A 41,760-nucleotide genomic window follows, 5' to 3' on the forward strand; every position below is an offset into this window, starting at 1 on the left:
ACTTCAGAATTTTGGCAGCAATTGGTTTAGATAAGCTTTACTACGCCACGTTCACCGATGAAGCGTCCCGCAGCACTAGCTAGACCCTTGCCCCCACCCCACGCCCTTGTGCACTGCCTATTTACCGATATGTCAATCAGGCGTACAATGGATATACAATGTACCACTTATGGACAAGGAGTGATGGGTATGGCAACTCCCGCAGCAGCCCGGATTAACTTCCGCACCGATGCGCAGACCAAGCAATCTGCCGAGGAACTCTTTGACGCCCTGGGGCTTGATATGTCCACGGCGCTCAATATGTTCTTAAAGCAAGCGGTGCGTGAACAAGCACTTCCCATCCGCCCCGCCCTCGCCTACATTCCTAATGCGCAAACCGCTCGTGCCATCGAGGATGCCCAGAAGGTGATTGACGGCGAGAAACCCGAAACCGGGGCAGTCTTTGACGATGCCCACCAGGCGGCGCAATTCCTGGACAACCTCTCATGAAAATTATCTTTGACAGCCAGTTTCAAACGGATTTTAAGCAGGTTGTACGGCATTATCCACACATTAAAGATGAGATGCGCGAGCTAATTTACGCTATCGAGGAACTCGGAGAAGTGCCGCCGACTTACGACCCGCATCTACTGACGCACACACGCGGAACCTACACCGGCTACTGGGGTTTACATCTACAAGAAGGCGCATTTGATGTAATTGTGGTCTATCACCAGCGACAAAAGACCCAGATAATCAGGTTCATTCGCATCGGCTCTCACAAGGAACTTTTCCAAGGGAAAGAACTATAAGCATTTTCTCGCAATAACGTAATCTCTTTGACGATAAAGTGGAAAAATTCTAATGGTTTGCCCCCGGCGCTAGCCACCCTCGCCGTCGCGCTGCTTTTTGGCGTGTTTGCGAGCAGTTTTCCAAATATTGAGGCTCACGCCAAGGCTGCCTCGCGAATCAGAGACGAACGAGTCACCTGCCTGGCTTCGGCGCGGGCATCAAGCCTCGCCAGTTCTTCGGGTGTGAATCGAACCGCCACCACCAGACTCGGGGCTTCACCGCGCCCGGGACGTCCCCGCCCCGGCTACTTCACCGTTCGCTTCATCGTGAGAGAAGCGAGAAAAAGAACGGCAAGCGAGACCACAAAGAGCCCTCCCAGGCGAATCCATTCCCCCCAGGCGAGAGTGTCGTCTTCAATGACGGTATATTTACCACGTCAGCAGCCCAGGTCATCGGCAAGCACCGGGCAATCACCTCCAACACATCGGGCATGGAGTCCACGGGGGCAAACAGTCCGCAGAGCAACAGTTGCGGACCGATGAAAACCGGCATGAACTGCACTGCCTGGAACTCGGTGGTGGCAAAAGAGCTCGCCAACAGCCCGAACGACACGCCAAGCAGAGCATCACCCACCGCTACCAGGAGCAACGTCCACCAGCTGCCTTCAATCTCCACCCCGAACACCCCGAGAATCAACACCTCGAGAATAACCGCTTGCGCCAACGCCAGCAGCGAAAATACCAGCGCATACGAGCCTATTAGATTCCACCTGCTCACCGGCGTGGTCAGCAATCGTTCCAAAGTACCCATGGTGCGTTCCCGCAGCATCACCACCGAAGTGATGATGAACATCATCAACATGGGAAGCACTGCGAGCATAATCGACCCAATCCGATCAAACGGTGCTGGCGCTCCCGGGGGCACTTGAACATCGACAAACACGAAATATAGCAACGTCAAGAGGAGTGCGGGTACGACCAGCACAAGCGCGACAGTGCGCGGGTCATGACGCAACTGGGCGTTAATCCTCGAAACGGTAGCGAGTTTCATCGGTTTGCCTCCTCGTGGTCTTGCTGTTTCACCAGCGCCAAGAAGGCGTCCTCCGCGTTGGTTGTTCGGGTTCGTTCTTGCAGGTGAGCAATAGGTTCGTGGGCGAGGAACTCCCCATCGCGCATCAGCAACACGCTGTCGCAATGCCGCGCTTCGTCCATCACGTGGCTCGAAACCAGCAAGGTCACCCCGCGATTGGCAAGATTGCGAAACGTGGTCCACAGGGATTCACGAGTGAGCGGATCGAGACCAACAGTCGGCTCGTCCAAAACTAACAGCTGCGGCTTGCCCACCAGTGCGCATGCCAGGGAAGTGCGCGAGGCCTGACCGCCCGAAAGCGTGGACACCAGCTGGTTGCGTTGCTCGTCAAGCCCCACCGTTTCGATAGCCTCTGCCACGCTGGAGCTACCCGCCCCCGCCAGCCGGGCGAAATACGTGACGTTATCGGCTACCGAGATATCCGGATAAATCGAGAGATTTTGACTCGTATAGGAAACCAGACGGCGCAGCCTAGGGGTGCCGGCAGGCCCGCCCAGCACCCTTACGCTGCCCGAAGTGATGCGCTGAGCGCCTACAACCGTGCGAATCAACGTCGTTTTGCCGCACCCTGACGAGCCGAGCAGCCCCGTAATCGACCCGGTGGGCAGCTCACAAGAGATGCCGTGCAAGATTTCTTTGCGCGCCTTACCTTTGCCGCGGGTAACCACTAGGTCATCCACGACCACGGCTGGCTCGACAGGTGTTTCGCTGATTTTCATCGCTGTCCTCCCCGGATTTGGCGCGTAGCTAGTGCGCGCACTACGCCATGCACACGGAAGTTTTCAAGTTCAGCGAGTGTGGCTCTGAGCGACACCAAAACCTCCATTGCAGATACGGAACGTTTCTTACTAATCATAACAGATTTAGAAACGATGCGTATCTATGTAGAAAAATCATCTACAATCGAGGTACGCAATCCAAACGCCGCACCGGAGAGGAACTGCTTGACGCGCTAGCCGCAGCAATCATGACAGAACTTACCGAACACGGTTACCAAAACCTCACCTTCGAGGGAGTGGCACGCCGCGCGAAAACCAGCAAACCCGTCCTCTATCGGCGATTCACTACACGGTCGGAAATGGTGACATTTGCAGCAGTTCGCACCGCACCCGCCTTTCTGACCGAATTACAGGATTCTACATCGCTGCGCAAAGACTTCCAAAATCTAGTCAACGTTTTACAGCGCTGGATGGAACATATTGAAATCGTCACCGTGCTGGGCGTTCTTTCGGAGGCAAGCCCGCAACAACGTGAGCATTTCTCTGCCGTAACAGTTCACCCCGGATTTGTAGCCGTCACTCGTCTCTATCGGGCAGCAATAGCGCGCGGCGAACTGAGCGAAGCGGTGTTGGATCCGTTTTACATTCGATTCCCGATGCTGTTGCTGCTGGCGGACATCCTGACGCGCGGCAAAGTCGACAAAACCGAGTTGATGAAACTGGTAGACCGCGTCATCATCCCCCGGCTCACAACTCTTTGACTGTACCCAGCGGCACCTCACCAGGATAACCGGGGGCAAACCGAGCGGCGCTCTCCTCCCCTTATGCACTGCAACAAGCAAGAATGTCCCGAGCTACATGAACATCGCCATGTAGAGGGGGAGGTGGAGGATACCGTCCTTTTCCATCAGGTCTTTAGTGTAGAGGATATAGCTCTGACCCAGTTTGGTGCGGAATTTGCTTCGGAATTTATCGAAAGAAGTGTGCCGTTGATAGCGTCCCGACTTGACCTCGATCGGGCAGATTTTTGCCGCAGATCCACCGTCATTTTCCGCGCCTCACCTTCCTAAGCCACCCGTAGTAAACACGAAATGACACTTAGACTCAGCTCAAATATACACGAAATGACACTTAGCGCCTGAGCTCCACAGTTTTTGTTCGCCAGTCAGCCTAGGATTCTTCACTGCCAAAGAGTAATCGTCGAACCCCAGGACAGAACCACTCCCAACTTCACCCAGGCGGAACAGGTTCTCGATGCCTTTTTCCTCTTGTAACCCAGTAATCTCGGACACCACCTTGCGCAGTAACTCCGTGTAGGCTCCCATCTTGGTGCCGTCAGCAGTTTGCTGATTGAATTTACGACACAAGCCGAATGGCACCTCATGAAGCCAACGGAATACGCCACACCGCACTTAGCGGCACACGGGCGATTCCTTACAGCAAGTCCGAATGTGTCCCGGTTCGAGCCAGGGTTAGTACCAGCGTTCGGTTATTCACCGCGTAAATCAGCAGCCAATTCGGTCGGATATGACATTCCCGGTGTCCCAACCAGTTTCCAACCAATGCGTGATCCCGATATTTTTCGGGCAATTCCTCGCCCTCGGCAAGCAAGCGGATAACCTCATCGAGCTCTTCCATCGGTTGCCCGCGTCGCATCGCATTTTGTAGTCCTTTTTGAACCGCGCGGTCCACCGGATTTCAAGGCTCATTTTTTGAGCTCGGCCAAGGCTTGTTCCACATCCGTGTACCCCTTAGCGGTCGGGTCGTTCAACAAACGTTGCGATTCCACCAGCGCCTGCCACGTTTCCCGGTTAGGGCCAGCCTTCTTGACTTCGAATGGTAACCCGCCCGCCTGGATGGCCTGGCGCAAAAACACGTTAATTGCCGTAGTCAAGGTCATCCCCAAATCCTGAAACAACTGCTCGCTTTGAGCCTTTACCTGGGAATCCAAACGCACCGAAAAACTAGTAGTCGCCATCATACACCTCCGCACCAAATGTAGCGCATAAACCACCTTTAATCAATGCGCTGCACCGCAAATGCCACGCAAATAGCCGACAATATCGCCATTACCGCCATATATCGATTCGATATTTAAAAGTCCGGATTCAAGTTCGAAGCCCAACCCCGCTACCAAATAGAGCCGTAAATCCCGGATGGCACCTCATGCAGCCGAGGCGAACAAGGGAGGACGCGGCTAGCGGATTTGCTCGATTCCTGTGGCATTACCCCAGGCTTTATCGGCGGTCAAAACCGTCGCATCCAGGCGCTGGCCCAAGGCCAGACAGAGTCGATCCCCCAAGGAAAGACCACTACCCGGATGCCACAAGCGCGCGGCCTGTTCGGCATCAGCCTTGGTTACCTCACGGATTTGCACCCCATAGGAAAACAACAAACTGGTAGCCAAAGACACATCCACACCCCGAGACAAGAGCTTCTGAATCACCTCAGACCAATTCGCCGCACCCACCACACCCTGGGGCAACGCCTCTTCGACCCGCTCGCAACCAGGCTCCCCTTGCAGGAACGCCAACAAAGCCGAAGCATCCAAAACAAACACTAGGAAGCCTCTTTCCCGGCAATCTCCCGACGCTCCGCGAGAAGCTCCGCAACCAGGCTCCCCGCACCAATTTGCCGCTTCACCAGCTCCTTGGCCTGGCTCCGAGTCATCGCCAACACCCCGTAAGGAGTTTCCAGCAGCAACAACTGGGTGCCCTGGCGCCAATCCTGACTACGACGCAAAACAGAGGGAACTACCAAACGCCCCCTATCTCCCACAACAGTCGCATACGTGGTATCCATCCCGCCAGCGTACCACATTTAGCGTATCGACGAAGCCCGACCCAGATTCAAGCTCGATGCCCATAAAGCCCTGTGGGGACTAGCACAAAACCTAGTGAAAATCACGACCCTCGACCAGGCCGATGAATGTATAGGCCAACTCCAGGAATTCCACAACATTTATGGGAAATGGCTCGGAGAGAAAACCTACCGCAGCGAGGTTCTCCCCGATAACGTACCCACTTGGGTTAGACCTTCCCAGGAGTGGTGGTACACCCACCAAAACGCCCGTAAAGCCTATAGCCTCCTGGCAACCCAAACCAGGAAAGGCACCCTGTTCGCCTTCCTAAACCCTAGCCTGCAAGCCCAAGCCACCTCGCCGCTGCCATCGACTACGAACGCGCTGGAAGGCGGCATAAACACGCAAATCAAAGCGCTAATCCGTAACCATCGGGGTCTGTCCGAAGACCACATGAGACGCGCCGTCGAGTGGTGGTGCTACCTACACAGTGAAAATCCCGTTATCCCGCACCTGCTCATCAAGCCTGAACACCTAAAACCCCAGGCCAAACCACAAACCAGAGAACCTAAACCAGGACCCGCACTATGGGATGTCGGCATCAACCTCACCCAAACCGACTACCACCCCGACATCTCCATCCGCAAAGGAACCATACGATAACAACACGCCCGATAAAAACACATAATTCGGGCATTAACCCCCATATTCACTCCATCCACCATAACGATCGACCGGATCTGCACCATGTCTCATTAAATAAATCATTTTAAAAAATCTGACTCCATCTTTTACATTCTTGTCTTCTTTTAAGTTGTCAACATATTTACCTGCATGTTTAATGTCCTTGCTTGTCCAGCTAGCCAGAAAACATGATTAATTAGTTTCCTTCTTACAACCTACAGCAATAAAAAATTCCATTTACTTATCTATATACCATTCAGTTCATTTCGCAAAATAAAGACAAAGGCAATTTCGGCAGCTGCAGCTGTTCCTGCAACAACAAATCCGCCAAAAAGATTTCCTAAAACAAGCGATAAAACAGGAATGATAATTGCGAAAACCTGGTAGACTTTTGATTTGTACAGCCATGAATACGGCAGTAAATGTGCGCCAAAGACCATTGCATACACCATAATCATTTTATCAGGTACGGCGTTAAACACCCATATTACAATGAGAAGATATAAAATCTGATTCATTGTAAATAAAAACCCTAAATTTCCCAACTCGTTGTCCTTTGAAAATATATCCACGCCAATTTTCTTCCCTATCAGCCATGACAGCGGAAGCATAGGCGTTGAACAACAAAACACCAAGATATTTTTCATCGCAATATTTATATCCAATGCTGCGACAACCGTAATCAATAACCATATTACGACGGACGTAAGAATAAACGGCAGACCTTTTTTCTGCTTTATGATGATATCATTCCTCAATTCATCTAAACTCATTGATTTCTCCTTCAAATGCTAATTTACACAATCTGATATTTCCCGTCGTGGCAGTGTAAAGGGACTACGGTAATCAATCCAAAACATAAGTGTTTCAAGTATCAAGGTTTGAGACTCCGCTTTAGCCTTCTGATTTTCTTCTTCCTCTCCACCGAATTCAATGATCGTTGCTTCGGCATCAACGTATTTCAAGCCTTGTAAAGTATGTCCCGCACCGGGATAACTTTGAATCACAATATTTTCAGGTCGTTGGTCTTTAATTGATAGTGCCATATTATGGCTATCCCATAATTGATCGGCTTCACCTGCCAGCAATAGAATATTCGCTTTCGTATTTGCTACTGGAATTGTTTTTGATGGAAGATCTTTCGCTTTCCGAACTGCTTCGCTATACATAGCCTTATAGGAAATCGGGGATTTAATAAGCAAGGGTATCGTCATGTCTTTCATGAAGCTGATAAAAGATGCCTTTTTGACACTGTTAAATAGAATCGGGGGAATCTTCTTTTATTTTAACATATTAAAGACAATTGTTTTGCCGATACCGGTAATCCTGCAAATCAATGCCGCCGCAAGCCCGCTGCTGTTAAGAAGTTCGATGACCTCATTTCTCTCTTAGCTACCAAAACATCTTATTGTCCACACCCCACTCCTCTCCTAACCCTGTCTACATAGAGTTTATCATCGTAAATTGGGGTTGACCGCAAGTTGTTGACAGGTTGGTTGTTTAGGCTGCCTGTTTCCAGGCGGTCTGACTCATCTTGAGTTCGTATTCCACGGGTGGCATCATGCCGATACTGGAATACAGCCGTTTACGGTTGTAAAACCCTTCAATCCAGCTTGAAACCCCTTCGTAGACCTCCTCTCTTGTCCTGAAAGCATGCCGGTAGTAGTACTCGATTTTCAATGTTGACCAAAACGACTGAGCTTGTCAAGTTTTATGTGTAAGTGGGGTTTGGTTTGTTAGTTTGTTTCGAATCTTTCAGGGTAGTGTAGGGATAGTTCTTGTAGTCTGGCCCAGGCTCCATCGATCATCGGCAAAAACTGTTCGTTGAACTTGCCCCGCGCGAACCTATCGGTAATCCCTGGATATGCTAACAATGCGGGGCGTAGATTGTGAGCCATAGCTCGAAACCAGGCTTTCCATTCAAGGTCCGGGTCGGGAACTTCAATCCCGACACATACCCGGTCTACAACAGCATCACAAATGGCTTCCTTGTTTGGAAAATAATGATAAATCACTGAGGGAACCACGCCCAGTTCACGGGCAATGTCCCGTACTGACCATCCCTCAACGCCACTGATCGCGCTTAACTGTACAGCTTGTTTGACAATCAGCTCGCGTGATAGCCCAGCCCTTCGCCCCGTTAGCACAGTGTTCATAAGGTGACCCTAACTTATCCCTTGACCCTTACTAGAACACTATTCTACAATATCCCTAAGTGAAACAGTGTTCTAGTAATGGAGTGTAGTGATGCCTGACCCTCGTAGTAATAAGCCGGCACAGAGTTCTATTGATCCAGGAGCGCAAGCGAACCTGGTAGTGGGAATCGTTTTTCTCGCCTTTATGGGGCAAATGATTCTCAATCCGATCATCGCGCCACTGTCACGACAGATGGGATTGCGGGAATGGCATATTGGCGCCACTATCTCTTTGGCAGCGATTGTACTAGCGGGCTTGAGTGCTTATTGGGGGCGAGCTTCCCAACGTATCGGCGCTAAACGTGTACTCGCTGCCGGGCTTGTGATCGCAATCATCGCTTTGAGCGCCTTCGGTATTGTCTCCTACCTGGGGATGAACCAGGTAGTTGGCGGTGTCGGACTAGTTTTTGGTGTTGTGATCACTCGTGGTTTGCTCTATGGTGGTGGGATTTCAGCGATCGCCCCGACCGCGCAAGCCCACCTGGTCACGCATACTGCCAGCGAGAACGGGCGGGTAAAAGCACTAGGCATGATTGGAGCGGCTCAAGGGATGGCCTCCATTGTTGGAGGTGTTACTGGAGGTGTGTTAGCCGCTGCTGGTGGCCTGCTCTTGCCCTTGGTGGTCATGCCCGTTGTGATGGTGATTGGTCTGGTTGTTCTCTTGGTGAGTTTCGCACCTCAAAGACAAGGGCAACTTTTTGCAAAGCCTCAACGGATTCGCTTCACTGATCCGCGTGTAGCTCCCTGGCTAGCAACTGGTCTGGTGATGTTTCTTGTGTTTTCTTCTGTTGCTACGATTTTTGGATTCACTGTCCAAGACCGCTTCGCCCTGTCGGCAACTGCGACCGCAGGTATTTCCGCGATTTACCTGACCATCATGGGCGTGACCATGATCATTGCCCAAGCGGTGATTGCTCCAAAGACAGGGTGGGGAGCAGCGAAGCTTTTACGTACTGGTCTGACCATTACACTAGTTGCAACTGTGCTCATTTGGCCTACCTCCTCGCACGCTTTACTGGTTGTCGGGTGTATCGTGCTGGGGGTAGGTATGGGACTGGCGATGCCCGGGTACAACACTGGCCCAACCTTGAAGATGAGTGCAGATGAGCAAGGCGCAGTGGCTGGCATCATCAACGCTAATAATGGGTTGGCGTACGCGATTGCCCCGCTGGCTTCGACCGCCCTTTACGGGTGGAACTCGCTGGCACCCTTCACCGTCTGTATCGCCTTGATTGCAGTGGTCGTCATCTACGCCCACACCGCACCCGCACTACGCCAATAACTATGAGCGTGCCTGAAGTAGCCGTTCCATCACGTTATCCGCAGGAGTCGGCCCCGAGTAGTCCACCAGCGAGTTGGCTTTGACCACATCGAAAATCTCGTACCAGAGCGTATTCGCCTGCTTGCTAAACGACTGAGACATGGCCACGAATAGGGATGCGATAGCCGCCCCCGTGGTCGGGTGCTTTCCGAGCAAACCGAACTTGGAGATTGCCTGCTCACACTGCACATAGCGGGCGAACGCCTGGGCGTAGGTCTCAATCAGACGCTTAGAAACAAACCTGGTACAGCCACGCTCATCAAGCCAGCGCCACGTCTCCCGATACACAATGTCGGCACCCAAGGGTTTACCATCACGCTGAATATCGCTTAAGTATTCAGAGGGTTCGGGCATCACTTCACCAGCAAGCACCGCCCCGTCACCAACATCTGCACCCTCAAAATCAAAAGGCGTCGCTAGCGGATCTTCCAGGCGAGTAGCAGGCAGACCCTTTGCGAGTTTCTCGTTGAGCGGGTCTGGTTTCGCGCCAGCCCTCACACGGCGCCCACCACGATTGGTTCCGTCTTTCGCCATGAAATCTCGCCTCCTTCCAGGCGGTTAGCCCGGTAATGGAGGGCTTGCGGGTTAATACCCTGTTTGATTCGGAAACTTCGTGCGCGGTTGGCCCCGCCCGCTGTCCAGTACCTCATCCCGTAGAGATTCGACCGCCCCTACCAAAACTGAGAGAATAGAAACCATCAATAATTAATCGTGGTGAAAGGTGCCTCATGGGTAAATGGTTCAATCAAGCAGCAGAAATCGATAAACTTCGCAGTGAAGTCCAACGTCAAGCAGCCGCTATCGAGCAGCTCCGTTCACAGCTCGCTGCCGCTGGCGTGCCAGCACAGGTTGACGCCTATGGCGTGACGGCTGAGGAACGCGAGCTAGTAGCGAACGGCCAACCCGTGGTAGCGATCAAGAAGTTTCGGGAACGCACCGGCGCTGACCTCGTCACCGCGAAACGAGCCATCGACTCCATCGCCTAAAACTCATAAACATCGCGCTTGGTAGACCTTCCGCTACGCCAGCGGTCACCGTCCAAAGCGGAGATCCGCGAGTGGCAGGGCTTCCATAATGCCATTAAATTATCGAAGTTGTGGTTTCCTCCGCGTGAGATTTGCCGTAAGCGCCGGACAAGAGCCAGGGAGACAACTTTGAGGTCGACGGAAGCTGTGGCGCAGGAGCAGGGTTTTCTGCAATAATTACGTCATGGAAGACAATCAAGACCTCGATAAGCCCCGCTCTTGGGCGTCCAGCAATCTTTGGGTGTTTATTAGTGCTGGCATCGGAGCCGTTCTAGGCCTGCTGGTCTACACCCAAGACTGGCTGGGCTAATACGAATACACCTGCGGGCCTTGCCGCCATCTGTCACCGTCCAGCACCGACTGCCTGGAGTGGCACGGTTTGCACAGGCTACGCAGGTTGGAAAAGTCGTGACTGCCGCCGTACTCGAGCGGCAGGATGTGGTGAACTTCGGCCACTGGGGTGGTCACTCCTTTGTCTAGACAGTCTTCGCACAAAATATGCTGGGAAATGTAAGCGGCGCGGATCTTACGCCAGCGCGCACCATAACGCTTGTTGATCTTCGGGTCGCGTTGAAACTTGCGGTAGTTCTTGTCCGCTTCCTTGGCGTGGAGCTGGCAGAACCTTTCGTGGGTTAGTTCGGGACAGCCGGGGGCTGAGCAGGGACGTTTGGGTTTGCGTGGCATTCCCGTTATCTCCGGGTTAATGCCCATTAATTGTGTTTTTAATTCGGTTTTTTGGTTGGTGTTATGCGGGAAAGTCGGTGTTGTTTAGCTTTTTTGGCTTAAATCGTGACCATGCTTGACATTCCGCTGATTTGTGCTATCGGGTGGTGTGTGCTTGGTAAGCTTGTCAAGTTTTATGTGTAAGTGGGGTTTGGTTTGTTAGTTTGTTTCGAATCTTTCGGGGTAGTGTAGGGATAGTTCTTGTAGTACTTGTGGCCAGCCTTGCACGGCTCGTCCTTCGACTAGTTTCCCTACTTGGGTTCTGTCTTTTCTGGGCTTGATGGATTCTTTAGCGCGTTGACGAGCGCGTTTATCTTCTATGTTACGTATAGCGAGCCATAGTAGTTTCACTGCTGCGGCATCGTTAGGGAAATGTCCCCGGTTTTTCGTGACTTTACGCAACTGGTAGTTCAAAGACTCTATCGAGTTCGTGGTGTATATCGCCTTCCTGGTAGCCGGACCAAACGCCAAGAACGGGATAAACCGTTCCCAGGCGTTTTCCCAGGTTTTCACCGACGCGGGATACTTCCGTCCCAGTTGCGAGTCTGCGAAGGCTTGTAGAGCCTCTAGAGCCGCTTCTTCGTTTACCGCCGTATAAATCTGAATGAAGCCGCCGCAGAAAATAATCACTCAGCAAATCGAATAAACCCAATTTACCGGAGGCTACTGCCAGTACAAGTTTTTCGCCGACCGCATTCTCGATGGATTGCTCTATCTGATAAATACTTTGCTTGTCAGGTTCCCTCTGGGCGCGTCGAAACAACGGCGTAAGAGCGGAAACCTCGTCATACGTCAGCGGTGTTTTGCCATAGTCTGGGGAGAAATTCATGAGCGTTTTGCAGCTAAAACGCTGTCAAGGAATCTTTGTGTTTCAGGCGCTAGCTTGAAGCCACTCGGAACACCACGACCCTCCAAACGTGCCGAAGCGAGAGTCTGGCTGCGCACAGCCTCCCTAATAGCTTTCCTAGTGATGTCTTTGCGCTTCATATAGCCAACTCCCTTCGTGAAACACTCCCAATTCTAACGACAGTGCCCTTTTCGGCCAGACACCGGCGCGCTTCAGATTGTTTGAGCATTAAAACAACAGCCTCTTACCGGGAAGAATCCACGAATACGCCCAAAATCCCGGATGGCACCTCATGAATCCGGGGCAACCGACCCACCCGTAACGCCCGGCAGCACCCCACCCGGCACTCTGCTCACGCCTAAAGCACCAACAAATCCTTTACCCGCTGGGCAATAACCGCCGCCTCCGCGTCGGACTGCTCCTGAGTGGGGGCTTCCACCATGACCCGCACCAGCGGCTCGGTGCCAGAAGGCCGCAGCAACACCCGTCCGCCACCACCCAAACGCGACTCGACCTCGGCCACAGTGGCCTGCAGCTGCGGGTCATCCACCCGCGTCTTGTCCACCCCCGGCACGTTTATCAAGGTTTGCGGTAGTTTTTGAATCTTTGCCACCAGCTCGCTTAGCGGCGCACTGGTAGCGGCAACCGTAGCCGCCACCTGCAGGGCGGTCAAAATCCCGTCCCCGGTGGTGGCGAAACGGGCGTTGATAACATGCCCGGATTGCTCCCCACCCAAAACATAGCCATGCGCCCGCATTTCTTCCAAAACATAGCGATCGCCCACCGCCGTGGTAGCGACATTAATCCCGGCCGCCTCCATCGCCAGGCGCAGCCCCAGATTGGACATAACCGTAACAACCAGGGTGTCGTGGGTCAAGATCCCCTGTTCTTTCATCTTTAACGCCAGCATCCCCATAATCTGGTCGCCGTCCACCAGGTTGCCAATCCCGTCTACCGCCAGGCACCGGTCGGCATCCCCGTCGAAGGCCACCCCGAAATCTGCCCCGGCCGCCACCACCATGGTTTGTAACTGCTCGGGATGGGTCGAGCCGCACTTTAGGTTGATATTGCGCCCATCGGGCGAAGCGTTAATAACCACCACGTCCGCCCCGGCTTCCCGCAAGGCCCGCGGCCCAATCTCGGAGGCCGCCCCGTTGGCGCAGTCCACCACGATGCGCAGTCCATGCAGGGACACCGGCACCGTGTTCACCAGGTGATTGACATAGGCGGTGTCTGCGGCCGCCCCGTTGGCGACCACATTACCAACCCCCGCCCCCAGGGGACGTTCCCAGTTTTGCCCTAGCATGGCCTGGATGCGGTCTTCCATCTCGTCAGGAAGCTTGTATCCGCCGCGCGCAAAAAACTTAATGCCGTTGTCTTGCATCGGGTTGTGCGAGGCGGAAATCACCACGCCCAGTTCGATATCTTGTGCCTCGGTCAGATAGGCCACGCCGGGGGTGGGAATCACCCCGACGCGCGTCACATCCATGCCGGCGCTCGACAGGCCAGCCGCCAGGGCATGATCGAGGAATTGCCCGGAAACTCGGGTATCGCGTCCGATAATAGCGCGAGGTTTGGCGGGTTCTTCGGGAATAAGCTGGGGGCGTTTAATGCCGGTGCGCGATTCCATCATCGCGGCTTCGCGTTGTTCTTTCAGCAGGTCACGTACGATGGGCATCTGGCCGGTGGCCATAATGCGTTCCTCTACCACCAAACGCGCGGCCGCCACTCCCAAATCTAGCGCCAATTCGGCGGTGATGTCTTCGTTCGCGAGCCCCCGCACCCCGTCGGTTCCGAATAAACGCTTGGTCATATTACCTCTGCCTCCCTGTGTTAACGGCTGAATACTGTCGCTTTTATTATTGCACTTCCCGCAGCACATTTACCCCCTCTCGCTGTCACTAAATCGCGGGGTGGAACTGGTCGCCGCCCGGCAACAGCAATCCGACCATCAGCCCTCATTAATACCCCTAGACCCCCCAAAAAGTGAGACACTGTTACCCGTAAGATTCATCTCTACGGGGAAGGTTATTATGTCCACCGAAAAAACCATCTACGGCACCCCGGTAGTAAACGGCCTGGCCTATGCGCCCGCCGCCTGGGTTTCCCGGTTCCAAATCCCGAAACTGGATGCAACCCCGCTGCCGGAATCCGAGCGCGAAACCGAGACCACGCGTTTCGACCAGGCCGCCGCCACAGTTTCCGCGCGGCTTGCGGCTCGCGCCAAGCAAGCTGTAGGCACCGCTTCGGACGTGTTGGCGGCACAATCCGAGCTCTCCGCCGACCCGGGATATCGCCAGATGGTGCACCAAGCCATCAAAGCGGGTACCCCGGCGGCGGTGGCTGCCTTGCAAACCACGGAAAAGTTTTGTGCCATGTTTGAAAAAGCCGGCGGGCTGATGGCAGAGCGCACTACTGACTTGCGCGATATTTGCACGCGGGTGGTAGCGGAGTTGCTGGGCGAGCCGGAACCGGGGGTGCCCCAGCTCCGCGAACCTTCCGTGCTGCTGGCCGACGATTTGGCTCCGGCTGATACCGCCGGGTTGAACCCCGAGATGATCTTGGCGCTGGTCACCGAACAGGGCGGCTCGACTTCACACACCTCGATTATCGCCCGGCAACTGGGAATTCCTTGTATCGTGGCGATGCGTGAACTCGGGTGTGTCCCGCCGGGTGAAAAGGTTTTCGTCGATGCTTCGTTGGGTTCGCTCACCCTGGGTGCTCCGGTTCATGAGGTGCTTCCCCGGGTCGAAGCTGATGTCCGTGCCCGCGAGGCCATTAGAAACTGGGCGGGTCCGGCCAGATTGGCCAGTGGCGAGGAGGTGGAGCTCTTGGCTAATGTCCAAGATGGAGCGGGGGCACAAAAGGCAGCCTCGGGATACGCCCAAGGAGTGGGGTTATTCCGCACGGAGCTGTGCTTTTTGGATTCCACTCATGAACCCACCCTCGACGAACAAGCCGCCGTTTACCGCGAAGTCCTCACGGCTTTCCCCAACCAGAAAGTCGTCACCCGCACCTTGGATTCCGGCTCGGACAAGCCGATTGCCTGGGCAACCTTGGAACAGGAACCCAACCCGGCGCTGGGGGTGCGAGGCTTGCGTACCACGGGTCTGAACCAGGGGCTGTTCACCCGGCAGCTCGACGCGATTGCTGCGGCTTCCAAACAGCATTCCGGGAAGAACTGGGTGATGGTGCCGATGGTCTCCACCCTGCCGGAAGTCAAGTGGGTGACGAAGCTGATTCGCGAACGCGGGCTGGTGGCCGGGATTATGGTGGAAGTCCCGGCGGCGGCGATTATGATTGACCATTTCTTGGAAGAAGTCGATTTCGTGTCGATTGGGACGAATGACTTGACCCAATATGTGATGGCGGCCGACCGGATGAATGCGAATCTGGCGACTTACACGGATTCGTGGCAGCCGGCAGTGTTGACGTTGATTGCGCGGGTTGCCCGGGTCGGTCAAGAGAAAGGCAAACCGGTGGGGGTGTGTGGCGAGGCCGCCGCCGACCCGGTTTTGGCCTGTGTTTTGACTGGGATGGGGGTGACTTCCCTGTCGATGGCGGCCACCGCTATCCCCGGGGTCGGTGCCCAGCTGGGCGCGGTCACTCTGGATCAGTGCCAGGCGGCGGCCGCCGCTGTGCTTCAAGCCGCCGATGCGGGCGATGCCCGCGCCCGTGCCCGCCGCGCTCTTGGGCTAAGGTAACGTTTAGGAATCATGAATTTTTTTGGAAAGAGTTTGGGTAATACTGCATTGTACATGGGTATGCGGTCCACATATCGGCATGTAAGAATAAATATTAGGTTTACCAGTTTGGTCAAATGAAGAGTAATAAGCTAATTCTAGTAAATCAAGATGAGGGCAGTTTTTTACACTTATAATGGGGGCATGACTAGAGTTATAACGAACATGGTTCCAAGCGTTTGGAATCGGTGGTTGCATGTTCACACTTAGATTTGGAGTATTAAGATAGACAGAAAATTGTGAATCTTCCGATGAAATTCGTCAGCTACATCCATATCGGGTGAAACATTCCTTATAGGATGGTCGATTCTTCCCTCAAGATGGAGTTTTACAATATGAAACTTTTTCCTCATCGAATCAAAATTTTACACCGCAGTTTATTCGGCTCACAACTTTCATGAAAACCCCATGGTTTTTGCGTACCCGGAGCGAATCCCTCGCCGTACGTATACCATTCTGTGCTCTTCGAGTTCCTACAAGTGTATCTTGCAACTGCCGCCCTGCCGCGGCCACCACCAGGCCAAACGGCTACTTTCTTTGAGGAAACAATAGATGAATAGCCAAACCAGCCTTTCTTGATTCTTAAAGGCGAACCACCGCCCTGCAAAGCGGGAAAAAGTTGACCCCGGGGGTTGCCCCCGGGGTCAACCAGCAACCAGGACTTACCTGGTAAACATGGGGATGTTATTGGGTAGCGCCTGGGTTCCACCCACCAAATGGGCATTCTTGGTGCCAGCCGGCAGGTTGACCCGCTTGCCATCGGACAGAATCAGGCGGGCATTAGTCGAAGCCGAGAGTGCCCCCGCCACCAAGGCATCAGCGGCGGCGTTGCTCGCATTGGAAACCACTACTTTTCCGGTGGCGGGAGTGAGTTCGGCAATCTTATAGGCTGTCTCGTAGCGATCAGAACCGACTACTTTGTTCACGCCGTGACCGGCCGCCGCGCAAGCCGCGCCGCCGGCGCAAATCGTCGTTTCCGCACTCGCATCAGCCGTCACGGCGCTGCCGGGTTTCACCAAGTCGACTACCCCCCCCGTCAGCGATGCTGCCGAGGCGCAGGCCAGAGCATCAGGGAAGTTAGATCCGGTTGCGTTACAAGATACCTTTGCTTTCGCGCTGCCTTTCAGTCCAAGCGCACTGCGGGTGGCAGCCTTTACCATTTTGGCGGTTTCATAGCGGTCAGATCCGGCTAGGCGCGTGACCTGGAAACCAGCCGCCTTCAGCGCGGCCTCTTTAGCGGCCGATATCGCCCCGTAGCCACCCACAATCTGGATTGTCTTGGTACCCTGTGCCTGCAACTGTTTCACGATGGCCGGCTCCAAGGTGTCATTGGTGGTCAACACCACCCCCGCTTTCATCGCCCCCGCTAGGGCACCCCCCACCAGGGCATCGGGGAAACTAGAACCTGTGGCCAAAACCACGGTGTCGTGGTTCTTAACTTGGGACAGGGCTTGCAAGGATGTATCTACCCGGTTGGCACCCGCCGCGCGCGTCACCGCTTCTTTGGCCAGTTTCACCGGGGTCTTAAACATCTTGTCAAACTTAGTTTCGGTGGGTTTCTTGGCGGCCGGTTTTTTAGTATCCGGCTTCTTAGCGGCGGGCTTCTCTTTTTCCTTGCCCTTATCAGCAGAGGCGGAAGAACTGGGCGAAGCGGAGGGCGGGAAATAGCTTCCAGAATAGCCGCCGCCGGAACCACCGGACGCACTCGGGCTGGGCTGCGGTGTTGGCGGCACAGAAGGCACCGGGGGTGCCGGGGGTGACACTGGCTTCGGTTCGCACTTCGCCGTCAGGGTAAAGTTTTTGTTCACCATCGCAGGTAAATCGATTTTTCCTATCGAATCGTTTTCGTTTTCGTCAACTGTCCATTCTTTGAAAACATCAGTAGCCTTACAGTAGGAGTCCAGCTTTTCCCCCACCTTAATCGTTTTTGCGCCTTTGGTGGCGATACCCGTGGCATCACCCCCAGCGACGATATCCTCCACTCCAATAACCTTGTCTGCATCAGCATGGTCGGCAGCCTTTTTATAGGTTACCGTGTAGCCGTAGATGGCCGTGAGAGTGATATTGCCGTTCACTGCGGAGGTAAAATCATATTTCTTGGTGCCGGTGGTACCATCCTCTGTCCAGAACAGGAACTTCGAACCTGGTTTGCTGGCGGGGGGGGTGGGATCGGCAGGCTTCGAAAATGCTGTACCGGATTCGACCTGGGATTCATACTGAGACCCAGCCCCCAAGGTGCCGCCATTAGCATCCAAGGTAACTTTGACCCAAACAATAGGCTTGCAGACCGCAACATAGCTCAAGTCTTTAGTTACCTTGGCCTCCGGCTTCGTCAACTCAGTCTTGGTTTTCGCAGCCGTATCTGTCTCACCAAACTGTTTCCACCCGGCAATCCGCTTATTATTACCGCTCGAATTATCTGTACAAGCGGTATTGGCGTACTGCGGCAATTCCCCGGCGGTCAGCGGTGTATTATGCCTTACAGTCGCTGTCTTGAAAGCGTTCGCCCCAGTCGCGTTGGTCGTACCTTCTTTATAGAACTTCACTGTGTGTGGAGGAATGCATGATGACTTGTATACAACCGACTTGGTTGGTTTATAAGCGTCGGCCTTTAACGCTTCAGAGCTAATAAGTCCACCCTTACCATTTACTTGCCATCCTTCGAAAACCTCTGTATTTCTCTCGCATTGTCCAGTAGCGGGAACCTGGGTAATGTTCTTACCATTTGGAACATATTCTTCTGCAAATCTACTACTGTGCACTCCCCTGGCAAATTCTATATGCCAATATTTGAAAAAGCTTTGAAAATAGGCGTCATTTTGTTCTGTTCCCTCATTACCTGAATTAGCAGCTTCCGCTTTCGCTTTATCATCAAACTTACGCAACTTGGATTCCCATGTTCCTTGCCGCTTCTGTGCATCCTCAGCACCCGCCCCTGGGGTGTATTTCCACTCCAGCCTATAGGCAGATTTATCTAGTACCAGCGTATCGCCCTCAGCCGGGTTCTGTAATGTGATGATGTAAGTACAAGTCGTATCCTCAGTAGGATTTTCACTCTTATTCTCAGTAAATCCGAGCTTGTCAGTGAACACATAAGCATCCCCGCTTTGGCTTTTAGCGGGTTTACCTTCAACAGCAAGAGTAGGGCAATTAGTTTGATTGTCTTTCGGCGTAACTTCTATCTCTGTGCCAGCTTTATTTTTCAGCTCTTCTGTTAGAGCCGCATTAGTTGCCGGCTTGTTTTCCAGTTTCACGTCAATAGTTTTTTTATCTCCAGGTATCGATTCCGCGAAAGCCGCATTGACGACGACGGGACTCAATCCTACCAATACCGCTCCACACATCGCCGCTACCCCGAAGCGTTTAGCGCAGTTTCTGCGCTGCAAAACGCCATACTGGTATTTCATCGTTATTTTCTCCTGTTCTCTAGTGAATGACAGGCACCGGTGAAAACACCATGCCGTCAAATATTCTCACATGCCTAACTCTCTTGATACCATCAAAAAGTACTGTGATTATTAGGGAAATCCCCAAAATACGTACTAGAAAACTCCAGTGTCTCCGCTTCCAGTCCTTGCGGACACCGTTGTGACGCGCTGACCTAAAGCTCCGTGCCCAATTCGCATAAAAAAACGAACCCGGGGGCAACCCCCGGGCTCGGTTCTAAACTTGGTGAACACCAGACAAAAATCCTTTTCGGTGCCCAACCAGCGTCGCCGGATGCGACTAACGCTTTGAATACTGCGGAGCCTTGCGAGCCTTTTTCAGACCGGCCTTCTTGCGTTCCACCTCGCGCGCATCACGAGTCAAGAACCCGGCCTTCTTCAAAGCCGGACGGTTAGCATCGCGGTCAATCTCGTTTAGTGCCCGCGAAATCCCCAGACGCAGGGCACCGGCCTGACCGGAAATCCCGCCGCCATCGATTCTGGCCAAAACATCGAAACGACCCCGCAAATCCAGCAACACGAAAGGAGCCATCACCAGTTGCTGATGCAGTTTATTCGGGAAATAATCCTCTAGGGTGTGGCCATTGATGGTCCAATTGCCTTCACCCGGTACCAGGCGAACCCGAGCCACGGCGCTCTTACGCCGCCCCAGACCCATGCCTTTATCGATTCGAGAATTCCCGCGTCCCGGTTCATCCTTCGGGGTGGGAGTCTCGGTGGTGTATTCGCTGGGGGCATCCTCCAGCTCTTCAATTTCTTCGGTGGTCTTCGCCACAACTCTCCTCAGGTCGAAAACCGCGTTACTGCGCGATTTGAGTTAGTTCGAAAACTTCGGGATTCTGACCGGCATGCGGATGCTCCGCCCCAGCATAAACCTTCAGTTTCCTCAATTGATTCCGTCCGAGAGTCGTGTGGGGCATCATCCCACGCACTGCCCTCTCGATAACTTTCTCGGGCTGCTGCTCACGCAGCTTCCCATAAGAAGTAGCCTTCAACCCACCGGGAAAACCCGAGTGGTGATAAGCCATCTTTTCGTCCCATTTATTGCCGGTCAGCACAACTTTCTCTGCGTTGATGACCACGACATAGTCCCCGCCATCAAAGTTAGGAGCGAAAGTCGGCTTGTGTTTTCCACGCAAAAGAGTGGCAATCTGTGAGGCCAAACGCCCCAAAACAACGCCATCAGCGTCAATCAGATGCCACTTCGCGCTCACATCACCGGGCTTAGGTGAATACGTACGCACGTTTCTAGCCTTCAATTCTAATAGTCCTACCGGAACACTTTTGTGCCCGGAAAAGTTCGCGTGCCCGCAGGGGCGGCAGCGGTATGAGTGGGAAAAGCCACCAGCCCGCAGGCATACAACTGTTATATCCTATCGGTTTGCCTCCGCTGGGTCAAAAACTAGGGTTCGCTTGCATGAGGCGCCATCCTAAATTCCCCGCGCTGACACCCAAAACTATCCCCCGTCTTTCAACTTGGAGTACTTCCACCGGTAAACCGCGCGCATAATTGTGGAATCTAGCCGGGGTAAAGGGCTGGCACCTAATGAAGCCGCCACCTTTGCCGCCAACGCGTTCTTGCGGGAAACCTCGCGCGCCGCCTCGGCCTCCGCCAAGTCAGCCCCCAGGAAATACGCGGCTTTACGCCCGAAAATCAGATTCGTCCCGAAAGTTTTCCCGGCACGCAGCCCAATCAGCTGGGCATAATCATCCAGATACGCCGGCAGCCCAGTTTCCCTAAATTCCAAAAGCAGCGGGGAATCATCCCCGATTACGGCTCCCGCGTCCTCGCGCCTCATGAAAATGTGGACAACCTGGGGCGGCAAACCAAAACCGTCACGTACGAAACGCCGCACCGAACCGCACGTCTCTGCCCCGGTCAAATCCGTGACCACCTCGGCACAAAATACTTCCAGGGACTGTGCTAAATCCACCAATTCTTCGGGATCTTCACCGAAAAGCACCGCTCCATGCGCGCGCATCAAAATCGCACGCGAACCCGTATGCCACATGGCATCCGCCACGGCCTGGTGCAGTTTCTTGGTGGAAGGCAAGCCGTATTCCGCCACCGGCAACACCGACGACCCCACGCGCGCCGCCAAATCCGACGGTAAGTCCAAGTCCCCGCCTAGACTCAGCGCCGAGGCATAGGGCTGGTGGGTGTGAATAATGAACTTGGCGTCGCCGCGTTCGCGATAAATCGTGGTGTGCAGGCCGCGCTCGCCCGAAGGCTTCAGGTCGCCTATCCAGTCGCCGTCAAAGGTTACTTCCACCAGGTCATGAGGCGCCATTTCATTGTAATCGCGCCCCGAAGGGGTAATCAGATAACTTTCGGGCGACAGTCGGCGCGACAGATTCCCCCAGGTGCGAGCCACCAGCCGCGCGGACAAGAGTTCCTGGGCGGTGGCAATCAGCGGGTCGGTTTCCGTTTCAGTCATTTCTTTACCACTTTCTGGAGGACTCGCTCGAAGCGAGTCAGGGCTTCGTCAATAAGTTCGGGAGTGTAAGCGGCCGAGGTGTACAACCGCGACCCAGCCAAGGTAATCAGGCCTTCGGCGGTGTAGGCCGCGCCCATATATTCCATTTCCTTCTTGCGAATCGAGGTCTCTTTGAGGATACCGGGAATCGTCCAGGGTTTAGACCAGTTAATTGAAAAGTGCATGGTTCCAACGGTTTCCAGGTGACACACCGAGCCTTCGTTCCACGCCACGAAAGGCAAGTCGTATTTTTGCACCAAAGCCTTTAGCCCGTCAGTCAAACGGTTGCCCATCTTGCCGGCGTATTCACACGCCCCCGTTTCAATGATGCGTTTGATGGTGTGATATCCGGCCACGCAGCTGATTGGGGTGGCGGCCATGGTGCCGCCAATCAAGGCTTTGTGCACTTTGTCCCCGTTTTGGATGCCGGCGGCGAGGTACTTCAGGTATTCTTTTTTGCCGCCCAATCCCCCGGCTCCGGGGTAGCCCCCGGCGATGACCTTGCCAAAAACCGTCAAATCCGTGTCAATACCGAACAGGCCGGAAGCCCCGCGATCGCTGATCCGGAAGGCGGTGACAACTTCATCGAAAATCAGCAATGCCCCGTAACGGCGACACAGCTTTTCCACCCCCTTAAGGAAGGCCTGGTCTATTGGCCAGGTGCCCGATTCCGGGCCAATCGGCTCAATCATGACCGCTGCCGTACCGCCGTGGAGTTTTTTAAGGCGCAGTTTGCGCTCCAAGTCAGCCAGGTCGCCGGGTCTAAATTCGTCGACGTAACGGAACATCGTCCAGGGCACGCCGTGTGCCTGGGTAAATTTCGATCCCGGCACGCGAATCCCGTAGGCCAACTGGTCTGACCAGCCGTGATACGCCCCACCCATCTTGAGGATGTGCTTTTTCTTGGTGGCCAGGCGTGCCACCCGAATCGCAGCCATGCAGGCTTCGGTGCCTGAACCCAACATGCGGAATTGGTCGACAGTGGGGATGCGCGAAGCAATCAGGTCAGCCAGCTTGTATTCGTATTCGTGGAATAGCCCGGTTGACGGCCCGCAGTCCTGAAGCAATTTGATGACTTCCTCGCGTACTTCGGGCGGATTTGAGCCCAGCACGGTAGGACCGCCAGCCTGGAGGAAATCGAAGTACACATTGCCGTCAATATCGGTCAGTTCATGGCCGGCCGCCTTGGTGATTACCAGCGGGAAAGGATGGTTGAAAGCTAAGTTATGCTGTACTCCCCCCGGGATGCGTTCCTTGGCCTGCTCTATCAGGGTTTTGGAACCCTGGCAGCGTTTTTCAAAGTAATTTTCCTCGTAGTCGCGCAATGCCTCGGGACTAATAGAGTAGATTGGTAGCTGGATGAGTTCATCCAGCTGCTTGTTGATAACGCGGGTGCTGGGGTAGTTGATACGCATTAGATTAGCCTCCTCACTGAGTTCAATCAGCTGAGTTATATTGTATAACTCTTGAACGAAAGAAGGAACCATGTTGGTGTTGTCTTATGATGTGGGAACCTCTGGGGTCAAGACCTGTCTGTATCAGTCAGGCGAAAGCTTGTCGCTGGTAGCCAGCGCGCTGGATACCTATGACCTGACAATCTTTCCTGACGGGGGCGCAGAGCAAGACCCCGAGGAATGGTGGCGCGCCATAGTTACCACCACCCAGGCACTGCGCGAGACACACCCCCAAGAGCTTGCCCAGGTGGCGGGGATTAGTTTTTGCTCCCAGATGCAAGGATTAGTGTTGGTTGACGCGACCGGTCAACACTTGCGCCCGGCCATGAGCTACCTGGATCAGCGGGCTACAAAACAAAAACACGATGGCTTGGAAACCGGGTTCAAGATTTCGGGGATGAACGCAAAAAAGCTTTTATCCTCTCTTTACCGCACTTCGGCGGTTTCGGCCTCGGTGAAAGACCCCATGTGGAAATACCTGTGGGTCAAAGAAAATGAACCGGAAGTCATGGCACGCACCCGCTGGTGGCTCGATGTCAAGGAATACCTGATAGGCCGGATGACGCGACGTTTCATCATGTCCCTGGATTCAGCCTTCGCGACCCTGTTGCTAGACGTGCGTGCCCCGCAACCCGCCTGGGCGGCGCGACTCGCCCGCAGTTTCGGGGTAAATCCCGCGCATCTGCCCCCGATTGTGCCTTCTACCGAGGCGGTAGGAACCTTGCGCCCCGAGATTGCCGCCGAACTGGGGGTACCCGACACCGCCGTGGTTTACGCCGGAGGCGGGGATGCCTCGCTGATTGGAGTGGGGGCGGGAGCCTGCACGGTCGGGGCGACGCACGCCTACTGGGGCACATCTGGCTGGGTTTCCACCGTGACCGATCGGCGCGTGGTGGACACGGGAGCGATGATAGCCACGGTTGACGGAGCTGACTGCGGCAAATACAACTATTTCGCAGAGCTGGAAACCGCCGGTAAATGTTTCGAGTGGGTACGCAAGCATCTGGCCGAGGATGAAATCAATGTCTATCTGTCCCACCATGACCAAACCGAGGACACCGAGCACCAATATCGTTCACTCTATGACTATCTCTCCAAGGTTATTTCCTGCGCCAAGCCAGGGGCTGACGGGGTAATTTTCACGCCCTGGCTGCACGGCAACCGTTGCCCCTTCGAGGATGCCAATGCGCGCGCCATGTTTTTTAACATATCCCTGGAAACCGGGAAAACCGAGTTGCTGCGCGCGGTCATCGAGGGGGTGTGCTTCCAGTTGCGCTGGTTTTTGGAAACCCAAGAACGTAAAGTGAATACTTCTAAAACGCTGCGTTTCGTGGGCGGCGGGGCGCTGTCCCCCGTGACCTGCCAGATTCTGGCTGATATCCTGGGGCGACAGGTGGAAACCGTCGCATCGCCCCAGAATGTGGGCTCGGTGGGGGCAGCCTTGGTCGCCTTGGTGGGGGCGGGTGAAATCCGGGATTTGACCGAGGCTACCTCGCGACTCGTGAAGCCGAACGCGACGTACCGTCCCAACCCCGCCACCCGCGCGGTTTACGACCGACAGTACGCCGTGTTTAAGACGCTGTATCGGAATAATCGCCAGGCTTTTACTCGGTTAAACGCTGCCAAACCAGGAGGGGCAACTCGTGAAACGACTAAATGACACCCAAATCCAGGCTCTAAAGTTCACTTTGTTGTCGCTATCGGCGGGGCTGGTGGAAGCCGGGTCTTTCGCGCTGATGGAGCTCTTGTTCCCGTTTTGGCCGTACTGGGCGCAACACGGGGTGTCTTTGACGCTGTCGGTGATTTGGAATTTTACTTTGAATCGGCGCTATACCTTTAAGTCGGCCGGCAATATTCCGCGCGCGATGCTGCTGGTGGCGGCGTTTTACGCGGTGTTCATCCCGGTGACGATGTGGGGCGGCGAGTTGGCGGCGCGTGGTTTTGTGGTGGCCGGGCTGGGCAAGGGCGGGGCGGACACGATTGTCAAGATTGCGACGATGTTGCTGAACTTTGTCTTGGAGTTCGTGTGGTGGAAATTCGTGGTGTTTCGCGGCACCGAGAACACCAATGATTTGGCGCGGCGCCGGGATTGAGCATCGCGGTGGCGGTGGTGGCGTGGAGTTTTGTCGGGTTCACGAGGTGCCAGCCGCGATGGCGGGCAAAACCACCGCGACCTGCATATTTGATACAGTTATATAAGTATGCTTAGATATAAAACAAACAGAAGAAACAGTGACCCCGTAGGGAAGGAATCTAAAGCTATGGCCAAAGGCGCACCAATTGAGTACTATGACCTGCCCGAAAGTGAGTGCCCTGACGTAGTGTATTTCTCGTCAGTTTCACAAAACACCCACAGGTTCGTACAAAAGTTGGAGCGCCCCGCCTTGCGTCTCCCGCTGCATCCTCGAGAGGAAGGCATGCCGCGGGTGTGTCGGCCATACATCCTGATTGTTCCCACCTATGGCGGTGGACACCAGGCGGCGGCCGTGCCGAAACAGGTGATTCATTTCCTCAATGACCCCCAGAATCGATCCTTGATTCGGGGCGTGATTGTCTCGGGGAACACTAACTTTGGCGAACACTACTGCATTGCCGGTCCGATTATCGCCCAGAAGTGTAACGTGCCGATTCTCTATCGTTTCGAGCTCTTGGGGACTCCCCGCGACGTCCAGACGGTTCGTGATTTGCTCGACGATTTCTGGCAAAAGTAGCTCGCCGTAGAGAAAGGAAAATGTATGTCATACACTGATATCTCAGTTACTCCCCCGCAGTGGCGCCACAACCATTCCGCACGCTTGCGCCCCATCAACTGGAACAACATTACCGACGAAAAAGACCGCGAAATCTGGAACCGCTTGACCAGTAATTTCTGGCTGCCGGAAAAGGTGCCGCTGTCTAATGATTTGCCTTCGTGGAACCAGCTTAGTGACATGGAACGTAACGTGACAATGCGGGTGTTTACCGGTTTGACCATGTTGGATACGGTACAGGCCACCGTCGGCGAAATTTCCCAGATTCAAGACGGCATTACCGAACATGAACAGGCTATTTATGCCAATATCGCGTTTATGCAAGCGGTGCATGCCCGTTCCTATTCCTCGATTTTTTCTACGCTGTCGAACACCCCCGAGATTGACGCGGCCTATACTTGGGCGGTAAACAACGATTTGTTGCAAGAACGCGCAAAGATGGTTTTGCAACATTACTATGGCGAGGATTCCTTGAAACGCAAGGTGGCTTCTACCCTGTTGTCGTCGCTGTTGCTGTATGCGGGTTTCTATTTGCCACTGTATTTCTCGGCGCGCGGAATTTTAATGAATACCGCCGATATGATTCGTTTGATTTTGCGGGACAAGGCGGTTCACGGGTATTACTCGGGATACAAATACCAGCGGGGCTTGGATTTGCATCCCGAGCGGGCGGCCGAAATGGAGGACTTTACTTTTCAGTTGCTCGATGACCTCTACGAGCTGGAGTTGAAGTATTCCGGCGAGATTTATGAACCCACGGGTTTGATGGATGATGTGGCGGTATTCGTGCGTTACAACGCGAATAAGGCCATGATGAATCTGGGTTACCCCACGCGTTTTGCCCCGGAGGAAACCGAGGTAAAGGCCGATATTCTGGCGGCTTTGGCTCCCGGCTCGGAGGAAACCCACGATTTCTTTTCGGGTTCAGGTTCGTCCTACGTTATCGGCAGCGCCGAGTCCACCAGCGACGAAGATTGGGATTTCTAAGATTCAGGGTTTTTACTGGCACCGTGCACTGAGATACCAGTCGACGCTGGTTGAATCTTGCCGCTATAACGCGTCTGTATATTCTGTATCTCCGCCCCGGCGGGGTTGCAAAGGCTCATTCCGAACACGATGGAGACAGCCAACCGGGTGAACCAGACTGCACGGATACGCTGGCTCCCACCCGGGGCACGGCCGAAATACCGGGTGGCGAGGGTTTCTGAAACACCGGGTGGCGAGGGTTTCTGAAACACCGGGTGGCGAGGGTTTCTGAAACACCGGGTGGCGAGGGTTTCTGAAACACCGGGTGGGTTCATGAGTGGCCACTCATGAACCCACCCTTTCTGCCCCCGAAACCCCGAAAACTAACCCCCACAAAAGGCCGCTAGAATGAAACGGCAACATTTAAAACAACAGTGGGGCAAAACACCCTGAAATGGAGGAATATCCCGTGGTTGACGTCAGTGTAGTTCCCGAACAGCGCGCTTCTTGGTCTGGAAAGCTCGCTTTTGTTTTGGCGGCGGCCGGGTCCGCTGTCGGTTTGGGAACTATCTGGCGCTTCCCGTATTTGGCAGCGCACTACGGCGGGGGCACTTTCATTATCGTGTTCCTAGGGCTGATGCTGACCTTGGGGGTGACGCTGCTGGTCTTAGAGGCCGCTTTGGGGCGATACACCCAAAGTTCGGTTATCAAGGCTTTCGCGTCTTTCGGGCGGCGCTGGCGTCCCGCCGGGGTGTTCATCGCGATTATTCCTTTTGTCATTTCGGCTTACTACTGCGTGGTGGGGGGTTGGGTGACCCACTATATGTTTGCCTATGGGGCGGGGCAAAGCGCCCAGCTGGCGGATGGGGGCGCGAGTTTCAGCGCGTTCATCGCGGACTCCCCCCAGTCGGTGGCTTTCATGTTGGTGTTCGCCGCGATTACCTTTATCACTGTGGCGCTTGGGGTGAACGGCGGGGTGGAGCGGGCCAACCTGATTATGATGCCGGCTTTGATTGTGATTTCTTTCCTGATTGCGATTTACACTTTGGCTCAGCCCGGCGCGCTGGCGGGACTCCAGTATTTCTTTGTGCCTGACTGGTCGAAGTTTTCCGCCGAACTGTTGATTGCCGCCCTGGGACAGACCTTTTTTGGGCTGTCGGTGGCCACTGCGGTGATGGTGACCTACGGGTCGTATATGAAGAAAGACGTGTCGGTTACCTCGTCTTCCTTGCAAACCACGCTGACTACCTTGGGGATTAGCCTGTTGGCGGGGTTGATGATTATTCCCGCGACTTTCGTGGCTTTGGGCTCGGCCGATGCGGTTGCTAAGAATTCCGGGCCGTCGCTGATGTTCCTGGTTCTGCCTCAGGTGTTCGTGAAACTCGGTGTGGCCGGGTCGGTGTTGGGTTTCGTGTTCTTCTTGCTGGTGGTGTTTGCGGCCTTAACGTCAATGATTTCTCTGGTGGAATCCGATGTGACAATTCTGCAAGACACTCTGGGGTGGACGCGGCGTAAATCGTTGTTGATTGTGATTATTTTCATTACCTTGGCGGGTTCGGTGGTTACTTTAGGCTACAGTTCCTTGTCTTTTATCCAGCCGCTGGGCAAAGGCACGACTTTGCTGGATTTCTTGGATTTCTTGACCTCCTCGGTAATGATGCCACTGGCGGCCTTGGTGACGTGTCTGTTGGTGGGCTGGGTGTGGCGCCCTGACGTGTTGGTCGACGAGGTACGCGAGTCCTCTCGTTTTCGTCTGCGCCGCGCCTGGGTGGTTATGTTGCAGTACGTTACCCCGGTGTTGATTGTGTTGGTGCTGGTCACCAGTTTGTTGAAAGCTTTCGGTGTGATTTCCTTTTAGGTTTCGGGTTCACGAGGTGCCATCCCGGATTCCGACATATGGACAGTCGGCGGCTGGTTGGAATCCTCTAAATCGCACCAAACCCGGGGTTAGGATAAACGAACTAAATTTTTTTAGTAAGGCATTTTAAACCCACTCTGAACTGGAGTTTTACCTTGATTTCGCCGCGCTATACCCCGTTACTGGCTCCTGGGTTAATGCGCGAAAGGGGTCTCATCAGGTATCTTTCATAACATGTCTGACAACTCCCGTCGGGCATGTATCGCGTCGGGACAACGCAAACTCGGCCGCTTAGCACTTGCAACTACGACCTAAGGAAACACGAACAATGCTCAAACTCAAGACTAAACTGGGGCTTGGAATTGCGACTTTCAGCTTGCTGTCCAGTATCGGGATTACTCCCGCTATTGCTACCACCTCCACTACCGTCCCCGTCGATGCCACCCCGAGTGCGCGCCTGGCGGGCACTAATCGAGTCGACACCGCTTTAAAGGTTGCGACTCATGCCTTCAAAGGGCAAAAACCACGCGTTATGTACCTCGCTAGCTCTGATGACCGGCACCTCGTGGACGCGACCACTGCCGGAAAGCTGGCTGACGGACCGGTGCTTTACGCACCCAACAGCCCCGATGCCGCCGCGAGGCTCGCTGCCGCCATCGCCAGTAATCCCATCTTCAGTGGGGTGGAACAGGTCACCGCTATCGGTGGAACCGCCAGTGTTCATGAGGCGACACTCGACACGGTAGCGAAAGCGGTTAAGGCGAGCCAGACGGGTCGACTGGCGGGTGCCGACCGCTATGCGACCGCCGAGGCTATTGCCACGCATATCTTGGCACAAGCGAAGGCGGGTAATCCCGCTTATAAGAATCTTTTGGACAAGAACGGGCGGTTGCGCGCGGTGTACCTGGCCAATGGCAGTGACGCGCACCTGGTGGATTCCATGGTGGCTGGAACCCTGGGGGACGGCCCGACCTTATTGACCCGCCCGGATGGCACCCTGAGCGAGGTGGCTCGCCAGTTGCTGGCGCAGGCGAAACCCGTGCAGGTAACCGGGTTGGGTGGGGCTCGGGCTTTGCCGGAGGCCACGTTACAGGCGGCTGCTGCGGTTGGGAGCGCGAATGCCTCCCGTTTGGGTGGGGCGAATCGCTTCGCCACCGCCGCCTCGATTGCCAAGCATTACACCCAGATTCACGGCGCTGCCGGCGAAGTGTATGTGGCGGGTGGTGCGGCCACTGCCGATGCGATTATTGCCGGCCAGTTGAAACACGGCCCGATTCTGTTGGTTAAGCCCGGTGGGGAAACCCCGACCGAGACCGCGAGCGTGTTACGGGATTTCGCGAAGAATTCCGGCAAAAACCTCATGGTTTATGGCATCGGTGGCCAGGCGAGCCTTCCCGAAGCACAGCTGCGTCAAGCCACCCAACCGGACGGCGCGAACGGGGACGGGAAGGCGGAGGAAAAGCCGAAAGCTGGTGCTTCCGGGTCAAGCGGCGGTTCCGGCAGCTCTGGCAGCTCCGGTAGTTCCGACGGTGGGTTTGGCGGCGGTTCCAGCAGCTCCGGCAGCTCCGGCGGTTCCAGCAGCTCCGGTAGTTCCAGCAGCTCCGGTAGCTCCGGCGGTTCCAGCAGCTCCGGGGCAAATTCCGGCGCTCGCTCCCAGCCCTCGCCACAGATTCAACCCAAGTTCGATAATGGCAAAAACACGCTAAATTCCACAAAAAACGAGACAACCACGGTGAGGTTTGAAGGGGCAGGCAGTGAGGCTGTCAAATGTGACGACCTGAAAAACCTCAGTCAAGGGAGCGCCGACTCTACTTCCCTTACTCTCCCGCAGATTGAGCCAGCAGCGTCCACAGTCACTATCAAAACCACTCCTGCAACCTCTGTGGGACGGTACACTATGTGGTGCTCTGTCGGTGGACAAAGCCGGGAAGTCAAATTCATCGTACAGAAACAACATTCTGCACCGAGCACACTGACTGCGTCTGGTTCAACCCCGGTAACTATCAGCCTATCTAGTTCAGCAAGCAGTGGCGGCGATTACCTCGAGCATAAAGTGGCCATGTTTAGCAAGAACGACGGCGGGTGGAACAATCTCAAAAAAGAGCTGGGCAACAAGAATCCAGAAGTAGCAAACTACGAAGTTGAAATCTCGGGCTTAGGCAGTTTTGACGCATCCGGTATTACCGGTTCCGTAGACATAGATTCAAGTTCCATTGTCGTAAAGGTGCCAAAAAACACCGGTACCAATAAATTATTTACGGTTCGCCTCCGCGCCAAGGAAAGCGACCGCTATCTGCCCAGTGAATGGACCAATGCCATAACGGTTACCATCACCAAATAGTCGGAACGGATTACAACGGATTACGCTGGCCTCGGGGTTACCTCCCCGAGGCCAGCTTTCCCGCTTCTCCAAAAATCCCTGTATCTCCACCCCAAGAAGCTAATGCCGCATTTCAACCGAAATCCGGATAAAATCTAAGGGTAAGCTTAACCAAACTAGAAGCTCTCAAAAACACGCAAGGAAGTGACAGTGGTGCCTGTGAACAAGGATTCCCAAAATGTAGTGGACAAGAACGTGCCAACTGGCCGAAGCCGGTTTGACTTGCAGCCGCGCTACCTGGTTAACGCCGGAGTTTTCACGGTGATATACATCCTGGTTTGCTGGGCGGTGATGGTGTTTTCCCTGCTCGGCCCGGCCTTCTCACTGCTTGGTATCGTGGTGTCTTTGCTCATAGGCGGGGTAGTAGTCATGCTCTATCTGGTGCGCACCCCCACTATCGGAGCCATGACTATTATGGGGCTGATTACCGGGCTCCTGATTGGCCTGGCTCACGCCTGGCCCGCGATACCGATTTGTCTGGTGGCGGGGTTGGTGGCGGATATTATTGCCGCCTCGGGGGATTTCCGTTCCCGCGGGCGCAATATCCTGGCCTACGCGGTGTTTTCCCTGTGGTACATCAGCCCTTATGTTAAGATATTCTACGATCCTGAAGCATACTTCGCTCATATGCGCGCCGGGAAACGTTCTGCGCAGTTCGTGGATCAATTCCAAGCAATTTTCACGCCCACAAATCTGATTTTCATGGAAGTCGGAATTTTCGTGGTCGCTCTGCTAGGGGGCTGGCTCGGCACCCGCATGCTCTCCAAGCATTTCGCCAAGGCTGGCCTGGCATAACGGCTAGCACCTCATGAACCCGACTCCAGGAACCACCCCGCAGTGACCCCACGTTCCCACCCCGACACGCAGCCAGCCGCGCCAGCTGATGCTGCCACCACCCCTAACCCAGTCACCCCCCCAACAGCCTCGCGCTCCGCCCTCGGTTCCGCCAACGCCGGTCGCGAAAACCTGTGTGCTATCACACCTGCGATGCTTACTTTTGGGACAACCACCGACCGGCTACGCCTTGACCCGCGCACGAAGCTGTTGGCGGCGCTAACCATAAACATCCTGGTGCTAGGGCGCGTCGCCCCGGCGGATTTACTGGCGTGTTTCGGATTCACCGCGATTTTGCTGGCGACCACGGTTCGCTGGCGGTTAATACTCGGCTGGGCCAGCGGTTTCGTCTTCCTGCTGGGAGGTGCCTGGCTGGCCACCTATGCCGAAACCAGCGCGAGCGGCGTGTCCGCCGCCAACACCGCCGCCAACTCCGCCTTGGATATCCTCGTATTCGCGGGTCTGTGGATGTCCAGGTTTGTCGTGGCAGGCGGGATTTTTTGGTATCTGATTGCCTCGACATCCTCTGGGCAACTCACAGCCGCCCTGACCCGGATGCAGCTGCCCCGCGCGGTGATTGTGCCGGTGACGGTTATGCTGCGTTATGTGCCAAGCGCCTTGGCGGATTTGCGCGCGATTTTCGACACGATGCGTTTGCGCGGGGTGGCACCCACGTGGGGTCGGGTTTTGGCGCATCCGGGACACACGGTGGAGTTTATTTTGGTGCCGCTGTTGGCTTCTTCTACCCGGATTGCCGACGATTTGACGGCCTCCGGGCTGGTGCGGGGCTTGGGGAAACGCGGGCGGCGCACTTGCGTGTGGCCGATTGGTTTCGGCGGGGCGGACTTGGTGGTCGTGTTGGTTTTGGTGGCCTTAGTGGCCAGTCGTTTCGTGGGGCGGTGAATTCATGAGTTGCCAGCCGGAAAACACCCGTTCCCCAAAAACCACACGCGACGCAGAAATTTCGGGGAAAAAACCCGCTGCCAAAATCCCCGTCGACTCGCCAACCCTAAACTCTGCAAACGCGGTCTCCGGTGGCGAGGCAAGGCAGCAACCAGGTGGCGGGACACTAACACCGGAAATCTTGGTACGGGGACTGAACTTTGCTTACGCCACGGCCAGCAACGGCGACGTGTTTGAAACCACAGCTCAACGCCGCGCCCGCCGCGCCGGTAAAGTCCCGGAAGCCTCCACGATTCCGGCTTTGGTTGATATTAGCCTGGAATGCCCTCCAGGATCGCTGACCCTGCTGTGCGGGGCTTCGGGTTGCGGGAAATCCACGCTTTTACGGGCTTTAAACGGGCTGGTGCCGTTTTTTCACCGCGGGACTTTGCGCGGGGAAGTCACGGTGGGAGGCCTAAGTGTGCCAGACGCTCCCCTGGCTTTGCTGGGTGATACCTCGGCCACGGTGTTTCAAAATCCGCGCACGCAATTTTTTACCGCCGATGTGACCTCGGAACTGGCTTTTCGCGGGGAAAACGCGGGGGAACCACCCGCCCAGATTTGGCAAGACATCCTGGGAGCCTGCAAGCAGCTGGACACCGCGAAATTCCTGGGGCGAGCGCTCGGAGCGCTATCCGGTGGAGAACTGCAAAAAATCGCTTGCACGGCGGCTCTGGCCAGTGGGAAACGGATACTATTCTTCGATGAACCTACTTCTAACTTGTCCCCGGGTTCTATCAGCGAGTTCGCAAAAATCCTAGCGAATCTCAAATCTCAGGGTTACACCATGGTAGTAGCCGAACACCGCTTGTACTTCTTGAACGGACTTGCCGACCGGGTAGTGGTTTTGGATCATGGCAAAATAGCAGCCGACTATGACGGTCAGGAATTTTTCGCTCTGAGCGAACGCGCTCGCCAAAATTTGGGTCTGCGAACTTTAACGGAACCTGGAGCCGACTCATCCTCGGTTCAACTTGTCCCAGATTTCCTACCGCCAGCCCCGGCAATGAAAACCGTCCCCCACGTCCACGAACCCAAACTATCCGACAACGACACTAGCCCCAAAACCGACACCAACCCCGACACGAACCACGACAACGCCACTAATCCCAACACCAACCCAGCCACCGCGCCAGCCGAACTCGCCACCATCCTCCCCGGGTCACGCCTCAAGAATTCGGCTCCGACTGCGTACAAAGCACCCCCCGATAATCCAGACATCCAGGAACCGCTTCCTTCCCCCGATGTTAATGACCCTTCTTCTCGCGGGCTGCGCCTGGAAAACCTGCGATTCTCCTATGGCAACCACCAGATTTTAGACATCCCCGATTTCACCTTTCCCGCCGGGCGCATCAGTGTCCTGGTAGGACAAAACGGGGTGGGCAAAACCACACTCTCACGGGTGATTTGCGGTTTAGCGAAAGCCTCCGGCCAGATCAGCCTGAACGGAAAACCTCTGTCACGCCGGGAACGACAGCGCCTAGCCTACATTGTGATGCAAGACGTGCACCGCCAGCTCTTCGCCGATTCCGTCCTGGCCGAAGTCACTTTAGGCCAAAAACCCTACCGCCAAGCCCACCAAATGCCAACCAAGCCAACCGGGTCGAATCCTTTTCACCTAGAACACTGGCTTTTCCCCGCTGGGGGCACAAAAACCCGAAACGCTCCTAACGGGAACACCACACGCCTATCTGGAACCAAGGAGAACCCGCCCGTTTCCAAAACGGATGTTTGCCCCACCCAGGCTACCAACTCTCGACCGGAGGAAAATCCCGCGAACAATTCCGCCTCCGCGCCCCAAAAGCCCAAACCCGGGAGTAAAAACTCCCGCATGGCGCCCTCACCGGAACGAGTACGCGAAATCCTACACGACTTAGACTTATGGGATTTACGGGAGCGACACCCCCTGTCACTGTCCGGGGGACAAAAGCAACGCCTGGTGATTGCCAGCGCCCTGGCGTGGCGCAAACAGGTGTATATTTTCGACGAGCCGACCTCCGGGGTAGATTACCGCCACCTGCTTCAGATTGCCGGCCAACTGCGCACGTTAGCGGACACGGGGGCAGTAGTAATAGTCGTTACTCACGATTTTGAGCTGCTCGAACACGCAGCCGATACGGTAATCAGGCTGGCGCCTCATGAACCCGACACCAAGAGCGCCGCTGCCCCGCCCGATTTGAAAATAATCACGTGAAGTCGGGTAAAATCTGTGGCGAAATCCCCTTTCAGAATCTCGCCCTAAGCCTCGACTCAATCCGCAAGATTATTCACCAGAGGAACTTTATCAGTGTCGCTGGGTTTCAGTTCCAGATTTTCTGGTAGCCAGCTAGCGGCCGGTTCGCTGCGGGCGATCTCGTCTTGGAATATTTCCAGGGCTTCGGGGGAAAACAACACGAAAGTCACGCTTTCGATGGGGCTTTCCCCCAGGTTTTCGCTTTCCGCATTTCCGCGGATTGCCGCACCCTTGGCTTTTCCTTCACTCGGCGTGGTGTTTGCTGCGATTCTGTGAGATTCCTTTGCCAGCCAAGACGTTTCGTCGAGTTTTTCCGTCCGGCGCTTTTTTGCATAAAGCGTCGCCGTAATTCCAGCCGCGTCCCCGGATTGCCTGGACAGGCTCGCCGCCGCAGTCTTAGCCCGCCACGCGGCTGGCCACTCGTGCACCGCGCTCACCCCGATACGCGCCACCTCCGCCATATCCCAACCGTAGACTCCCCCAGAGATGGCGGGGAAAGCCACCGAATGCGCCCCCACCCGCGCCGCCTCGCGCAGCGAGTTCACGAAGGCCGCGCGCAACAATCCCGGGTCGGTTTGGCCCGCGTGCCGGTTGGGACCCACCGTGTGAATCACCCATTTGGCGGGCAGCTTGAAACCTTTGGTGGCCACGGCCTGTCCCACCGGCAGCCCGTCGGGATAGCGCGTGGCACGAATCACCCGGCAAGCTGCCAGCAGCTCTGTCCCGGCCGCACGGTGAATCGCTCCGTCCACTCCCCCGCCGCCCAGCAGCGTCGAGTTCGCAGCATTCACAATCGCATCCACGTGAACCCGGGTAATGTCCCCGCCAATCGCGTGCAGTTGCATCGCGTCCCTCCTTAACTTGTTTTAAGGATATAACCCGCAGCATCTAAATGGCCGGGAGTTTTAGTCGCCCAGACGCGCCTCGGGATTAGCAACAGACCAGAGTGCATTTTTGGTAACACGGTATGCTGTGCGCTAAATAATCCTGAACCGGTGCTCGGTGTCGCGCTAATTTTGCGGGGAAATCGCGGATTCACGAGGCGCTATTTAGATAGAATCGCTTTGCTATGGGTTTTATTTGCTGGCTTGATACCGGGGTGACGAATGACCGCAAGTAAAAGCGCCAAATCCCAGACGCCCCTGTCGTTTCGCGAATTATTCGAGCTGCTGGCCTCTCAAGTCGAGGCCGGTACCTGGTGGCCGGGCGAAACCCGCTTTGAGATAGCCTTGGGCGCGGTGTTGACCCAAAATACGGCTTGGACGAATGTGGAGCGCGCGCTTGGCAACCTGCGGGAGGCCGGGCTGCTCCACCCACAGGGGATTCTGGCGGTTGATGAGGCGCGCCTCGGGGAGCTAATCCACCCCTGCGGGTACTGGCGCACCAAGGCCGCCTATGTGAAAACCTTGACTGCCTGGTTCGCGGTTCATGACTCCCGCGCCCAGGGGCTGCCCACTGATGACCTGCGTGCGGAACTGCTCACCCTGCGCGGCATTGGCGCGGAAACCGCCGACGACCTGCTGTTATACGTGTATAACCGGCCGGTATTTATCTACGACCTCTATGCCCGGCGGCTGTTGGCTGTGGCCGGTTTCGGTGATTTCCAAACCTACGAGCGGGCGCGGACGGCACTGGATTCACGAGTCACCACCTGTGATTTCAGCGTCACCGAGCTGGCGACTTTTCACGGCCTAATCGTTGATGCCGGCAAGATTGCCCGCAGCCTGGGAGGCTGGAACCAGGCCTGGCCGCTGTTGCGGGCTGGTCAGTTCCCGGCTAGCACCTCATGAACCCGCAAACCGGAGAGCGTGGCAGAAATCCGGGAAAATTTGGGGGTGAGGCTACAGTATATTCACTGTCGACTACATTTATTCGTGAATTTCTGCCAGCCGAACCGCTTTACCCGCTGACGATGATAAAGCCGCAGGAGCTACAGCACCCCTTTGGGGTCGCGGATGTCTTGCGCCAGTTCACCCACCAGCACCGCTCCTTCCTTGATAACCGACAGATGCCCGGAGGGTTCCAACAGAATCACCCCCACCCCAGCTAGCGAAGCCAGGCCTTTTTCCCGCAAACTAGAGCGAATCTGGCCACGCGACAGGTGATAGCGTCGCAGCAATGCCTCGTCAAAGCAATCCCGCGCATAGATAATCACGGCCTGGCGCGGGCGGCGCTTCCATCCCAAAGCGAAACGCATCCCCATGATTGACTCCAACACCAAGACCACGGTGATAGCAATCGCCCACCCAAACAGGGTCGGGGAGTTCCCCAACATAGCACGGGCCGAAATCGAGCCCACCACCAAGGTAACCGCCAGCCCGGTCGCCGAATGATTAGCGTAAATCCGGCGACCCCACAACTGGATAATCGCGCTGATTACCAGGTAAATCACAACCGACGCAATCACCACACCCAAAGCCTGGGCGGGACTCAGCCCGATTTGATACCACAGTTGTTCCCAAAAACTCACGCCTTAATCCTAGCCCCGCCCGGTGATGATTCCAACGCAATCGCAATAAAAACCACTAGCATCAGGCTAAACCGGGGTTTTCCCCTCCCCCCACCTCCATTCAAGGCGTGAATCTGTGACTTCAACAAAGAGGATAATATTAGCTAAATGGAAATCGTTTTCGTGATTGCTATGACACTCTTGGGCGCCTGTGTCCAGGGCGTGGCCGGAATGGGCTTTGGCTTGACCACAGTACCGGTGTTTATCTGGTTTTTCGGCCCGATAGACGGGGTAGTCATGGGTAATATCTTGGGTTTAGTGAACTCCATAACCCTGGGGGTGATGCTGCGCCGGGATATTAACTGGCCGATTGTGGGTTTGTTCGTAGCGGCGCAAACCCCCGCCATTATTATCACGATTTTGCTGCTCAGCGTGCTGCCCTTGAAGTCCTTGGAGATTACGATTGGCCTGCTGATGTTGGTGATGGTGGCGGCGGCGGTGTTTTCTTTCAAGCTGCCGCGTGTTTACGGCAAGAAACCCGTGTTTTTCTTTGCCGCCTTGGCGGGGGCGCTATCTGCGGCCGTGGCTCAGTCGGGTCCGGCGGTCACGGCCTATGCGCAGACCTCGCGTTGGGGTCAAAAACAGTTCTCGGCTTCGATGCAACCGATTTTCGCCGCAATGAACCTGGTGGTGGTGCCCACCAAGTATTTGACTGGTATGGCGGGCGCATCGGGGGAGCTGTCGTGGAGCATTGTCGGAATCTTGGTTTTGGCGGTATTGGTGGGAAATTTCGTCTCCATCCCCCTGCGCCAAATCGTAAAGTCCACTTGGGCGCGTAATCTGGCGATTTTCTTGGGCGGGGTGGGTGCGGTGCGGGTTTTGTGGCACGCTTTCTCGCTCTAGTTCGCGCCAGCGTTGGCCGCTGGTTTTTCCCGTTCATGAGGTGCCAGTCCGGAATTCAGGCGTACGCTTAACACCCGGATTGGCACCTCATGAATCCGAAAGAACTTTACCGCTGTAGACTAACGGGGATTACGGTGGGAACTTCAGCTCCGGCGAAGCAGGTTCGGACTATCCTCACGTCAACGTCGAAAAGATCTGATAGGTGGGATTCGGTTAATATTTCCGCAGTGGAGCCGCTTAACGTACGATGCTGGGAATCCAGCAGCAGCACCTGATCCGCAATGCGTATCGCGTGTGCCGGATAATGCGTGTTCATCACCACTATCAGCCCGCTATCGGCCAAGTGGCGCAGCAGCTGTAAAACTACCAGTTGATTGCGAAAATCCAAGCCGGTTTCCGGTTCGTCCAAAACCAAGATTTTCGGTTCCACCACCAGGGCTCTGGCTATCAGAATCATCTGAAATTGCCCGCCAGACATGGTAGAACACAGCATGTCTGCCAAGTGTCCGGCTCCAATTTTTTTTAACGTCTCCCCGGCCATTTCCCGCTCTGCCGATCCTGGTTGGGAAAAGGATCCGAGACGTGCGGCGCGCCCAATTTGCACCATGTCCAAGCCGGTAAGGGACAAACTCATCGCGCTGCGAGCTTGAGGGACGTAGGCTATAGTTTGCCCAATCTGGCGTGGAGTCATATTGCCAAGATTGATTCCGTCAACCCGGGTATCACCACGAGTCCAGCGCTGCAAACCAATCATGGTGCGCATCAAAGTGGTTTTCCCCGCCCCATTGGGACCCAGAATCGCCAAGAGCTGTCCATATTCCAAGGCCAGATTCACATTGCTCAGGATGGGTCTAGCGGCACCGGGATAGCTGAATTCGCCGTTAATTACTTCCAGGCTCATTGCCAGTTTCCCCCGGTTTTACGCAGTAAAGTGATAAAGAATGGTGCCCCTATCAGGGCGGTCAACACCGAGATGGGAATCTCGGCTTCGGTGGCGCTGCGGGCTAAAGTATCAATAATAACCATCAGGGAACACCCTAAGAACAAAGAGGTGGGAATCAGCAGACGGTTGTTGTTGCCCACTAACATGCGGGCGCAATGCGGCACCAGCAAACCAATCCAGCCCACTTGCCCACACATAGAAACCACGGAAGCTGTGATTAACGTAGCGGCTACGATGATTACGCGGCGCAAAACTCGCACATTAATCCCGGAGGCTCTGGCTTCGTCTTCAGAAAGAGCCAATATGTTTAAACGCCAACGTAACAGATATATTGCTGCCACGCCCGCGATAATTAGCGGGGCACCCAAGGCAATTGCTTCAAAGCGAACTCCTGATAACGATCCCATCAACCAGTAAGTAATTTCGGGAAGTTTGCTGGTGGGGTCAGCCACCAGTTTCAGGATGGAAATAATCGCATTGGCTACCGCCGACATCACCACCCCAGCTAGAATCAACATCACTATCGACAGTCGCCCGCGCTGCCGGGCGATAGAGGTTGCTATCGTGACCGCGCCCAAACCAAAAATCAAGGCTAGCAGCTGGACTCCAATCATGTTCCATTCCAGCATTAATCCGATTACCGCCCCCACACAGGTTCCGGCCGCCACCCCCAGGGTATCGGGGGTAGCTAAGGGGTTGGAAAACAGGGATTGGAAGGCTGCCCCGGCTACCGCCAAACCACCGCCTATCAACAAAGCCAGTATTACGCGGGGCAAACGAGCATTCATCACTATGGAATCGATTTGCTGGTCGGGGGCAGGTTTCCCGGCGAATCGGGCTTCGAAAACTGAGATTAGCTGTGTCGGAGAAACAGAGTAGCGGCCGACTGCGATTGCGCTCAGGGCACACAGCACCACCAGGATGCTCAGCGCCACCACAAACCACAATCGCAGTCGACCATCTGCAACAATCTTAAACATTGCCTATATACGAAGTGTTTAGGCATCCGGGTCAAGGATTTTTTCGGCTTTCGCAGTATCCAAATCCCAGCCGTAGGTTGTCTTGTAGTGCTCTTGCACCATTTTAACTAAATCCACATCTTTGAACTGTTCGGGATAAAGCTTTTGTCCCATCCAGTTGGCTACCACCGGGGCATCCGGGTTGGGGGTAAACCAGTTCCACATCCCCAGTTGAGTGGTGTAAACCTGTTTGTTTTGCACTGCCCTTAGCCCGCTGAGGTCAAGTCCTTCAATCTGATTATTCAGTATCTCTTTAGCAGTCATATTTGACATGCCTTTACCTGTAACCAGAATTACATCAGGATTCCACGCCGCGATTTGCTCCGCATTAACCGGCATGAAGCCTTGTTCGGAGCCGGTCGTGACACTGTTGAAGTTCATGCGATTCGCCCAGCTGTCAGTAAACCAGCCAGGTCTCCCTCCGGCTACTATCAGCTTTCCTGGCGCCGCCTTCATTACCACCATCACAGACTTTTTCTGGCCGGCATTGATCTTGCTCACCCGCGCCTGCGCATCATCAATCAGTTTCTTTCCGGCTGCGATTTTGTCGTCCATCTTGCCGGGTTCCCCGTAAACGTCTTCGAGGAGCTTGAACCACTTCACGTAAGTTTCAGTGGGAGCGCCCATGGTGCTAAAGCCAACTCGAGGCAGTCCGACGGCATCAATAATTTCGCTGTTCTTCTTGTTAAAACAGTTATTAAAGACTACATCGGGTTTAATGGCAGCCAGGGATTCTCCGTTAGGAACCCCGGCATCATCAAAAGAGGTATCCACTTTAAGAGCTTCGGGAACTTTCTCGGCCAAAATGGTTCCATCCATCTGGTTCACGATGTGTTTGCTGGTTGCCACCAGCCCCGGGGCTTTCCCGTCGTGAAAAGCCACAAAAGTGGACATCAGTGGGATTTGTTCGAAAGCCACTTTTTCAATCTTGGCAGGAACCTGCGCTTTGTGGCCGCCGTGATCGGTAACCTCACGCGGCCCGCTTGCCTCTACAGTTTTTTCTGGTTTGCTACTGGCCTCGGGGCTGACCTCGGGTTTACCGGTACATCCGCTCAAGCTCAGGCTAACTGCGAGAATACCCACCACAAGGGCAACAGATTTGCGAAACATTTTTCTCCTTTTTAGTGTTGTGTAGTAGTGATATATATATATATATATATATATATATATATATATATATATACGTACG

43 protein-coding genes and 2 pseudogenes are annotated in these 41,760 nt (G+C 54.9%); 19 read left to right on the forward strand and 26 right to left on the reverse strand.

Annotation, left to right across the window (positions count from 1 at the left end; all coding sequences use genetic code 11):
* The first annotated feature begins 189 nt into the window (after positions 1-189).
* Together HMPREF0577_RS06840 and HMPREF0577_RS06845 are read left to right on the forward strand one after the other, a co-directional pair.
* Positions 190-489, forward strand: a complete 300-nt coding sequence (locus tag HMPREF0577_RS06840; protein WP_036342571.1) for a type II toxin-antitoxin system RelB/DinJ family antitoxin — start codon at positions 190-192, stop codon at positions 487-489.
* Positions 486-791, forward strand: coding sequence for a type II toxin-antitoxin system RelE/ParE family toxin (locus tag HMPREF0577_RS06845; protein ID WP_004013059.1), 306 nt, complete (start codon positions 486-488; stop codon positions 789-791). Before HMPREF0577_RS06840 ends, HMPREF0577_RS06845 begins: the two co-directional genes overlap by 4 nt.
* Positions 792-925: 134 nt before the next feature.
* On the opposite strand, the gene HMPREF0577_RS11060 is transcribed toward HMPREF0577_RS06845, so the two are convergent.
* From HMPREF0577_RS11060 to HMPREF0577_RS06855, 3 genes are all read right to left on the reverse strand, one after another.
* A complete protein-coding gene (locus tag HMPREF0577_RS11060; protein WP_244854428.1) occupies positions 926-1,030 on the reverse strand; it encodes a plasmid mobilization protein in 105 nt (34 codons plus the stop codon).
* Positions 1,031-1,092: 62 nt separating this feature from the next.
* The gene (locus tag HMPREF0577_RS06850) at positions 1,093-1,821 is read right to left on the reverse strand and encodes an ABC transporter permease (protein ID WP_004013060.1); all 729 of its coding nucleotides are present in this window, start codon (positions 1,819-1,821) and stop codon (positions 1,093-1,095) included.
* Complete coding sequence (locus HMPREF0577_RS06855) at positions 1,818-2,579, reverse strand: ABC transporter ATP-binding protein (RefSeq protein WP_004013061.1); 762 nt, start codon at positions 2,577-2,579, stop codon at positions 1,818-1,820. The genes HMPREF0577_RS06850 and HMPREF0577_RS06855 overlap by 4 nt, the downstream gene beginning before the upstream one ends.
* Before the next feature lie 248 nt (positions 2,580-2,827).
* On the opposite strand from HMPREF0577_RS06855, the gene HMPREF0577_RS06860 reads away from it, so the two are divergent.
* Complete coding sequence (locus HMPREF0577_RS06860) at positions 2,828-3,340, forward strand: TetR/AcrR family transcriptional regulator (RefSeq protein WP_112664841.1); 513 nt, start codon at positions 2,828-2,830, stop codon at positions 3,338-3,340.
* 348 nt (positions 3,341-3,688) lie between these two features.
* Here HMPREF0577_RS06860 and HMPREF0577_RS06865 read toward each other — a convergent pair whose 3' ends face one another.
* The 5 genes from HMPREF0577_RS06865 to HMPREF0577_RS06885 all read right to left on the reverse strand — a co-directional run bounded on the left by HMPREF0577_RS06865 (position 3,689) and on the right by HMPREF0577_RS06885 (position 5,381).
* Positions 3,689-3,946, reverse strand: a complete 258-nt coding sequence (locus tag HMPREF0577_RS06865; RefSeq protein WP_004017191.1) for a hypothetical protein — start codon at positions 3,944-3,946, stop codon at positions 3,689-3,691.
* Positions 3,947-4,013: 67 nt separating this feature from the next.
* Positions 4,014-4,235, reverse strand: a complete 222-nt coding sequence (locus tag HMPREF0577_RS06870) for a type II toxin-antitoxin system YafQ family toxin (RefSeq protein ID WP_211580156.1) — start codon at positions 4,233-4,235, stop codon at positions 4,014-4,016.
* 49 nt (positions 4,236-4,284) lie between these two features.
* Entirely contained in the window at positions 4,285-4,560 is a 276-nt protein-coding gene (locus tag HMPREF0577_RS06875; protein ID WP_004013066.1) for a type II toxin-antitoxin system RelB/DinJ family antitoxin, read from the reverse strand.
* Positions 4,561-4,776: 216 nt separating this feature from the next.
* On the reverse strand, positions 4,777-5,139 hold the full coding sequence (locus tag HMPREF0577_RS06880) for a type II toxin-antitoxin system VapC family toxin (RefSeq protein ID WP_004013067.1): 363 nt from the start codon (positions 5,137-5,139) through the stop codon (positions 4,777-4,779).
* Positions 5,139-5,381 carry an AbrB/MazE/SpoVT family DNA-binding domain-containing protein gene (locus tag HMPREF0577_RS06885; RefSeq protein ID WP_231282768.1) on the reverse strand — a complete coding sequence of 81 codons (243 nt, stop codon included), beginning with the start codon at positions 5,379-5,381 and terminating at the stop codon, positions 5,139-5,141. The genes HMPREF0577_RS06880 and HMPREF0577_RS06885 overlap by 1 nt, the downstream gene beginning before the upstream one ends.
* A 94-nt stretch (positions 5,382-5,475) precedes the next feature.
* On the opposite strand from HMPREF0577_RS06885, the gene HMPREF0577_RS11070 reads away from it, so the two are divergent.
* Complete coding sequence (locus HMPREF0577_RS11070; RefSeq protein ID WP_004013069.1) at positions 5,476-6,042, forward strand: hypothetical protein; 567 nt, start codon at positions 5,476-5,478, stop codon at positions 6,040-6,042.
* Between the two features lie 266 nt (positions 6,043-6,308).
* On the opposite strand, the gene HMPREF0577_RS06895 is transcribed toward HMPREF0577_RS11070, so the two are convergent.
* From HMPREF0577_RS06895 to HMPREF0577_RS06910, 4 genes and pseudogenes are all read right to left on the reverse strand, one after another.
* Positions 6,309-6,836 (reverse strand): DUF7010 family protein, encoded by a 528-nt coding sequence (locus HMPREF0577_RS06895; RefSeq protein ID WP_004013070.1) that lies wholly within the window; start codon positions 6,834-6,836, stop codon positions 6,309-6,311.
* A gap of 18 nt (positions 6,837-6,854) precedes the next feature.
* The gene (locus tag HMPREF0577_RS11075) at positions 6,855-7,286 is read right to left on the reverse strand and encodes an acyl-CoA thioester hydrolase/BAAT C-terminal domain-containing protein (protein WP_004013071.1); all 432 of its coding nucleotides are present in this window, start codon (positions 7,284-7,286) and stop codon (positions 6,855-6,857) included.
* A 277-nt stretch (positions 7,287-7,563) separates the two neighbouring features.
* Positions 7,564-7,749: pseudogene (locus HMPREF0577_RS11080) on the reverse strand (IS3 family transposase); the annotation flags it as partial.
* Between the two features lie 50 nt (positions 7,750-7,799).
* Entirely contained in the window at positions 7,800-8,219 is a 420-nt protein-coding gene (locus tag HMPREF0577_RS06910) for a TetR/AcrR family transcriptional regulator (protein WP_004013074.1), read from the reverse strand.
* Positions 8,220-8,310: 91 nt separating this feature from the next.
* Between HMPREF0577_RS06910 and HMPREF0577_RS06915 the strand changes: the two genes are divergently transcribed.
* The gene (locus HMPREF0577_RS06915) at positions 8,311-9,540 is read left to right on the forward strand and encodes an MFS transporter (protein WP_004013075.1); all 1,230 of its coding nucleotides are present in this window, start codon (positions 8,311-8,313) and stop codon (positions 9,538-9,540) included.
* On the opposite strand, the gene HMPREF0577_RS06920 is transcribed toward HMPREF0577_RS06915, so the two are convergent.
* Positions 9,541-10,113 carry a terminase gene (locus HMPREF0577_RS06920; protein ID WP_004013076.1) on the reverse strand — a complete coding sequence of 191 codons (573 nt, stop codon included), beginning with the start codon at positions 10,111-10,113 and terminating at the stop codon, positions 9,541-9,543.
* Positions 10,114-10,307: 194 nt separating this feature from the next.
* Between HMPREF0577_RS06920 and HMPREF0577_RS06925 the strand changes: the two genes are divergently transcribed.
* Positions 10,308-10,565, forward strand: coding sequence for a hypothetical protein (locus tag HMPREF0577_RS06925; protein ID WP_004013078.1), 258 nt, complete (start codon positions 10,308-10,310; stop codon positions 10,563-10,565).
* 223 nt (positions 10,566-10,788) lie between these two features.
* Positions 10,789-10,914, forward strand: coding sequence for a hypothetical protein (locus tag HMPREF0577_RS06930; protein ID WP_004013079.1), 126 nt, complete (start codon positions 10,789-10,791; stop codon positions 10,912-10,914).
* Here HMPREF0577_RS06930 and HMPREF0577_RS06935 read toward each other — a convergent pair.
* From HMPREF0577_RS06935 to glmM, 3 genes and pseudogenes are all read right to left on the reverse strand, one after another.
* Positions 10,911-11,288: an HNH endonuclease gene (locus tag HMPREF0577_RS06935; protein WP_036342577.1), complete on the reverse strand. Its 378-nt coding sequence runs from the start codon at positions 11,286-11,288 to the stop codon at positions 10,911-10,913. The genes HMPREF0577_RS06930 and HMPREF0577_RS06935 overlap by 4 nt on opposite strands.
* A 198-nt stretch (positions 11,289-11,486) precedes the next feature.
* Positions 11,487-11,927 (reverse strand): annotated as a pseudogene (locus tag HMPREF0577_RS06940) (transposase); the annotation flags it as partial.
* A gap of 605 nt (positions 11,928-12,532) precedes the next feature.
* Entirely contained in the window at positions 12,533-13,987 is a 1,455-nt protein-coding gene (glmM, locus tag HMPREF0577_RS06945) for a phosphoglucosamine mutase (RefSeq protein WP_004013082.1), read from the reverse strand.
* Between the two features lie 220 nt (positions 13,988-14,207).
* Here glmM and ptsP point away from each other — a divergent pair, with 220 nt between their 5' ends.
* Positions 14,208-15,878 carry a phosphoenolpyruvate--protein phosphotransferase gene (ptsP, locus tag HMPREF0577_RS06950; protein WP_036342580.1) on the forward strand — a complete coding sequence of 557 codons (1,671 nt, stop codon included), beginning with the start codon at positions 14,208-14,210 and terminating at the stop codon, positions 15,876-15,878.
* 701 nt (positions 15,879-16,579) lie between these two features.
* Here the strand turns inward: ptsP and HMPREF0577_RS06955 are convergent.
* The 5 genes from HMPREF0577_RS06955 to HMPREF0577_RS06975 form a co-directional block, all read right to left on the reverse strand.
* Positions 16,580-19,324, reverse strand: a complete 2,745-nt coding sequence (locus HMPREF0577_RS06955) for a cell wall-binding repeat-containing protein (protein WP_004013085.1) — start codon at positions 19,322-19,324, stop codon at positions 16,580-16,582.
* A 319-nt stretch (positions 19,325-19,643) separates the two neighbouring features.
* On the reverse strand, positions 19,644-20,138 hold the full coding sequence (gene rpsI, locus HMPREF0577_RS06960) for a 30S ribosomal protein S9 (RefSeq protein ID WP_004013087.1): 495 nt from the start codon (positions 20,136-20,138) through the stop codon (positions 19,644-19,646).
* Positions 20,139-20,163: 25 nt separating this feature from the next.
* Entirely contained in the window at positions 20,164-20,607 is a 444-nt protein-coding gene (rplM, locus tag HMPREF0577_RS06965) for a 50S ribosomal protein L13 (protein ID WP_004013088.1), read from the reverse strand.
* A 213-nt stretch (positions 20,608-20,820) separates the two neighbouring features.
* Positions 20,821-21,801 carry a class II aldolase/adducin family protein gene (locus HMPREF0577_RS06970; RefSeq protein WP_004013090.1) on the reverse strand — a complete coding sequence of 327 codons (981 nt, stop codon included), beginning with the start codon at positions 21,799-21,801 and terminating at the stop codon, positions 20,821-20,823.
* Positions 21,798-23,255 carry an aspartate aminotransferase family protein gene (locus tag HMPREF0577_RS06975; protein ID WP_004014691.1) on the reverse strand — a complete coding sequence of 486 codons (1,458 nt, stop codon included), beginning with the start codon at positions 23,253-23,255 and terminating at the stop codon, positions 21,798-21,800. Before HMPREF0577_RS06975 ends, HMPREF0577_RS06970 begins: the two co-directional genes overlap by 4 nt.
* Before the next feature lie 70 nt (positions 23,256-23,325).
* Here HMPREF0577_RS06975 and HMPREF0577_RS06980 point away from each other — a divergent pair, with 70 nt between their 5' ends.
* From HMPREF0577_RS06980 to HMPREF0577_RS12070, 9 genes are all read left to right on the forward strand, one after another.
* Positions 23,326-24,954 (forward strand): xylulokinase, encoded by a 1,629-nt coding sequence (locus HMPREF0577_RS06980; protein WP_004013092.1) that lies wholly within the window; start codon positions 23,326-23,328, stop codon positions 24,952-24,954.
* Complete coding sequence (locus HMPREF0577_RS06985; RefSeq protein WP_004013093.1) at positions 24,938-25,387, forward strand: GtrA family protein; 450 nt, start codon at positions 24,938-24,940, stop codon at positions 25,385-25,387. The genes HMPREF0577_RS06980 and HMPREF0577_RS06985 overlap by 17 nt, the downstream gene beginning before the upstream one ends.
* A 108-nt stretch (positions 25,388-25,495) precedes the next feature.
* Complete coding sequence (nrdI, locus tag HMPREF0577_RS06990; protein WP_004013094.1) at positions 25,496-26,005, forward strand: class Ib ribonucleoside-diphosphate reductase assembly flavoprotein NrdI; 510 nt, start codon at positions 25,496-25,498, stop codon at positions 26,003-26,005.
* A 24-nt stretch (positions 26,006-26,029) separates the two neighbouring features.
* Entirely contained in the window at positions 26,030-27,031 is a 1,002-nt protein-coding gene (gene nrdF / locus HMPREF0577_RS06995; protein WP_004013095.1) for a class 1b ribonucleoside-diphosphate reductase subunit beta, read from the forward strand.
* 433 nt (positions 27,032-27,464) lie between these two features.
* Positions 27,465-28,868, forward strand: coding sequence for a sodium-dependent transporter (locus HMPREF0577_RS07005; RefSeq protein WP_004013096.1), 1,404 nt, complete (start codon positions 27,465-27,467; stop codon positions 28,866-28,868).
* A 328-nt stretch (positions 28,869-29,196) separates the two neighbouring features.
* Entirely contained in the window at positions 29,197-31,209 is a 2,013-nt protein-coding gene (locus tag HMPREF0577_RS07010; RefSeq protein ID WP_004013097.1) for a cell wall-binding repeat-containing protein, read from the forward strand.
* A gap of 189 nt (positions 31,210-31,398) precedes the next feature.
* Positions 31,399-32,043 (forward strand): MptD family putative ECF transporter S component, encoded by a 645-nt coding sequence (locus HMPREF0577_RS07015; RefSeq protein ID WP_112664840.1) that lies wholly within the window; start codon positions 31,399-31,401, stop codon positions 32,041-32,043.
* A gap of 42 nt (positions 32,044-32,085) precedes the next feature.
* Entirely contained in the window at positions 32,086-32,985 is a 900-nt protein-coding gene (locus tag HMPREF0577_RS07020) for an energy-coupling factor transporter transmembrane component T (RefSeq protein WP_248613748.1), read from the forward strand.
* Positions 32,986-32,989: 4 nt separating this feature from the next.
* Entirely contained in the window at positions 32,990-35,218 is a 2,229-nt protein-coding gene (locus tag HMPREF0577_RS12070) for an ABC transporter ATP-binding protein (RefSeq protein ID WP_004013100.1), read from the forward strand.
* Positions 35,219-35,274: 56 nt separating this feature from the next.
* On the opposite strand, the gene HMPREF0577_RS11895 is transcribed toward HMPREF0577_RS12070, so the two are convergent.
* Positions 35,275-36,102, reverse strand: coding sequence for a macro domain-containing protein (locus HMPREF0577_RS11895; RefSeq protein WP_004013101.1), 828 nt, complete (start codon positions 36,100-36,102; stop codon positions 35,275-35,277).
* 261 nt (positions 36,103-36,363) lie between these two features.
* Here HMPREF0577_RS11895 and HMPREF0577_RS07035 point away from each other — a divergent pair, with 261 nt between their 5' ends.
* Positions 36,364-37,047: an endonuclease III domain-containing protein gene (locus tag HMPREF0577_RS07035; RefSeq protein ID WP_004013102.1), complete on the forward strand. Its 684-nt coding sequence runs from the start codon at positions 36,364-36,366 to the stop codon at positions 37,045-37,047.
* Positions 37,048-37,187: 140 nt separating this feature from the next.
* Here the strand turns inward: HMPREF0577_RS07035 and HMPREF0577_RS07040 are convergent, their stop codons facing one another.
* The gene (locus HMPREF0577_RS07040) at positions 37,188-37,727 is read right to left on the reverse strand and encodes a YetF domain-containing protein (RefSeq protein WP_004013103.1); all 540 of its coding nucleotides are present in this window, start codon (positions 37,725-37,727) and stop codon (positions 37,188-37,190) included.
* 147 nt (positions 37,728-37,874) lie between these two features.
* Between HMPREF0577_RS07040 and HMPREF0577_RS07045 the strand changes: the two genes are divergently transcribed.
* Entirely contained in the window at positions 37,875-38,609 is a 735-nt protein-coding gene (locus tag HMPREF0577_RS07045; protein ID WP_004013105.1) for a sulfite exporter TauE/SafE family protein, read from the forward strand.
* Positions 38,610-38,715: 106 nt separating this feature from the next.
* Here HMPREF0577_RS07045 and HMPREF0577_RS07050 read toward each other — a convergent pair whose 3' ends face one another.
* Genes HMPREF0577_RS07050 through HMPREF0577_RS07060 form a run of 3 tightly spaced genes read right to left on the reverse strand, consistent with a single transcriptional unit; the run spans position 38,716 to position 41,681 of the window.
* The gene (locus HMPREF0577_RS07050; RefSeq protein ID WP_004013107.1) at positions 38,716-39,510 is read right to left on the reverse strand and encodes an ABC transporter ATP-binding protein; all 795 of its coding nucleotides are present in this window, start codon (positions 39,508-39,510) and stop codon (positions 38,716-38,718) included.
* Positions 39,507-40,532, reverse strand: coding sequence for a FecCD family ABC transporter permease (locus tag HMPREF0577_RS07055; protein ID WP_004013108.1), 1,026 nt, complete (start codon positions 40,530-40,532; stop codon positions 39,507-39,509). Before HMPREF0577_RS07055 ends, HMPREF0577_RS07050 begins: the two co-directional genes overlap by 4 nt.
* An 18-nt stretch (positions 40,533-40,550) precedes the next feature.
* Positions 40,551-41,681, reverse strand: a complete 1,131-nt coding sequence (locus HMPREF0577_RS07060) for an ABC transporter substrate-binding protein (protein WP_004013109.1) — start codon at positions 41,679-41,681, stop codon at positions 40,551-40,553.
* Positions 41,682-41,760: the final 79 nt, after the last annotated feature.

Source organism: Mobiluncus mulieris ATCC 35243, from assembly GCF_000160615.1.
Taxonomy (GTDB): Bacteria; Actinomycetota; Actinomycetes; order Actinomycetales; family Actinomycetaceae; genus Mobiluncus; species Mobiluncus mulieris.

Bases quoted from the DNA above. Each gene is read 5' to 3' on its own strand.
- HMPREF0577_RS06840 (WP_036342571.1), top strand. From the start codon at position 190: ATGGCAACTCCCGCAGCAGCCCGGATTAACTTCCGCACCGATGCGCAG.
- HMPREF0577_RS06845 (WP_004013059.1), top strand. From the start codon at position 486: ATGAAAATTATCTTTGACAGCCAGTTTCAAACGGATTTTAAGCAGGTT.
- HMPREF0577_RS06850 (WP_004013060.1), bottom strand. From the start codon at position 1,821: ATGAAACTCGCTACCGTTTCGAGGATTAACGCCCAGTTGCGTCATGAC.
- HMPREF0577_RS06855 (WP_004013061.1), bottom strand. From the start codon at position 2,579: ATGAAAATCAGCGAAACACCTGTCGAGCCAGCCGTGGTCGTGGATGAC.
- HMPREF0577_RS06860 (WP_112664841.1), top strand. From the start codon at position 2,828: ATGACAGAACTTACCGAACACGGTTACCAAAACCTCACCTTCGAGGGA.
- HMPREF0577_RS06870 (WP_211580156.1), bottom strand. From the start codon at position 4,235: ATGCGACGCGGGCAACCGATGGAAGAGCTCGATGAGGTTATCCGCTTG.
- HMPREF0577_RS06875 (WP_004013066.1), bottom strand. From the start codon at position 4,560: ATGATGGCGACTACTAGTTTTTCGGTGCGTTTGGATTCCCAGGTAAAG.
- HMPREF0577_RS06885 (WP_231282768.1), bottom strand. From the start codon at position 5,381: ATGGATACCACGTATGCGACTGTTGTGGGAGATAGGGGGCGTTTGGTA.
- HMPREF0577_RS06895 (WP_004013070.1), bottom strand. From the start codon at position 6,836: ATGAGTTTAGATGAATTGAGGAATGATATCATCATAAAGCAGAAAAAA.
- HMPREF0577_RS11075 (WP_004013071.1), bottom strand. From the start codon at position 7,286: ATGAAAGACATGACGATACCCTTGCTTATTAAATCCCCGATTTCCTAT.
- HMPREF0577_RS06910 (WP_004013074.1), bottom strand. From the start codon at position 8,219: ATGAACACTGTGCTAACGGGGCGAAGGGCTGGGCTATCACGCGAGCTG.
- HMPREF0577_RS06915 (WP_004013075.1), top strand. From the start codon at position 8,311: ATGCCTGACCCTCGTAGTAATAAGCCGGCACAGAGTTCTATTGATCCA.
- HMPREF0577_RS06920 (WP_004013076.1), bottom strand. From the start codon at position 10,113: ATGGCGAAAGACGGAACCAATCGTGGTGGGCGCCGTGTGAGGGCTGGC.
- HMPREF0577_RS06925 (WP_004013078.1), top strand. From the start codon at position 10,308: ATGGGTAAATGGTTCAATCAAGCAGCAGAAATCGATAAACTTCGCAGT.
- HMPREF0577_RS06930 (WP_004013079.1), top strand. From the start codon at position 10,789: ATGGAAGACAATCAAGACCTCGATAAGCCCCGCTCTTGGGCGTCCAGC.
- HMPREF0577_RS06935 (WP_036342577.1), bottom strand. From the start codon at position 11,288: ATGCCACGCAAACCCAAACGTCCCTGCTCAGCCCCCGGCTGTCCCGAA.
- glmM (WP_004013082.1), bottom strand. From the start codon at position 13,987: ATGACCAAGCGTTTATTCGGAACCGACGGGGTGCGGGGGCTCGCGAAC.
- ptsP (WP_036342580.1), top strand. From the start codon at position 14,208: ATGTCCACCGAAAAAACCATCTACGGCACCCCGGTAGTAAACGGCCTG.
- HMPREF0577_RS06955 (WP_004013085.1), bottom strand. From the start codon at position 19,324: ATGAAATACCAGTATGGCGTTTTGCAGCGCAGAAACTGCGCTAAACGC.
- HMPREF0577_RS06970 (WP_004013090.1), bottom strand. From the start codon at position 21,801: ATGACTGAAACGGAAACCGACCCGCTGATTGCCACCGCCCAGGAACTC.
- HMPREF0577_RS06975 (WP_004014691.1), bottom strand. From the start codon at position 23,255: ATGCGTATCAACTACCCCAGCACCCGCGTTATCAACAAGCAGCTGGAT.
- HMPREF0577_RS06980 (WP_004013092.1), top strand. From the start codon at position 23,326: ATGTTGGTGTTGTCTTATGATGTGGGAACCTCTGGGGTCAAGACCTGT.
- nrdI (WP_004013094.1), top strand. From the start codon at position 25,496: ATGCTTAGATATAAAACAAACAGAAGAAACAGTGACCCCGTAGGGAAG.
- nrdF (WP_004013095.1), top strand. From the start codon at position 26,030: ATGTCATACACTGATATCTCAGTTACTCCCCCGCAGTGGCGCCACAAC.
- HMPREF0577_RS07005 (WP_004013096.1), top strand. From the start codon at position 27,465: ATGGAGGAATATCCCGTGGTTGACGTCAGTGTAGTTCCCGAACAGCGC.
- HMPREF0577_RS07010 (WP_004013097.1), top strand. From the start codon at position 29,197: ATGCTCAAACTCAAGACTAAACTGGGGCTTGGAATTGCGACTTTCAGC.
- HMPREF0577_RS12070 (WP_004013100.1), top strand. From the start codon at position 32,990: ATGAGTTGCCAGCCGGAAAACACCCGTTCCCCAAAAACCACACGCGAC.
- HMPREF0577_RS11895 (WP_004013101.1), bottom strand. From the start codon at position 36,102: ATGCAACTGCACGCGATTGGCGGGGACATTACCCGGGTTCACGTGGAT.
- HMPREF0577_RS07035 (WP_004013102.1), top strand. From the start codon at position 36,364: ATGACCGCAAGTAAAAGCGCCAAATCCCAGACGCCCCTGTCGTTTCGC.
- HMPREF0577_RS07045 (WP_004013105.1), top strand. From the start codon at position 37,875: ATGGAAATCGTTTTCGTGATTGCTATGACACTCTTGGGCGCCTGTGTC.
- HMPREF0577_RS07050 (WP_004013107.1), bottom strand. From the start codon at position 39,510: ATGAGCCTGGAAGTAATTAACGGCGAATTCAGCTATCCCGGTGCCGCT.
- HMPREF0577_RS07055 (WP_004013108.1), bottom strand. From the start codon at position 40,532: ATGTTTAAGATTGTTGCAGATGGTCGACTGCGATTGTGGTTTGTGGTG.
- HMPREF0577_RS07060 (WP_004013109.1), bottom strand. From the start codon at position 41,681: ATGTTTCGCAAATCTGTTGCCCTTGTGGTGGGTATTCTCGCAGTTAGC.